The 57114-nt window shown below is 70.7% G+C and carries 47 protein-coding genes and 6 pseudogenes (2 of these 53 running past the window's edge); 24 read left to right on the forward strand and 29 right to left on the reverse strand.

Annotated elements, in window-relative coordinates; all coding sequences use genetic code 11:
- From ABT009_RS07850 to ABT009_RS47410, 4 genes and pseudogenes are all read right to left on the reverse strand, one after another.
- Window positions 1-453: the beginning of a cytochrome P450 gene (locus ABT009_RS07850; RefSeq protein ID WP_351290746.1), read on the reverse strand. 762 nt of this gene lie to the left of the window's left edge; the window shows 453 of its 1215 coding nt (coding positions 1-453); it begins with the start codon at window positions 451-453; the stop codon falls past the left edge of the window.
- Between the two features lie 35 nt (window positions 454-488).
- Window positions 489-1850: an NAD(P)/FAD-dependent oxidoreductase gene (locus tag ABT009_RS07855; protein WP_351290748.1), complete on the reverse strand. Its 1362-nt coding sequence runs from the start codon at window positions 1848-1850 to the stop codon at window positions 489-491.
- A complete protein-coding gene (locus ABT009_RS07860) occupies window positions 1840-2049 on the reverse strand; it encodes a ferredoxin (protein ID WP_351290750.1) in 210 nt (69 codons plus the stop codon). Before ABT009_RS07860 ends, ABT009_RS07855 begins: the two co-directional genes overlap by 11 nt.
- A gap of 424 nt (window positions 2050-2473) precedes the next feature.
- Window positions 2474-3237 (reverse strand): annotated as a pseudogene (locus ABT009_RS47410) (MFS transporter).
- Window positions 3238-3642: 405 nt separating this feature from the next.
- On the opposite strand from ABT009_RS47410, the gene ABT009_RS07875 reads away from it, so the two are divergent.
- Complete coding sequence (locus ABT009_RS07875) at window positions 3643-4782, forward strand: FAD-dependent monooxygenase (RefSeq protein WP_351290754.1); 1140 nt, start codon at window positions 3643-3645, stop codon at window positions 4780-4782.
- Between the two features lie 223 nt (window positions 4783-5005).
- Window positions 5006-5962, forward strand: coding sequence for a sugar ABC transporter substrate-binding protein (locus tag ABT009_RS07880; RefSeq protein WP_351290756.1), 957 nt, complete (start codon window positions 5006-5008; stop codon window positions 5960-5962).
- A 103-nt stretch (window positions 5963-6065) separates the two neighbouring features.
- On the opposite strand, the gene ABT009_RS07885 is transcribed toward ABT009_RS07880, so the two are convergent.
- From ABT009_RS07885 to paaI, 3 genes are read right to left on the reverse strand one after another with little or no spacing between them, the layout of a single operon-like run.
- A complete protein-coding gene (locus tag ABT009_RS07885; protein WP_351290758.1) occupies window positions 6066-6686 on the reverse strand; it encodes a TetR/AcrR family transcriptional regulator in 621 nt (206 codons plus the stop codon).
- Between the two features lie 34 nt (window positions 6687-6720).
- Entirely contained in the window at window positions 6721-8067 is a 1347-nt protein-coding gene (gene paaK, locus ABT009_RS07890) for a phenylacetate--CoA ligase PaaK (protein WP_351290760.1), read from the reverse strand.
- Complete coding sequence (gene paaI, locus ABT009_RS07895) at window positions 8064-8525, reverse strand: hydroxyphenylacetyl-CoA thioesterase PaaI (protein ID WP_502989841.1); 462 nt, start codon at window positions 8523-8525, stop codon at window positions 8064-8066. Before paaI ends, paaK begins: the two co-directional genes overlap by 4 nt.
- Window positions 8526-8621: 96 nt before the next feature.
- Here paaI and ABT009_RS07900 point away from each other — a divergent pair, with 96 nt between their 5' ends.
- The 5 genes from ABT009_RS07900 to ABT009_RS07920 all read left to right on the forward strand — a co-directional run bounded on the left by ABT009_RS07900 (window position 8622) and on the right by ABT009_RS07920 (window position 13552).
- Window positions 8622-9872: a thiolase family protein gene (locus tag ABT009_RS07900; RefSeq protein ID WP_351290762.1), complete on the forward strand. Its 1251-nt coding sequence runs from the start codon at window positions 8622-8624 to the stop codon at window positions 9870-9872.
- On the forward strand, window positions 9869-10633 hold the full coding sequence (locus tag ABT009_RS07905) for an enoyl-CoA hydratase/isomerase family protein (protein ID WP_351290764.1): 765 nt from the start codon (window positions 9869-9871) through the stop codon (window positions 10631-10633). The genes ABT009_RS07900 and ABT009_RS07905 overlap by 4 nt, the downstream gene beginning before the upstream one ends.
- 240 nt (window positions 10634-10873) lie before the next feature.
- On the forward strand, window positions 10874-11632 hold the full coding sequence (locus ABT009_RS07910) for an SDR family oxidoreductase (RefSeq protein WP_351290766.1): 759 nt from the start codon (window positions 10874-10876) through the stop codon (window positions 11630-11632).
- A 29-nt stretch (window positions 11633-11661) separates the two neighbouring features.
- The gene (locus ABT009_RS07915) at window positions 11662-12381 is read left to right on the forward strand and encodes a TetR/AcrR family transcriptional regulator (RefSeq protein WP_351290768.1); all 720 of its coding nucleotides are present in this window, start codon (window positions 11662-11664) and stop codon (window positions 12379-12381) included.
- A gap of 19 nt (window positions 12382-12400) precedes the next feature.
- A complete protein-coding gene (locus tag ABT009_RS07920) occupies window positions 12401-13552 on the forward strand; it encodes a PP2C family protein-serine/threonine phosphatase (protein WP_351290770.1) in 1152 nt (383 codons plus the stop codon).
- Window positions 13553-13606: 54 nt separating this feature from the next.
- Here the strand turns inward: ABT009_RS07920 and ABT009_RS07925 are convergent, their stop codons facing one another.
- Genes ABT009_RS07925 through ABT009_RS07935 form a run of 3 tightly spaced genes read right to left on the reverse strand, consistent with a single transcriptional unit; the run spans window position 13607 to window position 17372 of the window.
- Window positions 13607-15838, reverse strand: coding sequence for a xanthine dehydrogenase family protein molybdopterin-binding subunit (locus ABT009_RS07925; RefSeq protein ID WP_351290772.1), 2232 nt, complete (start codon window positions 15836-15838; stop codon window positions 13607-13609).
- Window positions 15835-16836, reverse strand: coding sequence for an FAD binding domain-containing protein (locus tag ABT009_RS07930; protein WP_351290774.1), 1002 nt, complete (start codon window positions 16834-16836; stop codon window positions 15835-15837). The genes ABT009_RS07925 and ABT009_RS07930 overlap by 4 nt, the downstream gene beginning before the upstream one ends.
- 11 nt (window positions 16837-16847) lie before the next feature.
- Window positions 16848-17372, reverse strand: coding sequence for a (2Fe-2S)-binding protein (locus tag ABT009_RS07935; protein WP_351290776.1), 525 nt, complete (start codon window positions 17370-17372; stop codon window positions 16848-16850).
- Window positions 17373-17443: 71 nt separating this feature from the next.
- Between ABT009_RS07935 and ABT009_RS07940 the strand changes: the two genes are divergently transcribed.
- The gene (locus ABT009_RS07940; protein WP_351290778.1) at window positions 17444-18004 is read left to right on the forward strand and encodes an antibiotic biosynthesis monooxygenase; all 561 of its coding nucleotides are present in this window, start codon (window positions 17444-17446) and stop codon (window positions 18002-18004) included.
- Between the two features lie 419 nt (window positions 18005-18423).
- Here the strand turns inward: ABT009_RS07940 and ABT009_RS07945 are convergent, their stop codons facing one another.
- Complete coding sequence (locus ABT009_RS07945) at window positions 18424-19038, reverse strand: dihydrofolate reductase family protein (RefSeq protein ID WP_351290779.1); 615 nt, start codon at window positions 19036-19038, stop codon at window positions 18424-18426.
- Between the two features lie 552 nt (window positions 19039-19590).
- Between ABT009_RS07945 and ABT009_RS07950 the strand changes: the two genes are divergently transcribed.
- From ABT009_RS07950 to ABT009_RS07965, 4 genes are read left to right on the forward strand one after another with little or no spacing between them, the layout of a single operon-like run.
- Window positions 19591-20520, forward strand: a complete 930-nt coding sequence (locus tag ABT009_RS07950) for an ABC transporter ATP-binding protein (RefSeq protein WP_351290780.1) — start codon at window positions 19591-19593, stop codon at window positions 20518-20520.
- Window positions 20520-21356 (forward strand): ABC-2 transporter permease family protein, encoded by an 837-nt coding sequence (locus ABT009_RS07955; protein WP_351290781.1) that lies wholly within the window; start codon window positions 20520-20522, stop codon window positions 21354-21356. The genes ABT009_RS07950 and ABT009_RS07955 overlap by 1 nt, the downstream gene beginning before the upstream one ends.
- A 26-nt stretch (window positions 21357-21382) precedes the next feature.
- Window positions 21383-22783 carry a sensor histidine kinase gene (locus ABT009_RS07960; RefSeq protein ID WP_351290783.1) on the forward strand — a complete coding sequence of 467 codons (1401 nt, stop codon included), beginning with the start codon at window positions 21383-21385 and terminating at the stop codon, window positions 22781-22783.
- A complete protein-coding gene (locus ABT009_RS07965) occupies window positions 22780-23448 on the forward strand; it encodes a response regulator (protein ID WP_351290785.1) in 669 nt (222 codons plus the stop codon). Before ABT009_RS07960 ends, ABT009_RS07965 begins: the two co-directional genes overlap by 4 nt.
- 294 nt (window positions 23449-23742) lie before the next feature.
- On the opposite strand, the gene argG is transcribed toward ABT009_RS07965, so the two are convergent.
- The 6 genes and pseudogenes from argG to ABT009_RS08000 all read right to left on the reverse strand — a co-directional run.
- Window positions 23743-25197 carry an argininosuccinate synthase gene (gene argG, locus ABT009_RS07970; protein WP_351290787.1) on the reverse strand — a complete coding sequence of 485 codons (1455 nt, stop codon included), beginning with the start codon at window positions 25195-25197 and terminating at the stop codon, window positions 23743-23745.
- Between the two features lie 95 nt (window positions 25198-25292).
- A complete protein-coding gene (locus ABT009_RS07975) occupies window positions 25293-25637 on the reverse strand; it encodes an EF-hand domain-containing protein (RefSeq protein ID WP_351290789.1) in 345 nt (114 codons plus the stop codon).
- 357 nt (window positions 25638-25994) lie between these two features.
- A pseudogene (locus ABT009_RS07980) lies at window positions 25995-26880 on the reverse strand (SpoIIE family protein phosphatase); the annotation flags it as partial.
- A 318-nt stretch (window positions 26881-27198) separates the two neighbouring features.
- Window positions 27199-27822, reverse strand: a pseudogene (locus ABT009_RS07985) (PP2C family protein-serine/threonine phosphatase); the annotation flags it as partial.
- A 144-nt stretch (window positions 27823-27966) separates the two neighbouring features.
- Window positions 27967-29367, reverse strand: coding sequence for a PP2C family protein-serine/threonine phosphatase (locus ABT009_RS07995; protein ID WP_351290791.1), 1401 nt, complete (start codon window positions 29365-29367; stop codon window positions 27967-27969).
- Window positions 29368-29543: 176 nt separating this feature from the next.
- A pseudogene (locus ABT009_RS08000) lies at window positions 29544-29765 on the reverse strand (LLM class flavin-dependent oxidoreductase); the annotation flags it as partial.
- A gap of 235 nt (window positions 29766-30000) precedes the next feature.
- On the opposite strand from ABT009_RS08000, the gene ABT009_RS08005 reads away from it, so the two are divergent.
- A complete protein-coding gene (locus ABT009_RS08005) occupies window positions 30001-31734 on the forward strand; it encodes a phosphatidylglycerol lysyltransferase domain-containing protein (RefSeq protein ID WP_351290793.1) in 1734 nt (577 codons plus the stop codon).
- A 35-nt stretch (window positions 31735-31769) separates the two neighbouring features.
- Here the strand turns inward: ABT009_RS08005 and ABT009_RS08010 are convergent, their stop codons facing one another.
- Genes ABT009_RS08010 through ABT009_RS08020 form a run of 3 tightly spaced genes read right to left on the reverse strand, consistent with a single transcriptional unit; the run spans window position 31770 to window position 34811 of the window.
- Window positions 31770-32567 carry a DeoR/GlpR family DNA-binding transcription regulator gene (locus ABT009_RS08010; protein ID WP_351290795.1) on the reverse strand — a complete coding sequence of 266 codons (798 nt, stop codon included), beginning with the start codon at window positions 32565-32567 and terminating at the stop codon, window positions 31770-31772.
- 42 nt (window positions 32568-32609) lie between these two features.
- Window positions 32610-33614 carry a 4-hydroxythreonine-4-phosphate dehydrogenase PdxA gene (gene pdxA, locus ABT009_RS08015; RefSeq protein ID WP_351290797.1) on the reverse strand — a complete coding sequence of 335 codons (1005 nt, stop codon included), beginning with the start codon at window positions 33612-33614 and terminating at the stop codon, window positions 32610-32612.
- A gap of 12 nt (window positions 33615-33626) precedes the next feature.
- A complete protein-coding gene (locus ABT009_RS08020) occupies window positions 33627-34811 on the reverse strand; it encodes a four-carbon acid sugar kinase family protein (protein WP_351290799.1) in 1185 nt (394 codons plus the stop codon).
- A gap of 287 nt (window positions 34812-35098) precedes the next feature.
- Between ABT009_RS08020 and ABT009_RS08025 the strand changes: the two genes are divergently transcribed.
- The 6 genes and pseudogenes from ABT009_RS08025 to ABT009_RS47420 form a co-directional block, all read left to right on the forward strand.
- Window positions 35099-36079: an aldo/keto reductase gene (locus ABT009_RS08025; protein ID WP_351290801.1), complete on the forward strand. Its 981-nt coding sequence runs from the start codon at window positions 35099-35101 to the stop codon at window positions 36077-36079.
- Window positions 36080-36106: 27 nt separating this feature from the next.
- Window positions 36107-36892: an HpcH/HpaI aldolase family protein gene (locus ABT009_RS08030; protein WP_351290803.1), complete on the forward strand. Its 786-nt coding sequence runs from the start codon at window positions 36107-36109 to the stop codon at window positions 36890-36892.
- Window positions 36892-37827 carry a phosphoglycerate dehydrogenase gene (locus ABT009_RS08035; protein ID WP_351290805.1) on the forward strand — a complete coding sequence of 312 codons (936 nt, stop codon included), beginning with the start codon at window positions 36892-36894 and terminating at the stop codon, window positions 37825-37827. The genes ABT009_RS08030 and ABT009_RS08035 overlap by 1 nt, the downstream gene beginning before the upstream one ends.
- Window positions 37828-37925: 98 nt before the next feature.
- Window positions 37926-39353, forward strand: coding sequence for an Nramp family divalent metal transporter (locus ABT009_RS08040; RefSeq protein WP_351290807.1), 1428 nt, complete (start codon window positions 37926-37928; stop codon window positions 39351-39353).
- 17 nt (window positions 39354-39370) lie between these two features.
- Window positions 39371-39508 (forward strand): annotated as a pseudogene (locus ABT009_RS47415) (DUF7008 domain-containing protein); the annotation flags it as partial.
- 122 nt (window positions 39509-39630) lie between these two features.
- Window positions 39631-39786: pseudogene (locus tag ABT009_RS47420) on the forward strand (YciI family protein); the annotation flags it as partial.
- A gap of 4 nt (window positions 39787-39790) precedes the next feature.
- On the opposite strand, the gene ABT009_RS08045 reads toward ABT009_RS47420, so the two are convergent.
- From ABT009_RS08045 to ABT009_RS08075, 7 genes are all read right to left on the reverse strand, one after another.
- Window positions 39791-41053: an MFS transporter gene (locus ABT009_RS08045; RefSeq protein ID WP_351290809.1), complete on the reverse strand. Its 1263-nt coding sequence runs from the start codon at window positions 41051-41053 to the stop codon at window positions 39791-39793.
- Window positions 41054-41080: 27 nt separating this feature from the next.
- Window positions 41081-41665, reverse strand: a complete 585-nt coding sequence (locus tag ABT009_RS08050) for a DUF5825 family protein (protein ID WP_351290810.1) — start codon at window positions 41663-41665, stop codon at window positions 41081-41083.
- Complete coding sequence (locus tag ABT009_RS08055; protein ID WP_351290812.1) at window positions 41662-43569, reverse strand: RiPP maturation radical SAM C-methyltransferase; 1908 nt, start codon at window positions 43567-43569, stop codon at window positions 41662-41664. The genes ABT009_RS08050 and ABT009_RS08055 overlap by 4 nt, the downstream gene beginning before the upstream one ends.
- A 59-nt stretch (window positions 43570-43628) precedes the next feature.
- Complete coding sequence (locus ABT009_RS08060; RefSeq protein ID WP_256223277.1) at window positions 43629-43754, reverse strand: hypothetical protein; 126 nt, start codon at window positions 43752-43754, stop codon at window positions 43629-43631.
- Between the two features lie 183 nt (window positions 43755-43937).
- Window positions 43938-45071 carry an epoxide hydrolase family protein gene (locus ABT009_RS08065; protein ID WP_351290814.1) on the reverse strand — a complete coding sequence of 378 codons (1134 nt, stop codon included), beginning with the start codon at window positions 45069-45071 and terminating at the stop codon, window positions 43938-43940.
- Between the two features lie 23 nt (window positions 45072-45094).
- Window positions 45095-46033: an MFS transporter gene (locus tag ABT009_RS08070; protein WP_351290816.1), complete on the reverse strand. Its 939-nt coding sequence runs from the start codon at window positions 46031-46033 to the stop codon at window positions 45095-45097.
- A complete protein-coding gene (locus ABT009_RS08075; RefSeq protein WP_351290818.1) occupies window positions 45972-47021 on the reverse strand; it encodes an Lrp/AsnC family transcriptional regulator in 1050 nt (349 codons plus the stop codon). Before ABT009_RS08075 ends, ABT009_RS08070 begins: the two co-directional genes overlap by 62 nt.
- Window positions 47022-47162: 141 nt before the next feature.
- Here ABT009_RS08075 and ABT009_RS08080 point away from each other — a divergent pair, with 141 nt between their 5' ends.
- The 3 genes from ABT009_RS08080 (at window position 47163) to ABT009_RS08090 (ending at window position 51839) form a co-directional block, all read left to right on the forward strand.
- Entirely contained in the window at window positions 47163-48593 is a 1431-nt protein-coding gene (locus ABT009_RS08080; protein WP_351290820.1) for a type III PLP-dependent enzyme domain-containing protein, read from the forward strand.
- An 82-nt stretch (window positions 48594-48675) separates the two neighbouring features.
- Window positions 48676-50115 carry a transporter permease gene (locus ABT009_RS08085; protein WP_351290822.1) on the forward strand — a complete coding sequence of 480 codons (1440 nt, stop codon included), beginning with the start codon at window positions 48676-48678 and terminating at the stop codon, window positions 50113-50115.
- Window positions 50116-50177: 62 nt separating this feature from the next.
- Window positions 50178-51839, forward strand: coding sequence for an N-acyl-D-amino-acid deacylase family protein (locus ABT009_RS08090; protein WP_351290824.1), 1662 nt, complete (start codon window positions 50178-50180; stop codon window positions 51837-51839).
- A gap of 278 nt (window positions 51840-52117) precedes the next feature.
- Here ABT009_RS08090 and ABT009_RS08095 read toward each other — a convergent pair whose 3' ends face one another.
- Entirely contained in the window at window positions 52118-53176 is a 1059-nt protein-coding gene (locus ABT009_RS08095; protein ID WP_351290826.1) for an Lrp/AsnC family transcriptional regulator, read from the reverse strand.
- A 122-nt stretch (window positions 53177-53298) separates the two neighbouring features.
- Here ABT009_RS08095 and ABT009_RS08100 point away from each other — a divergent pair, with 122 nt between their 5' ends.
- Window positions 53299-54537, forward strand: coding sequence for a M20 metallopeptidase family protein (locus ABT009_RS08100; protein ID WP_351290828.1), 1239 nt, complete (start codon window positions 53299-53301; stop codon window positions 54535-54537).
- Entirely contained in the window at window positions 54534-55955 is a 1422-nt protein-coding gene (locus tag ABT009_RS08105; protein ID WP_351290830.1) for an MFS transporter, read from the forward strand. Before ABT009_RS08100 ends, ABT009_RS08105 begins: the two co-directional genes overlap by 4 nt.
- Before the next feature lie 833 nt (window positions 55956-56788).
- On the opposite strand, the gene ABT009_RS08110 is transcribed toward ABT009_RS08105, so the two are convergent.
- Window positions 56789-57114, reverse strand: partial view of a pirin family protein gene (locus ABT009_RS08110; protein WP_351290832.1) — the 3' portion only. The gene runs 640 nt beyond the window's last position; only the last 326 of its 966 coding nucleotides appear in the window; its start codon lies off the right edge, out of view; it ends in the stop codon at window positions 56789-56791.

A 57114-nucleotide genomic window follows, 5' to 3' on the forward strand; every position in this document is an offset into this window, starting at 1 on the left:
CAGCAGCCGGCAGATGACGGTGACGGGGAGCGGATAGGCGAAGTCGTCGACCACGTCGATCCGCTTGTGGTCCCCGAACGCGTCGATCAGCTCCTCGCTGATCTTGGCGATCTCACTCCGCATGGCGTCGACCCGGCCCGGACTGTGCGGCGGGCCGAACGGCCGGGTCAAGATGTTCCGCAGCCGGTGGTGCTCGGGGTCGTCGAGGACGATGAAGGCGGGCGGATGACTCTCCTCCTCGGCCACGCGGTAGGGCTCGCTGAGGTTGCGCTGGTCGGAGCTGATGCGCGGGTCGTGGAGCACGTCGTTGATCTCGTGGTACGTGCCGACCAGGTAGCTGCCGTCCGTCTGGCGCACCACGCCCCCCGCCTCGCGCAGCTCCGCATACAGCGGATACGGGTCGGGGCGGTTGGCGTAGTTGTTGATCCGTTGCAGCAGGGTGTCCGCGCTCATACGGGGGCTCCTCGTCGGCGGGAGGGACGGTGGGGTCAGCCGGCGACCCTGATCAGCCTGCGGTCCGGCAGGTGACCGGTCAGGGCGACGGTGGGGCCGTGCGAGAGCACACTGGGGTCCGGCACGTCGGAGGGGACCGGCACGGCCGCCGCGGCCGGCCGGTCGGCGGCGCCGGGCACGGGCGGGAACGGGGCGGCCGTCTCGATCAGGCGCTCGTAGTACTGCAGCCACTTGGCCATGTCGACCGTGACCGCTGCGGTGACGCGGCCTCGATAGCCGTACACCGCCACCAGGCGGCCCTGCTCGAGCGAGCCCTGGGCGATGACCACCTGGTCGGAGAAGGTAGGGACGCCGACGGATTTGATGTTCAGCCCGAACTGGCTCGACCAGAAGGACGGGACCGCCAGGTGCGGGCGTCGACGCGGCCCGGGGTTGACCATGTTGTGGGCCGCGACCTCGGCCTGGGCGACCGCGTTGCCCCAGTGCTCCAGGGACAGCATCTGGTACTCGAAGAGCGGGTGCGGGAAGCGGGCCACGTCGCCGGCCACGAAGACGTCGTCGGTGACGATCCCGTACATGTCGAAGGCGCGGCACCCCGCGTCGCAGGCCACCCCGCGCGGGCCCGCGGCCAGCCCCGAGTCCGCGAGCCACTCGGTGTTGCGGACCGCGCCGAGGGCGACGACGGCGACGTCGGCCTCGACGTGGCTGCCGTCGGACAGGTCGGCGCCGGTGAAGCGGCCGTTCCCGCGCAGCGCGGTGACCGTCACGCCGCAGCGCAGGTCCACGCCGTGGGCGCGCTGCAGGGCCGCCGCGAGCTTGCCGATCGTCCCGCCCAACGCGCCCACCAGGGGCGCCGGACCCCGTTCGGCGACCGTCACCTCGATGCCCCGCTCGCGGCAGGCCGAGGCGATCTCCGAGCCGGTGAAGCCGGCGCCGATCACCAGGACCCGGCGCGGCCCGGCGGCCAGGCGCTCGGCCAGGCGGCCGGCGTCGTCGCTGGTACGCACCGTGAACACCCCGTCCAGGGCGGCCTCGTCCGCGTCGGGCCAGGGCCGGGCCCGGGTCCCGGTGGCGATCAGCAGCCGGTCGTACGGCAGCGACTCGCCGTCGGCGAGCAGCACCCGCTTCTCCAGCGGATCGAGCCCGGTGGCGGCTACCCCGAGCCGCCACTCCGCCTCCGGGTCGCGGCGCATCGGCAGCCCGGTGGCGGTCGCCGCCGCCTTGCCGAGCAGGACCTGTTTGGACAGCGGCGGCCTGTCGTACGGCGGATGGGGCTCGTCGCCGACCAGGGTCAGCGGGCCGTTGAAGCCCTCCTCGCGCAGCGTCTCGGCGGCGCGCAGCCCGGCGAGCGATGCCCCGACGATGACGATCCGGCCGTCACGCGCCTCAGCGGACACCGGCGGCCGCTTCCTCTCCGACGAGGATGGCCTGCACCGGGCATGCCGCCGCGGCCTGGCGGACGCGTTCGAGCCGGTCATCGGAGACCTGCGGGTCGTACAGCAGCGCCTCCTCACCATGCAGTTCGAACGCGTCCGGAGCGAGGAACACACACTGCGCATAGCCCTGACAGCGATTGAGATCCACGACGATCCGCATGCCGAGCCACTCCTCACGTCGCGCAGCCGTCCACCGACGATTCTGCGTTCGGGCGGCGTCCGGCGGCGGCTCGGTTAGCCCGTCCGGGGGTTCACGCGGGGTGGTGACGCCATCCTCTAGTGGGGCGCGGCCACGTGCTGGAGCCGCGCCGAGCCTGAAACCTCGTCAAGCCGGACACGGCGAAGCCGCCCGCCTGGTTCCCCCCGTGGCGAGCGGCTCATGCCTTCGGTGTTCAGAGATGAGATCGGCGGCGGCGACATAAGCGTCCTCGGCCACTGGACGACACCGGCCGGGGCCGGCGGCGGGATTCGAACCCGCGTTGCTCTCTTGACAGGAGAAGTAGCCGCAACCTGCGCACCTGAACGGGCTTCACAGTAACCGCGAGCGGTGGCCGCGGGCACGTGATTTACCGGCGGTCACGTCGTCAGTCGGTGGTCAGGGCTTTGACTCGTCGGAGGGTGAGGACGGTCTCCGCTGTGTGGATGCCGGTCAGGGCGCCGATCTTCTCGCTGAGGAACATGTAGAGGTCGTCGGTGTTGCGGCAGAGCAGAGAGATCGCGAGGTTGGTCCGCCCGGTGACGGCGGCGGCGAAACGCACTTCCGGTTGGGCGGCGACGGCCTGTCCCGTCTCAGCGAGAGCGTGGGGTACGACGGTCAGCCAGACCAGTGCTTCGACGCCCTGGCCGAGGGGCTCGTGATCGTACCGGCGATCAGCGGGCCGACGACCATGGCCGCCATCATGCAGGTCGTCCACCAGCCGATGTACTTGCCGCGCTCGCGCGGATGCGGCACCGCCTGACTGATCAGCGCCAGCGTGACGGGCAGCAGGGCGGCGGCCCCCGCACCCGCCAGCGCCTGACCGGCCCACAGCATCTGGACCGACTGCGCCCCCAACGACACCGCGGCGCCTGCGGAGCACAGCGCCAGGCCCACCTGATAGACCTTCTTGCGCCCGTGCACGTCACCGAACACGCCCGCGGTCAGAATCAACGCGGCCACCGGCAGCACGAAGGCGTCAGAGACCCACGCCAGTTGCGCGGTCGACGCACCCAGCGCCTGCTGGATCACCGGCAGACTCACCGCCACCGTCGTCACCGGCAGATAAGCGACGAAGACACCGGCACACGCCAGGGCAATGGCGGCCGCCCGTCCGCGGTCGTCTGCCGTCGCCTTACTCGAAACGTTCAAGAAAATTCTCCCCGTGCAGTGCACAACAGCACTGCGGATATCGAATGACTCGCTCCACTGTGGACTTTCACGCCCGGACGGGCCAGCCAGCGCCCGCAACACAATGGGAATCCGACATCCGAGAGCCGAGAATCCGCGATTTCCTTCACGCAGCAAGCCGGAACCACGTCCGAAATAAGTCAAAGCAGCAGGTCAAAGGCCAGATGAAGAGCGACGGAATCCGATCCGTCGAAGTTTCGGCCCCGTAGGCGCCTGCGTTTTCGTCGATTAGGCAAGTCTTTGGAAGCGCAACTTAAATATGCGTTTCCGTCTGCTTCCCGCGGCACAAGATGGCCGTTACGTTCGCCGCGCATCGGCCTTTTGCACTCCTGCACCAGGCCGGCCGGACGACGCTAGGTGGTTGAAATGAGCCGAGGCAGTGTTCTCATCGTCGGCGGCGGGATCGGTGGACTGTCCACCGCCATCACGCTGCGCAACGTCGGGTACGACGTCAACATCGTGGAGCTCCAGGCGGACCTGCATTCGTCCGTCTACGGCGTGGGAATCATCCAGCCGGTGAACGCGCTACGCGCACTGGACGCGATCGGCTGTGCCGAGGCGTGCCTGGCCGTCGGCTACTCCACCACCGCCTGGGGCCAGATGCTGGACGTGGACGGCAACCTGATCCGAGAGATGCCCGGTGCCCGGATACCCGGGTCCGACCTGCCGCCGATGAACGGCCTCACCCGGCCGCAGCTGCACAAGATACTCACCGACAAGGCCCTCGAAGTCGGTGTCAGCATCGAGTACAACAAGACCTTCACCACGCTCACCGACGGCCCCACGGGCGTCGGTGTCGTCTTCACCGACGGCTCCGCGGACGTCGTCGACTACGTCGTCGGCGCCGACGGCGTCTACTCCAAGGTCCGCCCGTACGTGCTGAGCGAGGATCTCAAGCCGGTCTACCTCGGGCAGTCGGCGTTCCGGCTCAACATCCCCCGGGAGCCGGAGATCGACCGGATCATCCTGCAGCACGGTCCGGAAGGCCTGGCCGGCTTCGTGCCGATCGGCCCCGACCTGGCCTACATCTTCTACAACACCACCTGGGAAGAGGGCCGCTGGCTGGACCAGGACAAGATGGCGGACGAACTCCGCGAGCGCCTCGCCCCGTTCGGCGGTCTGACCGGCCGGGTCCGCGACAAGTACATCAACGACCCCTCCCAGATCGTGTTCCGGCCCGAGGAGTGGCTGATCGCGCCGGCGCCGTGGCACAACGGCCGGATCGTGCTGATCGGCGACGCCGTCCACGCCGTGACCCCGCACCTCGGCCAGGGAGCAGCTCAGGCGATCGACGACGGTGTCGTCCTCGCCGAATGCCTGTCCACGCACAGCAGTCATGAGGACGCGTTCTCGGCCTACAGCGAGCGCCGCTACGAGCGCTGCAAGCTCATCGTGGAATCGTCGGTGGCGATCGGCGAGTACGAGATGGACCCCGCCGCACACCCGGACTTCGACCATGCCGGCCTGACCCAGCACGTCCTGGAATCGATGATCCAGCCCATCTGAGACGTGGTCGTCGGCCTCGGACAACAGCGCCCCGCCTGAGGGCGCGTCCCAACGGGCGGCCGCGCACGTCCCGAACAGCCTGCGCTCGCCGATACGAGCCTCCAGGCCCGGCCGGTCGTCCCGCTCGGCCCGCTCGCACGGCGAGCGGGCCTCAGCGCACGGCGCCTCGCGCCGACGTCGCCGCCCCGGCCGCGGCCATACCTTCCAGCGAAAGGCACCCACCATGACCTTCCCCGCCCGCACACTCAGAAGGCTGGCCATAGCCGTGGCCGTCGGCACCACCGCCGTACTGAGCGGCTGCGGCAACGACTCCGGCAGCGGCAGCGGCGGCTCCCTCACCCTCGGCTTCGTCAACGGCGACACCAGCGAGTTCGCCACCTGCCTGCAGAAGGCCGTCGAGCAGGAGGCGAAAGCTCAAGGGGTCACGCTCCACACCGCCAACTCGCAGATGGACGCCGGCAGGGAGCTGTCCAACGTCGAAGACATGATCAGCCGTGGCGTCGACGCGCTGGTCGTGCAGACCGTCAACGTCGACGCACTCGAAGGCGGCATCGCCAAGGCCAAGGCCGCCGACGTGCCCATCTACCTGACCTCGGTCGCCACCAGCGACGTCTCCGGCATCCTCGGCGCCGCCGTCGTCGACCTGAAGAAGCTCGGCGCGCTGGACGCCGGCTGGATCGCCGAGGACGCCGGGGGCAAGCAGGTGCATGTAGGTGTCATCGCCGGCTCTCCCGGAGCTGCCTCCGACCTGATGGTCTCCGGCTTCACCGAGGCCCTGCCCGACAACGCGAAGGTGGTGGCGAACCAGCCCGGCATGTTCAACCCCGCCAAGGCCCAGGACGTCGCCGAGAACATGATCCAGGCCCACCCCGACCTGGACTACGCCTTCGTCGCCAACGAGGAGATGGCCTTCGCCGTCCGAAAAACCTTCGACGCGGCCGGCGCGAAAGACGTCAAGATCGTCACCGAGAACGGCACGGACAAGGGGCTGGCAGCCGTCAAAGATGGGCGGTTCTCCGCCACCGTCGCCAACTCCCCGAAGGTGATCTGCGAGACAGCAGTGACGAACACCGTCGCCCGGCTCGACGACAAGACCAAGGTCGACAAGATCACCAGGATCCCACTCACGCTGATCACCAAGGACAACCTGGACCAGGCTCCCCAGTACTGCCCCGAGTAGATCCGCCAAGGCCGCACTCGAACCCCTCCGACCGGCTCGTCGCCCAGGTGTCCACGAAGGCGCCGGGTGCCGCTCCCGGATCAGCTGCGAACCGGTGTCCGAGTCACCGTACGGACCTCGCGCGCAGGCCGTCGAAGAGCACGGCCGCCACGGAGTCCGCCAGCACCGCCGCCGGCAGCCCGCCCTCCGGCCGGTACCACTCGACCAGGGAGTTGACGGTGCCGAAGAGCAGGCGGCTCGCGAGATGGGGGGCGATGTCGTTGCGTACGCCTCCTTCGGCCGCCGCACGGGCCACCAGCTCGGCGACGCGATGGTCGAACTCGCGGCGCCGCTCCAGCGCCCGCCGCTCGGCCTCGCTGTTGCCGTGGACCCGCAGCAGCAGGGTCACGTACGGCAGTTCGGCCACGAGGACCTCGACGCTGCGGCGCACGATGCGCTCCAGTCGGGCGGTCGCCGTGGCCTGCGAATCGCCATCCTCGTCCAGGACGGCGAAGAGGGCGTCCAGGGCGCGGCTGACGGCGAGGTCGAGGAGTTCCTCCTTGCCCGAGACGTGGTGGTAGATGCTCGACTTGCTCAGGCCCAGCCGCCTGGCCAGCTCCTCCATACCGGTGCCGTCGTAGCCACGCTCGTTGAAGACCATGACCGCGATCTCCAGCAAGGAGTCACGGTCGTAGCCGGGGCGGTCACGGCGGCCGGAGGCGCGCTGCACAGGCGTTCGGGTCACCAGGCCATTGTGGCAAGGCGGCACGTCCGGCGGTTCACTGCCCGCGCAGATCCCTGACCCGGCGGAGCTTGCCGACCGAGCGCTCCAGGGTCTCCGGATCGACGACCGCCACCTCGACGGTGACGCCAACGCCATCCTTGACGCCCTGGGCGATCGCCCGGGCGGCCGCCTCGCGCTGCTCGGGTCCGGCGCCGGGGCGTGCCTCGACGCGGACGGTCATGTGGTCCATGCGGCCGCGCCGGGTCAGCTCGACCTGGAAGTGCGGGGCGACGCCGGGTGTACGCAGCACGATCTCCTCGATCTGGGTGGGGAAGACGTTCACCCCGCGCAGGATGATCATGTCGTCGCAGCGGCCGGTGATCTTCTCGATCCGGCGAAAGGCGGGCCGGGCGGTGCCGGGCAGCAGCCGGGTGAGGTCGCGGGTGCGGTAGCGGATGATCGGCAGCGCCTCCTTGGTGAGGGAGGTGAAGACCAGTTCGGCGCTGTCGCCCTCGGGCATGACCTCGTCCGTGATCGGGTCGACGACCTCGGGGTAGAAGTGGTCCTCCCACACGTGCAGCCCGTCCTTGGTCTCCACGCACTCCTGCGCCACGCCGGGGCCGATCACTTCGGACAGGCCGTAGATGTCGACGGCGTGGATGTCCATGCGCTCCTCGATCTCGCGGCGCATCTCCTCCGTCCACGGCTCGGCACCGAAGATGCCCACCTTCAGGGAACTGGCGCGCGGGTCGATCCCCTGCTTCTCGAACTCGTCGAGGAGGGTCAGCATGTAGGACGGGGTGACCATGATGATCTCGGGCTGGAAGTCCTGGATGATCTGCACCTGGCGTGCCGTCATGCCGCCCGAGGCGGGGATCACGGTGCACCCGGCCCGCTCGGCGCCGTAGTGCGCGCCCAGCCCTCCGGTGAACAGGCCGTAGCCGTAACTGATGTGCACCTTGTGCCCTGGACGGCCGCCGGCGGCTCGGATCGAGCGGGCGACCACGTCCGCCCACATGGAGAGGTCGTTGTCCGTGTAGCCGACGACCGTGGGCCGCCCGGTGGTGCCGCTGGAGGCGTGGACGCGGCGCACGTGGGACATGGGGACGGCGAACATGCCGAAGGGGTAGGTGTCCCGCAGATCGGCCTTGGTGGTGAAGGGGAACCGGGCGAGGTCCTCCAAAGACCGGCAGTCGTCGGGCTTCGCCCCGGCCTCGTCGAACTTCTTCCGGTACAACTCCACGTTGTCATAGGCGTGCCGCAACGTGGCCCGCAGGCGGTCGAGTTGAAGCTCCCGCAGCTGTTCGCGTGTAAGGCGCTCGCTGTCGTCCAGCAGCCCGCTGGGGAGGGGCTCTCCCAGGCGGGGTCCCGGGCCCGCCTGGGACGTCGGTGCGCTGCTCATTGCGGCTCCTTCGTCTTCGTGCTGGGGATGCTGCGGCTTCGGCCGCGGAACTCCGCGATCACCTGGTCACCACGCAGGACGGTCACGTCACAGATGCCGCTGCGGCCGAAGCGGGTGCGCTCCCGCGCGGTCGCGACGAGGACGTCACCCTCGTACGCGGGGGCGACGAAGTCGATGCCGGCGCCTGCCGCGACGGTGACAGGGCCGTGGCTGTTGCAGGCGCAGGCGAAGGCGGTGTCGGCGAGCAGGAACAGATAGCCGCCGTGAGCAATCTTGTGGCCGTTGGCCATCGCCGCTGTCACGGTCATCCGGAGGACGGCGGTCCCGTCGCCGTGCTCCAGCAGCTCGATGCCGAGGCTGCGGGACGCCTCGTCGGCGGCGAACATCGCCTCCGACGGGCTCTGCGCGGGAGCCGGAGCCTCAGCCGAACCGGGAGCCGTTTTCGCGGCCTGCGTCACGGTTTCCACCCACCTTGTGTACCGACCGAACATTCGGTTAGCGTGCGGCACGCCAAGTAACCCAGCAACACCAACACCTGTCAAGAGGTGGAACGCATGCCCCGGAACAGCCCCGCGCGCCCGGTCTTTCTGATCGACGGAGCCCGCACCCCGCAGGGCCGCTACGGCGGTGCCCTGGCCTCCGTACGCCCCGACGACCTGGCGGCCCTGGTGGTCCGTGAAGCCGTCCGGCGCGCCGGGATTCCGGGCGAGGCCGTGGACGAGGTGATCCTCGGCGCCGCCAACCAGGCGGGCGAGGACAACCGGGACGTGGCACGCATGGCCGTACTGCTGGCGGGGCTTCCGCACAGCGTGCCCGGCTACACCGTCAACCGACTGTGCGCCTCGGGCCTGACCGCGGTCGCCTCGGCAGCCCAGGCGATCCGCTCCGGCGAGGCGGACCTGGTGGTCGCGGGCGGCGTGGAGTCCATGACCCGCGCCCCGTGGGTCGTCGAGAAGCCGGGCACGCCATGGGCCAAGCCGGGTGAGGTGCAGGACACTTCGCTGGGCTGGCGCTTCACCAACCCGCGTTTCACCACCGCCGACCGGGCTGTGCCCGCCGGTGCGGGACCCGAGACGGTGAAGGTGACCCTGTCGATGGGCGAGACGGCCGAGGAGGTCGCCACGCTCGACGGCATCACCCGCGCCGAGTCCGACGCCTTCGCGCTACGCAGCCACCAGCGGGCCGTCGCCGCCCAGGAGGCGGGCCGCTTCGACCGCGAGATCGTGCCAGTGCCAGTGCCAGTGGCGGGGGAGGACGGCGAGGTGACCCGCGACGAGGGGCCGCGCCCCTCCACCACGCTGGAGAAGCTGGGTGGCCTGCGCACCATCTTCCGCAAGGACGGCATCGTCACCGCCGGATCCGCCTCGCCGCTGTCCGACGGGGCCGCCGCCCTGGTGGTGGCGAGCGCGGCGGCCGTCGAGCGGTACGGGCTCACCCCGCGGGCCCGGATCGTCACCTCCGCCTCTGCCGGCGTGCAGCCCAACCTGATGGGCCTCGGCCCGGTCCCCGCCACCGAGAAGGCCCTCGCCCGAGCCGGATGGCAGGCAGGCGACCTTGACGCGGTCGAGCTGAACGAGGCGTTCGCCGCCCAGGCGCTGGCCGTGATCCGGCGGTTGAAGCTGGACGAGGAGAAGGTCAACGCCGACGGCGGCGCCATCGCACTGGGGCATCCGCTCGGCTGCTCCGGTGCCCGCATCCTGCTCACCCTCCTCGGGCGGCTGGAGCGCGAGGGCGGACGACGGGGCCTGGCCACGCTGTGCGTAGGGGTCGGGCAAGGCGTCGCAATGCTGGTGGAGCAGGTATGAGCGGCGCGGCCACTTTGCCTACGTCGTACGAGACGCTGCTGGTCGAGGAGCGCGAGGACCGGGTCGTCGTCACCCTTCACCGGCCCGATGCCCGCAACGCCATCAGCGGGCTGATGATCCGCGAACTGCACGCCGTCTGCGACGTGTTGGAGCGCGATCCGAAGCTGCTGCTGCTCACCGGACACGGCGGGGTCTTCGCGGGCGGCGCCGACATCGCCGAACTGCTGCGGCGCGGCCGGGACGAAGCTCTGCAGGGCATCAACAGCCGTCTGTTCGAGCGGGTGCGCAGGCTGCCGATGCCGACCGTCGCCGCCGTCGACGGCTGGGCCCTGGGCGGCGGCGCGGAGCTGTCGTACGCCTGCGATGTACGGATCGCCGGACCGGACACCGTCTTCGGCAACCCGGAGCCGGGGCTCGGCATCCTCGCCGCCGCCGGGGCCTGCTGGCGGCTGCCGGAACTGGTCGGCGAGTCGGTCGCCAAGCAGGTGCTGCTCGCCGGGCGGAACCTCGACGCGGCCGCTGCCCTGGCGTGCGGGCTGGTCATCGACGTCGTACCGGCCGACAAACTCCTCGACGAGGCGCACGCGCTGCTCGACCGGATGGCACGCTCCTCGGCGACGGCCCTGCGGCTCACCAAGCTCGTGGTGGACTCCCCCGGCGCCCACCCGGTCGCCGACGACCTCGCGCAGGCCGTGCTCTTCGAGAGCCAGGACAAGAAGGACCGGATGACACGCTTCCTGGAGAAGCAGAGGCGATCATGACCCGTTTTCCCGTGTGACGTCGGCACGACTTCGGGCGGCAGGAACGCGGTGCGCAGCGTGGGGACGCGGCCGAGTAAGCGCAGGCCGATTCGCCGATAACAATCGATCGTTGTCATCGATCGCAACTCTTGTTATCGTCGATTACGCGAGCGCGGGATCATCGATCCGTGGCGGTCACCCGCTAGGCATCTGCCCCCGGCCCGCCCCCTGCCCTCCGCCTGCACCCGAAGGAGCCCCCTCATGCGCGAGAACACCACCACCGCAGCCGCCACTACGGAGCGCGTCGCCTTGATCACCGGAGGGACGGGCGGCATCGGCCGGGTCGTCGTGGACCGGCTGGTGGCCGACGGCTTCGCGGTGGCGGTCCACTACGCCGGCAGCAAGGACAAGGCCGACGCCCTCGTCGCGGACATCACCGGCCGCGGCGGCAAGGCCATCGCCGTCGGCGGCGACGTGGCCGACGAGAACGAGATGCGGGCCGCCTTCGACGCGGTGGAGGCCGCCTTCGGCGGGCTCGACGTGGTCGTCAACACCGCCGGAATCATGATCCTCTCGCCCATCGCCGAGCTGGATCTGGACGACCTGGACCGTATGCACCGCACCAACATCCGCGGCACCTTCGTCGTCTCCCAGCAGGCCGCCCGCCGCCTCCGAAAAGGCGGCGCGCTCATCAACTTCTCCACCTCCGTCACCCGGACCCAGTTGCCCACCTACGGCGCCTACGTCGCCAGCAAGGCCGCCGTCGAGAGCATCACCCTGGTCCTCGCACGCGAACTGCGCGGTCGGGACATCACCGTCAATGCGGTCGCACCCGGCCCCACCGCCACGCCGCTGTTCCTCAAGGGCAAGGACGAGACCACCGTTGCCAACTTCGCCAAGGTCACACCGCTGGAGCGCATCGGCCGCCCCGAGGACATCGCCGAAACCGTCGCCTTCCTCGCCGGCCCCGCCCGCTGGGTGAACGGCCAGGTGATCTTCAACAACGGCGGCCTCGCCTGACCGCCGCCCTCCTCGCTATCGTCGATAACATGGACAAGCGATCGCGGATTCTCGAGGCGGCGACCGAACTGCTGGAGGCCTCCCCCAACGGGGACGTGGCGACCCGGAGTGTCGCCGAGAAGGCCGGTGTGCAGCAACCGGTCATCTACCGGCTCTTCGGCGACAAGGACCGCCTCCTGGCCGCGGTGGTCGATCACGGCTTGGCTCAGTACATCGCCGCCAAGCGGGCCGCCGAGCCGACCGACGACCCCGTCGCCGACCTGCGGCGCGGCTGGGACCAGCACACGCAGTTCGCTGTGGAGCATCCCCATCTGTATCGCCTGATCGCCGCCCCCGGGCTGGCCTGCGTACCGGCGGCCATCGGCGAGATGCACACGCTCCTGCGCACCACGCTCGAGCGGGTCGCCCAGGCCGGGCGTCTTGCGATCGAGCCCGGCAAGGCGGCGCAGATCGTGATCTCCGCGAACAGCGGTGTCGCGCTCGCCCTGCTCACTCGGCCCGACGTCCACGCCGGCACCGATCTGTCGGCCCAGGTGAGGGACATCGTGCTCGCAGGCATCCTCACTCCGGAGCCCGGCGCCGGCACACCGTCCACGCCGATGACGGTGCCACAGGCCGCCACCACCCTCGGTGCCCTGCTGCGCTCCGCTCCCCCGCAGTCGTTCACCCCCGCTGAACAAGGACTACTGGCAGAATGGCTGACCCGCCTCACCCAGGACGGCACCACGCCATCACCCCCCACACAGTGACGCGCACCGGAGCACCGAAGTGAGCACTGCCACCATCACGACGTTCATGGCCGGGTTCTTGCGGGCCACTCGACGAGCGGCGCCGCATCCACTGTGGCTGCTCGGCCCCCTGCTGCTGAGCGTGGCCGTCCCGGTGGCCGACGCCTTCCTGCCTCCGGACATCCACCTCGCCCACCTCCTCGCCGTAGCCACGGCGGTCACCGCCATCGGCGCCGGCCCGCGCGCCACGACGCTGGTCGGCTCCGTAGCGCTGCTCGCGCTGGTCGCAGCCGGGGTGGAGCGGCACGCCCTGATGACCGAGAGCGTTCTGGTCGAACTGTGGGCCCTCGCCGCGGTCTCCGCGCTTCTGGTGGTGTTCACACACCTGCGGGACCGGCAGGACCGGGAACTGGTCCGGGCGCGCTCGGTCTCCGACACGGCACAGCGCGTCGTACTGCGGCCCCTCCCGGAGCGGGCCGGGCCGGTCTGGCTCGCCTCGGAATATCACAGCGCCGAGGCCGACGCCTACGTCGGCGGCGACCTGTACGCCTCGGCCCGCACCTCCCACTCCACCCGGCTGATCATCGGCGACGTCCGCGGCAAGGGCCTCGCCTCGATCAGCGACACGGCGATCGTGCTGGGCGCCTTCCGCGCCGCCGCCCACCGCGAGATCCCGTTGCCGGAACTGGTCGCCTACGTGGAGGACGCGGTCCGCTGGGGCCTTGCGGAGTTCTCGGCGTCCGAGGCGGACCTCGCCGAGCGCTTCGTGACCGCCGTGATGGTGGACATCCCCGACGACGAGCCGGTGGTGCACGTGGTCAGCTGCGGGCATCCGCCGCCCCTGGTGCTCGGCCGGGCAGGCGCCACCGTGACGACTCTCCAGGTGCCCGAGCCCGCGCCGCCGCTCGGCCTGGCCTTCGGCGGGACGTCCGACAGCACGTACGTCCCCGCGACCTTCCCCTTCCATGAGGGCGACCGCCTGATCCTCTACACCGACGGGGTCACCGAGGCCCGCGACACGAGGGGCGACTTCTATCCGCTCGCCGAACGTGTCGCGATCTGGGCGGATCAGGCGCCCGGACCGCTGGTCGAAGCCATCACCGCCGACCTGGAGGAATACGCCGGCGGTCGGATCGAGGACGACATGGCCATGATCGTCGCGCAAAGGGGCCGGGTGCCCGCGCCGGCCTGAGCCCTGGCGACCGCCTGAGCGGGGCCGGCGACGGCCGAGACCGGTGGTCCGCCGTCAGAGCAGGTCCTCGATCGTGATCGGTATCTTCCGGATGCGCCGCCCGGTCGCGTGGTGGACGGCGTTCGCGATCGCGGCCGCGGCTCCGACCTGCCCGATCTCGCCCACGCCTTTGACGCCGAGCGGGTTCACGACGTCGTCCTCGACCTCGACCAGTTCGACGTCGACGTCGGGTGCGTCCGCGTTGACGGCGACCAGGTACTCCCCGAGGCTCGCGTTGGCCCAGCGGCCGGTGCGCGGGTGCATGTGGTTGGCCTCCAGCAGGGCCTGGCCCAGGCCCCAGAGCATGCCGCCCATGAGCTGGCTGCGGGCCAACTTGGGGTTGAGCACGCGGCCGGGAGCGAAGGCACCGGTCATGCGCCGCACCCGGACGAGTCCGAGGTCCGCGTCCACGGCCACCTCGGCGAACTGGGCGCCGAAGGTCATCATCGCGTATCCGGGGTCTCCGGTCGGCGGACTCCACGAACCGGATGCCTCGGCGTCCGGCTGGAAGTTGCGCTGCAGCAGGTCGGCGTAGGGGTCGGAGGCGGTTCCGGCCGTCATCGCCCCGTCCCGTACGACCACGTCGACCGGGTTCGCGCCGTGCAGCGGGGAACGGGTGTCCGCGACGGCGCGGGCGATGAGCTGGTTGCGCAGGGCGGTCGCGGCGCTGTGCACGGCGGCACTGATCATGCCGGCGCCGGCGGAGCCCACGGCGGCCGCGATGTTGGGCAGGTCGGTGTCGCCGTTCTCGAACCGGCAACGGTCCACCGGCATGCCGAGCGCGTCGGCGGCGACCTGCGTCATGACCGTGGCGACACCGGTGCCGAAGTCGGGGGTGGCGGCCTGGACGACGGCGGTGCCGTCGGCGTAGAGGCGGGCGCGGGCGCGCTGCGGGTTGGCTGGCGGCGCCACCGGATAGCCCGCGGCGGCCGTGCCCGTGCCGATCAGCCAGTTCCCCTCGCGCCGCACCCCGGGCCGTGGATCGCGGCCTTCCCAGCCGAAGCGCGCGGCACCGCGCTGATAGCACTCTCTCAGGCCGCTGCTCGACCATGGCGAGCCCGAGGAAGGGCTCGCCTCCGCGTAGTTGCGCAGCCGGAGCTCGATCGGGTCCAGGCCGAGTTCATGGGCCAGTTCGTCCATCGCGACCTCGAGCGCCAGCATGCCGCTCGCTTCTCCGGGTGCCCGCATGAACGTGGGGGTCATCGTGTTGGCCCGGAAGATCCGGTAGACGCCGTCGAAGTTCGGGCACGCGTAGATCTCCGACGACACGCCGATCGAGGGCTCAGCCCAGTCGTCGAAGTGCGAGGTCGGGGAGAGCTTGTGATGCCGGATCCCGGTCAGCCGGCCGTCGCTTGTCGCGCCGAGGGCGATGTGCTGCTCCTGCTCCTCGCGGTGCCCGACCGAGGTGAACATCTGCTCGCGGGTCAGCACGAGCTTGACCGGCCTGCCGACGTGCCGGGCGGCCATCGCGGCCAGCGCCGGGTGATTGTGGATCATGGCCTTGGAGCCGAAACTGCCGCCGACATAGTGTCCGATGACCCTGATCTTGGACAGGGGTATGCCGAGCAGCCGGGCGACGGTGATCTGAGTGGCGTTGACGCCCTGGGTGGCGTCGTGCAGCACCAGCTCGTCGCCGTCCCACTCGGCCGTGGTGCCTGACGGCTCGAGCGGGTTGTGGTTGTTCGCCGCGTACGTGAACGTGGCCTCCACCCGCACATCCGCCTCCGCGAGGCCCGCTTCGATGTCTCCGCGCTCGATGCGGCCCGGCAGCCAGCCGCCGAAGATGCGCTCGGGTATGTATGCCTGGTCGCGGCCCTGCTCCAGGGCGACGACCGGGGGCGTTTCCTCGTAGGACACGCGCAGCAGGCTCGCCGCGTGCTGGGCCCGCTCCCAGGTGTCGGCGACGACGATCGCGATGTGCTGACCCGCGTAGTGGACGACGTCGTCCTGCATCGGGAAAAACGTCTGCCCGGGGGCAGCGGTGCCTGCCAGGGAGGGAATCAGCGGCGGCTGCTCCGCGATCCTCGGCAGATTCTGGTGGGTCAGGACGGCGAGCACGCCCTCCTCCGCCTGGGCGGTGCTCGCTTCGATGTCGGTGACGCGCCCTCCGGCGATGCGGGAGCCGACCACACAGGCGTAGGCCACGTCGGGGATCGGGATCTCGGCGGAGTAGCGGGCACTGCCGGTGACCTTGGGGCGACCGTCGACGCGGTCGAGGGGCCGTCCGATTGCCGGTGCGGTCGTCATACCGGGCTCCCGCTTCCGTCGGCGGTGAGGGTTTCGAGGGCGCGTACGATCGCGCGCTGCGCGAGTTCCACCTTGAAGGCGTTCATGGAGGTGGGCCGGGCTTCGGCCAGTTCGGCGCGGGCCGCCAGCGCGAAGTTGTCCCGCACCGCGGCAGCCCCGATCAGGAAGTCCTCGACCCGTCGGGCCCGCCACGGCTTGGTGGCCACGCCTCCGAGGGCCACCCGCACGTCCGCGACGGTGCCGTCCACGACGGACACCGCGGCGGCCACCGAGGCGAGCGCGAACTCGTAACTCTCGCGGTCCCGGACCTTCAGGTAGAGCGAGTGGCGCGCCACGGGTGTCGCGGGCACCTCGATGGCGGTGATCAGCTCGCCGTGCTGCATCGGATGCTCGCGGTGCGGGGAGTCGCCGGGCAGGAGGAAGAAGTCGTCAATTGCGTAGGTGCGTTCGCCGCCGGGGCCCAGCGTGTGCACTCGTGCGTCGAGGGACATCAGCGCCACTGCCACGTCCGAGGGGTGGGTGGCGATGCAGTGCTCGCTGGTGCCCAGGATCGCGTGACCGCGGTTGAACCCCTCGATGGCCGAGCAACCGGTGCCGGGCTCGCGTTTGTTGCAGGGCGACTCCGCGTCCCGGTAGTAGGAGCACCGCACCCGTTGCAGGAGGTTTCCGCCCATGGACGCCATGTGCCGCAGCTGCGCGGAGGCGCCGAGCTCCAGGGCCTGGCAGATCACGGGGAAGCGCTCGCGCACCGTGGGCGCGGCGGCGACCTCGCTCATCCGGGCCAGGGAGCCGATGCGCAGGCCCCCCTCCGGGGTGGCTTCGATGCGCGTCAGGGGAAGGTCGTTGATGTCGACGAGCCGCCGTGGATGGAGGACGTTCTGGCGGAGGAGATCGATCTCGGTGGTGCCGCCGGCCAGGAAGTCGCTGGTGGGATCGGCGCTGACGGCGGCGATCGCCGTCTCGGTGTCGGTGGCTCGCGAGTAGGTGATCGGCCGCACGGCGAGACTCCCTAGGCTCCGTCGCGGACGGCGCGGATCGCGGCCCGTATGTGGGGGTAGGCGGCGCAGCGGCAGATGTTGCCGCTCATCCACTCCTTGATCTCGGCGTCGTCGCCCGCGTGGCCCTCCTTGAGCAGCGCCACGGCCGACATGATCTGGCCCGGAGTGCAGTAGCCGCACTGGAAGGCGTCCTCGGCGATGAATGCCTGTTGCATGGCGTGCAGTTCATCGCCCTCCGCCAGTCCCTCGACGGTGGTCACCTCACGTCCCTCGCAGGTCATGGCGAGCGTGAGGCAGGACAGCACGCGATTGCCGTCCACCCACACCGTGCAGGCGCCGCACGTGCCCTGGTCGCAGCCCTTCTTCGCGCCGGTCAGGTGCAGGTGTTCGCGCAGCGCGTCGAGCAGGCTGACGCGTGGCTCAATCTCCACGGAGTGCTGGACACCGTTGACCGACAGCCTGACCCCGACCGGGCCGGGACCTCGCTCCTCAAGGGTTTGCCCCCGTTGGGTGAGGGCCGGACCGTGCACAGACATGGGCCACCTCCAGGAAGAGACCTTTTCATCGTCATACGGGCAGATATGTGCTGCAACCGTAGGATTCCGCCATGACCGACAGTTCGCTGGGATCCCGTGAGGCGGTGACCGTGGTCTTCACCTGGGAGGTGAAGCCCGGTAAAGAAGCCGAGTTCGAGCGGTGGGCCCACGGGATCGAGACGGAGGCGGCCGCCTTCACCGGTCATAAGGGAGTGACCTGGTTGCGGCCTGAAGGAAAGGGCAGCCGTTACTACGCGATCGTCCGGTTCGCGGACACCGCCACGCTGGACCGCTGGATGACCTCGCCCCAGAGGGCTTCCTGGCAGCGCCGCGTCGAGCCCTTCGGCCGGTCGGCGCCGCCGAAGCTGACCACCACCGGCCTGGAGACCTGGTTCAACGTCCCCGGCACCCCCGCCAGGCCTCCGGCCCGCTGGAAGATGTCGCTGATGACGATCCTCGCGGTCTACCCTTTCGCCCTGCTGTACGACGGGCTGGTCGCCGAACACTTCCGCAGCTGGCCACTGCCCTGGCGCACGGCCGTCTTCCCGATCTTCCTCGCGCCTCTCCTCACGTACGCGGTCATGCCCTGGCTCAGCAGGGTGCTGCGGCGATGGCTCTACCCCGAGGCGTAGGGGCCCGTGGCCGGGACGTCTCCCATGCCGGGCGTGATGACCACGGTCCCCGGTGGCGAAGAACTGCAGCGCCGGCTCGACCGCCGCTAAGGACGCCGCCCCCTGCGCGACGGCACAGCCCGCGCCATGCAGGGCACCACACCCGCCCACTACAGCCAGGACATCACCGACTGGCTCACCTGACTCCACCAGCAACAGATCGAGCCCTGGCGTGCCAACCACACCCACGCCCTCGCCTGACTCACCCACCGGGGCGGAGCCCCCCGCTCCCGCAGCCGCCGCTTCAACGCCTGCCACACCTGCTACATCTGGGCCGTCGACACCGGCCTCTGCCCGCACGGCCCCTTCAACGAAAGCCTCGGCCCCAACGTACGCGAGAAGGCACGGCGCGCCAGGCGGTGAGTCGGGCGCAGACGCTGCTACTGCTGGGCTTGGGACAGGTGGGCCTTGGCGTTGTCGTAGGTGGCGTTGCCGGTCGACTCGGCTGGGGCATAGACCAGGTTCAGCACTCCCGTTTGGAACGTCTCCGATGAGATCAGCCTCAGCGGGATCGAGGTCTCCCCCTCGTCGAACAACCGCATGCCCTTGCGAACAGCGATCGGGTGCACCAACAGCTGCAACTCGTCCAGCAAGCCAGCGGCCAGCAGCTGGCGGACGACCGAGACCGAGCCGCTCAGCCCGATGTTCCCGCCCGGCTCCTTCTTCAAGGCGGTGACGGCATCCACGAGGTCACCCTCGAGCTGCTCGGAGTTCCGCCAGGTGAACTCGAGCTTCTGCTTCGACACGACGATCTTGCGTACGTCGCCGAGCGTCTTGGCGAAGTCGGCATCCTCGCCGCCGGCTGCCTCCCGCTCCGGCCACGCCCCGGCGAAGCTGTCATAGGTCTTGCGACCGAACAGGACGGTGTCGGCGGTGCCGAGGGTCGCGCCGACGGCAGCGCCCATCTCGTCGTTGAAGTACGGGAAGTGCCACTGGTCGGGCGCCTCCACGACCCCATCAAGCGAGATGAACAGGCCAGCAGTGATCTTCCTCATGATGTTCCTCCAAGAGAGGTAGCCGGTGAACTCTGCCTCTAGTCAGACGACGGGAGCCGGGTAAACTCATCGGCGGCGTCATGGCCATCAGACATCCACGATCGGCGCGGCGCCTGCCGTTTCGAGACATGAACTCGTGGCCGCGTGTGTCATCACGCCAGGACAGGGCCCGCAACCCCCGCTTTCAGGCCAGCATCACAGTCAGCCACTCAGATCAATTCCCAACTCTCCAGGCGCCTAGATCCACGCCACCTCAGCGTCCCTGACAGCCGTCGCTTCCTGTCCAGGCGTCTCAAGAGCGCTGCTGGCTACTGGCCGAGCTGCACACCAGGACGGCGAACTCGCCGCCATCGGCGACGGGAATTCGCCGAGAGTCCGCTGAGTCATCCCTGAGACGTATCGGCGAAGGCCCTCCGAGTGGTACCGCGGTACCACTCGGACGCCGAAGTGTCCCCTGCGGTCCCAGGGTTGCGACCTGCCGCTCTCGTAGCTTCGAACGCAGACGCCGCGGCCCGTCCGCGGCCGAGTTCGAGGCGAGAAGGGCCCAGACCCATGATCGAAGCACGTGAGCTGACGAAGCGGTACGGCGACAAGACGGTGGTCGACCAATTGAGCTTCACCGTCAAGCCAGGTGAGGTGACCGGCTTCCTGGGCCCCAACGGCGCGGGCAAGTCCACGACCATGCGCATGATCATCGGCCTGGACTCCCCCACTGGGGGCTCGGTCACCGTCAACGGGCGCTCCTACGCCAAGCACGCCGCACCGTTGCAGGAGATCGGCACCCTGTTGGAGGCCAAGTCCGTCCACCCGGGGCGTACCGCGTTCAACCACCTGATGGCGCTCGCGCACACTCACGGCATTTCGCGCCGCCGGGTGGACGAGGTCATACAGCTGGCCGGGCTGGGCAGCGTTGCCGGCAAGCGTGTGGGCGCCTTCTCACTCGGCATGGGCCAGCGGCTCGGGATCGCCGCGGCCCTCCTCGGCGACCCGGCGGTCGTCATGCTCGACGAACCGGTCAACGGCCTCGACCCGGAGGGCGTGCTGTGGGTGCGCAATCTGCTCTCCAGGCTGGCCGACGAGGGCCGGGCCGTGATGCTCTCCTCGCACTTGATGGGCGAGACCGCGTTGATCGCCGACCATCTGGTGATCATCGGGCGCGGTCGGCTGCTCGCGGACACCACGGTGGACGACTTCGTCCGGGAGGCCGGCGGCGGTGGCGTGAAGGTCGCCACCCCCGAGGCCATGAAGCTGCGTTCGCTGCTGTCCGGTCCGGATGTCACGATCAGCTCCTCCTCCGCCGAGGAACTGCTGGTCCACGGACCTGACGCCCGTGAGATCGGGACGATCGCCGCTCAGCACGGGGTGCCGCTGTACGAACTCACCCCGCAGTCCGTCTCCTTGGAGCAGGCCTTCATGGAACTCACCCACGACGCCGTCGAGTACCACAGTGCTCCCGCCGACACCGTCCGAAAGGCCGCCTGATGACTGCCACCACCCTTTCCCCGGCGCCTGCTCACACGACGGTTCACAAGGTGACCGCCCGCCGGGTGCTGCGTTCGGAGTGGGCCAAATTCTGGTCGCTGCGCTCCAGCTGGATCACCCTGGGCGTCGCCCTGGTCCTGCTGATCGCCTTCGGCGCGATCGCCTCCGCCACCTACAGTCCCGGCGCCCCCACGAGCGACGGGCCGCCCGGCCCGGGTTCCGGCGGCGCCGGCGACGCGGTCAGCCTGGCCCTGACCGGCGTGACCTTCGCGTCGCTGGCCGTGGGCGTGCTCGGGGTGCTGATGTCCGCGGGCGAGTACAGCACCGGCATGATCCGGTCCACGCTCGCCGCGGTTCCGCGACGGCTGCCGGTCCTGTGGTCGAAGAGCGCCGTGTTCGGCGCGACCGCATTCGTCCTCACCACGATCGGCGCACTGGCCGCGTTCCAGCTGGGCACTCTGGGCCTGGACGGTGAGAAGATCGCCGTCTCCCTGGGCGACGACGGAGTGCTGCGCAGCCTGGTCGGCGCCGGCCTCTACCTGGGCCTGGTGGGTGTGTTCGGCGTGGCCCTGGGAGTGCTGGTCCGCTCATCCGCCGGGGCCATCGCGGCCCTGGTCGGCATCCTGCTCATCCTCCCCGGCCTGGCCTCGCTGCTGCCCGACTCGTGGTACGACACGATCAACCCCTACTTCCCCAGCAACGCGGGTTCGGCTGTCTACGCCCTGCACCAGTCCTCGGACGCCCTCTCGCCTGGGGCGGGGCTCGCAGTCTTCGCCGGCTGGGTGGCGCTGGCACTCGCCGGGGCTGTATACCGCCTGGTCCGGACCGACGCCTGACCGGCGAGCCGGTGAGAATGGGGCCCATGAGTCCGCAACGCGCGGCAGCCGCCGCAGACACCGCCCAGGGGACGGCGCTCCCGCCGTCCCCTGGGCTCGACGCAGCCTGGGCGCACCCGCTCCTGGGCCGTCTGCTGCGCGGCCAGAGCCACCGGCGGCAGCTGGACCGACGGCATCCGTGGCTGCTCGACACCGCGGTGGTGCTGATCGTCGCCCTCCTCAGCCTGCCCGACCTGCTCTCCAGCAGCGATCACGGTCCCTTCGGGGAAACGGGCTCCCGCGCTGAACTGCCGTCCGGTGTACTGGTCGCCTTCGCCGCGGCACTCATCATGCCGCTGTGGTGGCGTCGCAGGGCCCCGGCCGTCACGTTCTTCGTGATCTCGCTGGTGTCCCTCGCCCAGTGGTCGTTGGGCGTCTGGCAGCAGGCCGGCATCAGCACGCTCATCGCCTTGTACAGCCTGGCCCTGCACGGTTCGTTGCGGGCGCTGGGCTGGGCCGCCGCGCTGACTGTCGCCGAACTGACTTTGGCAGTCTGCTTCCTGGTGCCTCTCGAACATCCGCTGCTCGGCCTCTTCTTCCTGCTGGGGACGGCGACGGCGGCCATCGCCATCGGCCTGACGCTCCGTATCCGCCGCATGTATCTGGCGGCGCTGGAGGACCGTGCCAGGCGCTTGGAGATCGAGCACGGCCAACGCGTCCAACTCACCGCTGCCGCCGAGCGCTCCCGGGTCGCGCGCGAGATGCACGACATCGTCGGCCACAATCTCTCGGTCATGGTCAGCGTCGCCGACGGCGCCGCGACCCTCGCCGCCAACAGGAACGAGCAATCCGCCGAGGCCCTGCGCATCCTCGGCGACACCGGCCGCCAGGCCATGGGCGAACTGCGCCGCGTACTGGGCGTCCTGCGCGAGGAGCAGGAGGACGTACGGTCGCTCAGCCCGCAGCCGGGGGTCCGTGATCTGGACCCCCTGCTGGCGCGGGTGCGCGCAGCGGGGCTGACGGTGACCTACCGCACAGTGGGCGATCTCGACTCACTGGGCAGCGGCGTACAGCTCACCGTCTATCGCATCGTCCAGGAAGCACTGACCAACACGCTCAGGCACGCGGGTACGGGCTCCGCCGCCGAGGTCACGGTGGCCGCCGACGCCGGCGCAGTGCGGATACGGGTCGCCGACACCGGACCACCGCCAGGGGCGCCCGTGCGAGCGAAGCCGGGGCCGGGGACCGGCGACCCCGGGCACGGCCTGGTCGGCATCCGTCAGCGGGCCGCCATGTACGGCGGTGCCGTCACCATCGGCCCTCGCGACACCGGGCACGGGTGGATCGTGGACGTCGTGCTCGACGTGCCGTCCGCGCCCGCCCTACCGGCTTCAGGAGAACAGTCGGCATCAGGAGAACAGTCGGCTTCGGGAGAACGTCTGCCATGACCACCGTGCTGATCGCCGACGACCAGCCGTTGCAGCGCCTCGGCTTCCGCATGCTCCTGGAGGGCACCCCCGGCCTGACCCCGGTCGGCGAGGCCGCGCACGGGGCCGAGGCCGTCCGCCTGGCTGCCGAACTGCGGCCCGATGTCGTCCTCATGGACATCCGCATGCCCGGCATGGACGGCCTCGAGGCGACGCGCCGGATCGTGGCCTCCGGCGGCCGTACCCGCGTGCTCATCGTGACCACCTTCGATCTGGACGAGTACGCATACGAGGGTCTGCGGGCCGGTGCCAGTGGCTTCCTGCTCAAGGACGCCCGCCCCGAGGAGCTCGTGGCGGGCATCCAGGCGGTGGCGACCGGCGACGCCGTCGTGGCACCGAGCCTGACCCGGCGTCTGCTGGACGCCTACGCCCACCAGGTGCTCGCACCGACCGAGGCTCCCGCGGCCGTGGATCCCCGGCTGCAGACGCTCAGCGACCGCGAACGAGAGGTACTGGTCGCCATCGGCCAGGGCTGGACGAACACGGAGATCGCCGAACGGCTCGTACTCACCGAGTCCACGGTGAAGAAGCACGTCGGACGGGTCCTCGCCAAGATCGGGGCACGCGACCGCATCCAGGCCGTGATCATGGCGTACGACGCCGGGCTGGTCAGGGCGAAGCCGTAGCCCACCCGCAGGGTGCCGCGAGCTCAAGAGCCGACGCGGTGGAACTCCTCACGGCAAGCCGGCGCCGGGCTCGGTGACACTGGCGCCGGGAGAGATCGCGGTGGTACCGGAGCCACGGCGCGGCTGACGAGACAGGCCCCGGCAGTTGACCGGCCGAGGCCCGACCTCGTATGTCAGGCACGTGGTGGCCGTCCCCGGGTAGCAGAAAGGGCCGGCTCGACGCCGTTGGCGCCGAGCCGGCCTTTTCGGTGGTGCACACCCAGAGGTGCCGAGCCTTCCGCTCGACAGTGCGGGTCAGTCCGTGCCGGACTCCATCGCGGCGCGGTCCAGCAGCTCGTCGTCAGCGGAGACCTCGCCGCGGGAGGCGATGGCCTGGGCGCCGCCCTCAGGCATCTCCGGCATGGTGCCGATGAGCCCGGTCGCGGCCGCCTGGGCGGCACCGATGGCGGGACTGCCGGTGCCGATCAGGCCGAGCCCGGCGTACTGCTCCAGCTTGGCGCGGGAGTCGGCGATGTCGAGGTTGCGCATGGTGAGCTGGCCGATCCGGTCCACCGGGCCGAACGCGGAGTCCTCGGTGCGCTCCATGGACAGCTTGTCCGGGTGGTAGCTGAACGCCGGGCCTGTGGTGTCGAGGATCGAGTAGTCCTCACCGCGCCGCAGGCGCAGGGTGACCTCGCCGGTGATGGCCGAGCCGACCCAGCGCTGCAGCGACTCGCGGACCATCAGCGCCTGCGGGTCGAGCCAGCGGCCCTCGTACATCAGCCGGCCAAGGCGCCGTCCCTCGTTGTGGTACTGGGCGAGGGTGTCCTCGTTGTGGATCGCGTTGACCAGGCGCTCGTACGCCGTGTGCAGCAGGGCCATGCCGGGGGCCTCGTAGATGCCGCGGCTCTTGGCCTCGATGATCCGGTTCTCGATCTGGTCCGACATGCCCATGCCGTGGCGGCCGCCGATGGCGTTGGCCTCCATCACCAGGTCGACGGCGGAGGTGAACTCCTTGCCGTTGATCGTCACCGGGCGGCCCTGGTCGAAGCCGATCGTCACGTCCTCGGTGGCGATCTCGACTTCAGGGTCCCAGAACCGCACGCCCATGATCGGCTCCACGGTCTCCACGCCGGTGTCGAGGTGCTCCAGGGTCTTGGCCTCGTGGGTGGCGCCCCAGATGTTGGCGTCGGTGGAGTACGCCTTCTCCGTGCTGTCGCGGTAGGGAAGGTCGTGGGCGAGAAGCCACTCCGACATCTCCTTGCGGCCGCCGAGCTCGGTCACGAAGGCCGCGTCCAGCCAAGGCTTGTAGATCCGCAGGTGCGGGTTGGCGAGCAGGCCGTACCGGTAGAACCGCTCGATGTCGTTGCCCTTGAAGGTCGAGCCGTCGCCCCAGATCTGTACGTTGTCCTCGAGCATCGCCCGGACCAGGAGGGTGCCCGTGACGGCGCGGCCCAGCGGCGTGGTGTTGAAATAGGCACGCCCGCCCGAGCGGATGTGGAACGCCCCGCAGGTGAGCGCGGCCAGGCCCTCCTCGACCAGCGCCGCGCGGCAGTCGACCAGGCGCGCGATCTCGGCACCGTAGGTCTTCGCACGGCCGGGCACCGAGGCGATGTCGGGCTCGTCGTACTGGCCGATGTCGGCGGTGTAGGTGCACGGGACGGCGCCCTTGTCGCGCATCCACGCGACCGCGACCGAGGTGTCGAGGCCGCCCGAGAAGGCGATGCCGACGCGCTCGCCGGCGGGAAGGGAGGTGAGGACCTTGGACATAGGAAGATTATGCATGACTCCGCATCATCATGCAAAGGTGATTCGGGTCCTATGCCGCCGGGTCAGACCCGCTGCGGTTCGTGTAACCTCCGCGCTCACTCCCCTCCACTGGTCTCCAATGTCCCCGTGCTTACAGAACCGCACCCGCGGGTGAGTCTCCCCCGGCGGTGCGTCGAAGGCCGCTCGGCGTTGCCAGCCGGGTTACCCAAAGCCGTGTGCAGCACGATGAACTCTGGCCGGTCGAGGGCGCCGTCCTCGTCGGTGTCAACGAGGTCGAACAGTGCGCCGAGTGCTGGTGAGCAGATGTTGTCGAACGGCTCGACGCCAACCCACGCCACGTACTCGTCGAGGGTCATCTTTCCGTCGCCGTCCTTTCCGTCGCCGTCCGCGTCCATCGCTGCCCATGCCCGTTCACCGGCCGCGTGTGCGTGGAGGACCATGGGGTCTTCTTCTTCCACGCTGCGTCCCGTCGCTACTGTCACCCGGTCGATGGGCGTGAAGTGTCCAGCCAGCGAGGCCGATGGCGGCGGAGTCGGCGTCCTGTGCACGGGCACCGGCCACGTGACGTACGACCCGCCGCTGACCCTTGTCTCACGCAGGACGCACATCCACGTCGAGGCGGGGTACACGTGCGCCGTCACCCCCGGCCCGACCGTACCGGCTCATGGCGTTCTGGACGGGGGGTCTCCGGCGGCGTCCTGCCTCGCCCAGGCCAGCTCCCGTCCCACGAAGCGGATCGGCGCGAGGAGTGACCTACGTGGTCGGGGCGCCTACACAGAGGCCATGTCATAGGTCGCCTACACGGAGGCCCATGTCATGGGCCCGGCAGACTCGTTCAGCTCGGCCCAGACCGTCTTGCCGTGCCGGGCGTGGCGCGTTCCCGAGCGCTCGGCGAGCTGGGCGACCAGGAGCAGGCCGCGCCCGCCCTCGTCGAAGACACGGGCCCGGCGCAGGTTCGGCGTGGTGCTGTTGGCGTCGGAAACCTCGCACATGAGGGTGCGGTCGTGGATCAGGCGCAACCCGATGGGGGCCGGCCGTAGCGGATGGCGTTGGTGACCAGTTCGCTGACCACCACTTCCGTGGTGAAGGCGAAATCTTCCAGTCCCCAGATACTCAGCTGCTCGGAGACGCTCGACCGGGTCTGGGCGACGACTGCGGGATCGGCGTCCAGGTCCCAGTTGGCGACCTGGCCGACCCCCAGGGTGTAAGTGCGGGCAAGGAGCAGTGCGACGTCGTCGTGTGGTCGAGCGGGCAGCAGGGTTTCGAGCACGGTGTCGCAGGTGGCTTCCAGGTAGGGAGCGGGCTGGGCAAGGGCGTGGCGCAGCAGGCTCAGGCATCGATGTCGCGGTCGCGGGCTGCGATCAGGCCGTCGGTGTAGAGGGCGATGATGCTGCCTTCGGGCAGGTCGACCTCCGCCGCTTCGAACGGCAGGCCGCCCAGGCCGAGCGGCGGGCCTGCGGGCAGGTCGAGGAGGTCGACGGCTCCGTCCCGGGTCACCACGGTCGGCAGCACGTGCCCCGCGCGGGCGAGGGTGCAATGGCGGGGGACGGGATCGTAGACGGCGTACAGGCAGGTGGCGCCGACATCGCCGGCGGCTTCGGTGTCCGGATCGGTGGAGGCTTCGGCGGACAAGCGGAGGACGACGTCGTCGAGGTGCGTGAGGAGTTCGTCGGGCGGCAGGTCACGGGGGAGCGGGCCGACGTGCTGGACGTGCGGCGCTGCTCCACTCACAGCTACAAGGGCACACAGTTGTACACCTGCCGCGCAACGTGGCGTTTCTCCGACGAGCGTACCGGCGAGGGGTATATCGACGCGGGCACCGAGCCGACGAGGAAGGGCTCCACAGTGTTCGCCGGCGATGGCTGGGGATACCGCTCGCGTGGCGATCTGCTGGGCTCGGTGCTGCCCGAGGCCGGGGTCTTCCTGCTGGTACTTGGCGAACTGGCCGTCTTGCTGGTCATCCCCCGGTTCGGGCGCAGGCGCGGCTATACGCTGCCGCGCGAAATCGGCCAGGGTGCGTACCGCGATCCGCAGCCGGCCCATGGTGGCCGCGGCGTGGATGCCGCGGCCGACCACGTCGCCCACCACGAGGGCGACACGCGCTCCTGACAGCGGGATGACGTCGTACCAGTCGCCGCACACACCGGCCTGGGCGCCTGCGGGCAGGTAGCGGCAGGCGACCTCCACGGCGGACTGCCGTGGCGCATGCCGCGGGAGAAGGCTGCGCTGCAGGGTGAGAGCGGTGGCGCGCGCGTGCGTGTAGCGGCGGGCGTTGTCGACGGCCACCGCCGCCCGGGCGGCGATCTCCTGCGCAAGAAGCAGATCGTCGTCGTCGAAGAGGTCTGGGCTGCGGTGGCGGAAGAACTGCACGACGCCCAGCGTGGCGCCACGGGCGAGCAGCGGCACCACCAGCATCGAGTGGATCGCATGGTCGTCGACGGCGAGGCCCTGATCCGGGTTCGCCGCCGACCGGTCCGGGACTCGGGAGGCCTCGAGACGGTGCCGGGACGGCTGCCCGGTGGCCAGGGCGCGCGCCGGCGGCAATCCGTCCGGATAGGTGTGGAGCTGCTGCGGCGCGATCGTCCAGTCCGGGCAGCCCTCCATCACCGACTGCTGCGCGACTCGGCACAACATGAGCGGGCCCACCAGCGCGGTGTCCTGTCCGCCGCGAGTTCGAAACCTTCTACAACGAGCACCGGCCGCACCGAACGCTGAAGCAAGCCACGCCCTTTCGCCCACTACCCGAACCGATCAACGTGCCAGCGCACATCAGACACCTGGAAGTCCGCCGACGAGACCGACTCGGCGGAACCCTTCACGAGTACCGACATGCTGCTTGACCAGGCCGGATGATTTATCGGCACCCGCAGAGTTCGTCGACCGCCTCGGCTTCAGCCAGTACCCGGCTCGGTTGCCCTTCAGGCGCCGTTGAACCCGGCGACGTGTGGCCGATCTCCAACGCCAGGCCCAGCACGACAGCCAGGCGCCCGGACGCAGCCAGGGCAACAAAAAGGGGGAACCGTAGGTCCGCCCTGTCTCTGAGCCCGGGTCAGACTGCATGCGGCGGATCGCGACCACGGCCGCGTCGTCATTCAGATGGCCGTGGACGTGAGCCAGCAGGTCGTCCCGCAGGAGACGCAGCAGCTCCTCGGGGTCTTCCTTGGTCCACTCGGGCACCCGTTCGGTAAAGGGGTAGAAGACTCCGTCGGCATTGCGTGCTTCGATGACGCCGTCCGTGTAGAGGAGCAACAGGTCGCCGACCTCGAACGGGAACGTCTGGACGTCGTACTCTGCGATGCCGAAGAGCCCGCCGAACCCGATCGGAAGGTGGCTCGCCTCGGGCACGAGCGTCGTGATGCGATGCCCGTGGAGCACGAGCGGTGGTGGGTGGCCGCAGGCGATGAGGTGGACCACCGCATCGTGGTCGGGGATGTCGAGCAGCATGGCGGTGGCGAAGTCCTCGCTCGCGTCCTGCTCCGCATCTTCTTGCCACTGGTTCGTGTCCCAGCGGAACGCCGCGTCCAGGTGGACGGCCAGGCGTGGCAGCGTGGCCTGCCGATGGGCGGCCGCGCGAAAGGCGCCCAACAGCAGGGCGGCGTTGTTGATCGCGGCCAGACCGTTGCCGCGTACGTCGCCGATCAGGAGCCGGGTGCTGTGGTGGGCGGTCCGCGCGGCCGCGTACAGGTCTCCGCCCAGGTCGGCTTCCTCCTCGGCCGGGAGGTACAGGCCGGCGATCCGCAGCGGACCACTGCGCCCGGGCAGCGGCTGCAGCAGGACACTCTGCGCGGCTGCGGCCACCGACCGCACCCGGTGCAACTGCCGCTCGCGCCGACCCCGCACCACGCAGAAGGCGACACAGAGGATGGAGACGACGACCAGGGCAGCGATCTGAGCCTGCACGTTGGCAGTGGACAGGACTCCTCTGAGCACCCCGATCAGCACCTGGGCCGCGACCGCGAGCACCCCCATCAGCGCCGTCACGCGAGCGCCGGCGATGGCCACCGTGATCGCGGGAGCCGCCACCAGCAGCGGGCCGAGATGGATGTGCGCCGGAGACAACACATCGGCCACACAGACCGCGACGATCAGCCCCAGCGGGATCACCATCAGCGCGGGCGCATGACCCGGCCGCCAGGAAGGCCGGAACTCCATCCACGGTCGAATGACCATGCCACAAGCCTTGCACCTACCTCCGCCTACGGGTGTGAGCCGCTCCGGTGCCGGGATTCGAGGGCCCTCGCCGCAGGACCGCCGTCCGTCCGGTGTACGAGGTGCGGGCCCAGGCCCACCGGGCGGCGCGACCGGCGTGTTCGGCCGCTACGGGCAGCCCTCGACGGTGGCAGGGCTCAGGACGCGCCGTCGACCTCTCGCACCAGTTCGATCGCCCTGGCCAGGGTGGCGAGGCGGGCCTCCAGGGTCTCCCCGGCCGGGTAGAGGCGCACGGTGTCGACGCCGGCGTCGCGCCAGGTCCGGAGCCGCTCGCGCACCATGGTTTCGGTACCGATCAGCGTGGCGGCCAGCACCATCTCGTCGGTCACCCGGGCTGTCGCGCCGTCCCAGTCACCGGCGTGGGCGGACAAGTAGACGGGGTCGGAGATTTACCGTCCGCGGGACTGCTCACGTCTGCGCGCTGTGAGTGATGCTTAAGGAGTCCCAGACCTGTGCCGCGGCAGTCGTGCCGTCCGTTCTCCCAGTCCCGGTCTGCCGGTGTCCGGCCTCTCGAGGTGACGATCAGTCGTGTCAGTGCAGCAGCCAGCACGGCCCAGGGAAGAGAAGGGGCCGCGGTCACGTCGGAGCGTCCAAATGACGGCTCCGCCCCGCTACCGTTCGCGGTTGCGAAAGGGGGCAGCGGACGCCACGGTCTGGTACCTCCGTCTGGTCGCCCTGCTCAATCTGGTGGCGGTCGTCTCGGTGGCGTTCCGCGAGGAAGTGCGCGAACACAACGTCGGTGAGTACTTCACCCCGTATCTGGCCACCGCGGGCCTGGTCTCGACGGTACTGGCATTGTTCCTGGCCGTCGTGATGCGACGCCGCAAACGGGCCGCGTGGATCTTCAACATGCTGCTGGCCGGGCCTCTGTTCGCCCTCTACGTGCTTGCTCTCACGCAAGACGAGTACCGCGAGCACGGCTTCAACTGGTTCTCCGTCGTTCTGACCGGCCTGTTCGTCCTGGCATTGCTGGTCGGGCGCAAGGAATTCCGGGCAGTGGGTGACCGCTCCAACGTGGGACTGGCATTGGCGGTCCTGGTCGGCGGCATCCTGGTGGGCGGTGCCATCAGCACTCTGCTGGTGAAGGTCACCAACCGGCTGTCGGGCGCATCTCTGGAGGACCTGATCTTCTACGCCCTGCTGCGTGGCATGACTGTCGGTCCGCTCGCTGACCGGTTCGCCACCGTGGACGCTCCACGTTGGGTGGATGTGCTGATCAACGTGCTGATCGCGCTGATCTTCCTCCTTGTGCTGTACGCGTGCTTCCGCGCCCCGCGCGGTCGCGAGCGGCTCGGCGAGGAAGACGAACAGCGCCTGCGCGAGCTTCTGGAGAAGCACGGTGAACGCGATTCGCTCGGCTATTTCGCACTGCGCCGGGACAAGGCCGCCATCTTCTCGCCGAGTGGCAAGGCCGCGATCGCCTACCGGGTGGTCGGCGGTGTCACCCTCGCCTCCGGCGACCCGATCGGCGACCCGGAGGCATGGCCGGGCGCCATCGAGGAGTGGCTGAAGGAAGCACGCCTGCATGCCTGGGTGCCCGCCGTGATGGGCGCAGGTGAGGAGGCCGGCACCATATACGCTCGCCAGGGCCTGGACGCCCTGGAACTGGGCGACGAGGCCGTCGTGGACCGCGCCGAATTCACCCTCGGTGGGCGGGCCATGCGCGGTGTCAGACAGGCCTGCAACCGGGTCCGTCGGGCCGGGTACTCCGTGCGCTTCCGTCGGCACGAGGACATTCCTGAGACGGAGATGGCCGCCCTGATCGACAAGGCGGACCGCTGGCGGGACAGCGAGACCGAGCGCGGCTTCTCGATGGCCCTTGGACGTCTCGGCGATCCGGCCGACGGGCGCTGCGTGATGGTCGAGTGCCACGACGGCGAAGGGAGGCTACGGGCCCTGCTCAGCTTCGTGCCCTGGGGCGACAAGGGGCTCTCGCTGGATCTGATGCGACGGGACCGCAGCTCTGACAACGGGCTCATGGAATTCATGGTCGTCGAACTGTTGCTGCGCGCCCAGGAAGTCGGCGTGGAACGGCTGTCGCTGAATTTCGCGATGTTCCGATCCGTCTTCGAACGCGGCAGCCGGCTGGGGGCCGGGCCGGTGCTGCGCCTCTGGCGTGCGGTGCTGACCTTCTTCTCGCACTGGTGGCAGATCGAGTCGCTGTACCGGGCGAACGCCAAGTACAGGCCGGTCTGGGAGCCCCGCTATCTGTTGTTCGAGAAGAGCAGTGAGCTCCCGCGCATCGGCATCGCCAGCGCCCGCGCGGAGGGATTCATCGCCACACCGAGCCTGCCCGCCCTCTTCCGCCGCCGGCGCACGCCCGCATGAATCGACGAGCAAGGGATTTGACTGAGGGCGGCCGCTCACTCCCCGGCGGGCGGGGCGATCTCGACCCGTACGCCGCGGGCCTCGAAGGCGCGGATCTGTGCGGCGGGCGCCGACGCGTCCGTCACCAGCGTCCACTCGCCCGCGAGCGTCGCCCAGGCGTGGAACGGTGCGCGGCCCAGCTTCGCGCCGTGGGCCAGTACGTAGACGTGGTCGGCGCGGCGGGACATCAGTTCTTTGAGGCGGGTTTGGCGCAGGTCCGCCTCGCAGATGCCGCGGTCGACCGTGACCCCGTCGGCGCCGAGGAAGACGCGGTCGAACGACATGCGCTCCAGGGCGGCCTCTGTGAGCGGGCCGACGAAGCCCTGGCTGAGCGGGCGCAGCGTCCCGCCGAGGCACTCGACGTGCACGCCCTCCGCATCCGCGAGGGCGTGCAGCGCGGTCAGACCTGTCGTCGCGATCGTCAACTCCTTTGCCGCGCGCAGCTCGTGGGCCAGCGCGCCCACCGTCGTACCGGCGTCGAGCAGCAGCGTCTCGCCCGGCTCGACCTGCCGCGCCGCCCACTGCGCGATGGCCCGCTTCTCCTCGTACGCCTCGCCCGTGCGCTGGCGCAGCGACGCCTCCGGGTGCGCGGCGAGGGCCATCGCGCCGCCGTAGGTGCGGGCCAGGCGTCCCTCGGTGGTCAGGCGTGCGAGGTCGCGGCGGATGGTGGACGGGGTGACGTCGAAGAGCTGGGAGAGTTCCTCGACGCTGGCGAGGCCGGTGGTGGTGGCCAGGTGCACGATGCGGTCGCGGCGGGCTTGGGAGGTTCGTCCCGGGGATGGGGTGGGCGGCATCTGCTTGGTCCTCTGCGGTGCGGCTGTACGGGGGACGAAGGTTCAGGCCGCGGGCGCCGTCGCCATCTCGGCCGCCTGGCGCAGCGCCTCGACCATGCTACCGGCCTCGGCCTTGCCGGTTCCGGCGATGTCGAAGGCGGTGCCGTGGTCGACGGAGGTGCGGATCACGGGCAGTCCTACGGTGAGGTTGACGCCCGCCTCGATACCGAGGACCTTGACCGGGCCGTGGCCCTGGTCGTGGTACATCGCCACGATCAGGTCGTAGTCGCCGCGGGAGGCGAGGAAGAAGGCGGTGTCGGCGGGGAGCGGGCCGCGTGCGTCGACGCCCTCGGCGCGCAGCTTCTCCAGGGCGGGGACGATCTTCTCTTCCTCCTCGCCGTAGCCGAAGAGGCCGTTTTCGCCGGCGTGCGGGTTGATGCCGCAGACGCCGATGACGGGGTTGGGCGTGCCCGCGCGGACCATCGCTTCGTGGCCGCGGCGGACGGTGCGCTCGACCAGGCCCGGCTCGATGCGGTTGACGGCGTCGATCAGGCCGATGTGGGTGGTGACGTGGATGACCTTGACCTTCTCGGTCGACAGCATCATCGACACCTCGTCGGTGCCGGTGAGGTGGGCGAGGAGTTCGGTGTGGCCGGGGTAGATGTGGCCGGCCGCGTGCAGGGCCTCCTTGTTGAGGGGAGCGGTGCAGATGGCGTGTACCTCGCCGGCGACGGCGAGTTCGGCGGCGCGCTTGATGTACTCGTATGCGGCGTTGCCCGAGACGGTTGAGAGTTTGCCCCAGGGCAGGTCGGCGGGGAGCAGTTGGAGGTCGACGACGTTGACGCGGCCGGGCGTGAACTCGGCGTCGCGGGGGTGGTCGACGGCCACGACGGTCGCGTTCAGGCCGAGGATGCGGGCGGCCTCGCGCAGCCGGTGGGCGTCGCCGATGGCGACGGGGCGGCAGCGGGTGAGCACAGCGTCGTCGAGCAGGGCCGCGATGACGACCTCGGGGCCGATACCGGCGCCGTCGCCCATGGTGACGGCGATGAGCGGGAGCGGGGCGGGCATGTCGGGTTCCTCCTAGGGGCGGAGCAGGTCGGGCCGGAGTGCGGTGGCGATACGGCGCAGGGAGTCCGCGGCGCCGTAGCTGCCGGGGCGGGTGACGACCGTGCGGCCGTCGGGGGTGCGGGAGCGGACGGCGCCGTGGTGGATCTCGCCGAGGGGCGCCAGCTCCCGTATGCCCAGGGCGTCCAGGGCGACGCGGGCCGTCTCGCCGCCGGTCAGGACGAGGTCGGGGCGGCCGGGGTAGGTCAGGGCGAGCGCGGCGAGGGCCGTGCTCAGGGCGCGGCCTGCGCCGGGGCTGAGGCCTGCCGAACCGTCGATGGAGAGCACGGTCGGCGCGGTGCCCGTGACGTCGGGCAGGCGGGCGGTGCCGGACGTCAACTCGCCCGGATCCAGCGGCACATGGTGCGCGCCGAGCGCGGTGAGTTGCGCGATCTGCGCAACCGCGCCGGGTTCCGCGGTCCCCACGACGAAGAGCAGCGGGGCGGTGCTCTTCTCCGGGGCGGCGACGGGTGTCCGCTCGAGGGCCCTGCCGAGCGCCGCTGCAAGTCCCCCGCTGCCCAGGAGCCGGAACCCCGCCCCGAGCCGCAGCGCCGCTGCGGCGATGGCGTCCAGGTCGGCGTCGGTCTCGGCCTCGGGTATCGGGTGCGCCCCTGCGGCGGCGATCCGGCGGAACTCCGCGTCCAGGGCGTCGGGTGCGGCGCGTACGACATTGAGCGGGACGGTCCGGACCGCGAGGCCTGTGAGCGCCTCGGCGATCGAGCGCGGCGCCGCGGACCGCTCCGCGCGCCAGCCGTCCGTGCGGTGCAGCGCAACGCCGTCCAGGTGCACCACGCCGCCGGTCACCGTGCGCCGGGCGGCGGGCAGTGCGGGCGCGATGACCAGGGCCTTCGCACCCTCGGCGTATGCGGCGGCCTCCGCGGCGAGGTTGCCGCGCAGCTGGGAGTCGACCTTCTTGTACAGCAGCCGGTCCCGCACCCCGTGCAGCGTCTTCCGCACGGCCTCGGCCGCGGCGGCGGATGGCAGATGGCGGCTGTCGAGATCCACGACGAGGTCGCCGTCGGCACCGGCCACCGTGTCGGCGGTGAGCGACAGACGGACGGCCCCGCCGAGCGCGCAGGCGGTCTCGGCCGCGCCCGACAGGTCGTCGGCGAGCGCGAGTACGGCCGGGGATCGGAACGGGTGGGATGGCTGCGAAGCCACAGGATCGAACCTCCTCGGGAACGCCCGACGTCGGGCGGCCCCGGTCGGATCATGGCACACGCTGCGCGATTCGCGCGAGACCCCTTGCGCAATTCACGCAGCCATGCGAGCGTTCCTCTGGCGCCGACGCCTGTCACCCGCGGACTTTGACGCCACCTGCGTACCCCGCACACCTGCCGCGTCTCCTCGCTGAGCCACCCGCGTCGAACCACCCGGGATGCGCCCCTCGCACACGCCCTCGCACCACCGGCACCGCCCGCCGTTGCCCGCCCTGGAAGGAACCCGCCGTGACCGTCGGCCATGAACTCCCGCACGTCCCCGTCCCGTTGTCCCGTCTGGTCCTCGGCACGATGACCTTCGGCGACACCGCGGACCGTGCGACGGCCGCCGCGATGCTGGACGCCGCGCTGGATGCGGGCATCACCGGCGTCGACACCGCGAACGGCTACGCGGGCGGTGAGAGCGAGCGCATCCTCGCCGAGCTGCTCCCGGGACGCCGCGACCGGATCGTGCTCGCCACCAAGGCCGGCATCCCGCACCCCGACCAGGGCGAGCACGCCCCGCTCTCCGCCGAGGGCCTGCGCGCCGCACTGGACGGCAGCCTGAAGCGGCTGGGCACCGACCGCGTCGACCTCTTCTACCTGCACCAGCCGGACCGGGCCACGCCGCTCGCCGAAACCCTCGCGGCCGTCGCCGAGTTCGTACGGGACGGAAAGGTCCTCGCCCTCGGTGTCTCCAACTTCGCCGCCTGGCAGATCGCCGAGCTGAACCGGGTGGCCGACGAGGTCGGCGCGCCACGGCCGGTCGTCGCCCAGCAGCTGCACAACCTGCTCGCGCGCCGCGTCGAGGAGGAGTACGTCGAGTTCGCCGCGACCACCGGGCTGCGCACGATGGTCTACAACCCGCTCGGCGGCGGCCTGCTCACCGGCCGCCACACCTTCGAACAGGCCCCAGGCAGTGGCCGGTTCGGCGACTCCAAGCTCGCCGCGATGTACCGCGAGCGGTACTGGAACGAGGACCTCTTCCGCGCCGTCGCCGACCTCACCCGTATCGCCGCCGACGCGGGCCTGCCGCTGACCGAGCTCGCCCTGCGCTGGCTGCTGACCCGCCCCTCCACCGACGCGCTGCTGCTCGGCGGCTCCAAGGCCGACCACCTCAAGGCCAACATCGCCGCCGCGGCCGCGGGCGAGCTGCCCGCCGACGTGCTGGCCGCCTGCGACGAGGTGGGCGCCCGGCTGCGCGGCCCGATGCCCGCCTACAACCGCTGACTTCCCCCACCCCCAGGAGACTTTCGTATGGCAACCGGCCGCACCCCCGCCGAGTTCACCGCCGCCCTGCGCGCCCGCGAGCAGCTCATCGGCTACTGGTCCCTGCTCGACTCGCCGATCGCCGCCGAGCGTCTGGCCCGCATCGGCTACGACTACCTCGCCTTCGACGCCCAGCACGGCCTCTTCGGCTACCAGGGCATGCTGGGCAACCTCCTGGCGACCGACACCAAGGGCTCCACGGCCGTCGGCATGGTGCGCGTGGAGGCCAACGACCTCACGTACATCGGCAAGGCGCTCGACGCGGGCGCGACCGCCGTCATCGTCCCGCTGGTCAGCACCGCGCAGGACGCCGCCGACGCCGTCGCCGCCGTGCGCTACCCGCCCCTCGGCCGCCGCTCGTACGGCCCGATGCGCGCGCAGCTGCGGATCGGCCCGAACCCTGCCGACACCCACGACCAGACCGCCGTCCTCGCGATGATCGAGACGGCCGACGGCCTCGCGAACGTCGAGGAGATCTGCGCGACGCCCGGCCTCGACGGGGTCTACGTCGGCCCGTCCGACCTGCGTCTCGCGATCGGCGGCGCGACCTCCACGGACCCGTCCGTACAGGAGGAGTTCGAGCAGGCCCTGGCCCGTGTCCGGAAGGCGGCCGAGGCGGCGGGCATAGCGGCCGGCATCCACAACGCCGACGGCGCGAGCGCCGCCCGCCGCCTCGCCGAGGGCTACACGTTCGCCACCGTCGCGGCCGACGTCGTCCACCTGCAGCAGATCGCCACGTCCCACCTCGAGGCGGCCCGCGGCGGAGCGCGCTGATGCCCACGACACTCATCACGACGCCCACCTTCGCCCGCCACGCGGACCGCCCCTGGCAGATCCTTAAGGAAGCGGACGCGGGCCCCCGGCGCCTGCCCACCGCCGAACTCCTGCAACACGCCGCCGAAGCCGACGCCCTGATCGTCGGCATGGACCCGATCACCGCCGAGGTGATGGACGCCGCGCCCCGCCTCAAGGTGATCGCCAAGCACGGCGTCGGCGTGGACACCATCGACATGGCCGCCGCCCGCACGCGCGGGATCCCCGTGGTGTGCGCGCCGGGCAGCAACTCCCGTGCCGTGGCCGAGTACACCTTCGGCCTGCTGCTGTCGGCGACGCGCTCGCTGACCGCCTCGCACACCGAGGTCGCGGCGGGCGGCTGGCCGAAGCTGTTCGGCCCCGAACTGCACGGCAAGACCCTCGGCATCGTCGGCTTCGGCCGGATCGGGCGGCTGCTCGCCGGTTACGCCCGCGCCTTCGGGATGGAGCTGCTGGCCCACGACCCGTACGTCCAGGGCGACGACATCCGCGCGCACGGCGCCGAACCTGCCGCCCTCGACGACCTGTTGGCGCGCGCCGACGCCGTCAGCCTGCACACCCCGCCCGACCCGTCCGGCGCGCCGCTGCTCGACCGCGCCCGCCTCGCCGCGATGAAGCCGGGAGCCGTCCTGGTCAACGCCGCGCGCGGCGGCCTCGTCGACGAGCACGCGCTCGCCGAACTGCTCGGCTCGGGACACCTCGGGGCCGCGGCCCTCGACGCGTTCAGCACCGAGCCGCTGCCCGCCGACCACCCCCTGCGCATGGCGCCCCGCACCCTGCTCACCTCTCACATGGCCGCCTGCACCCCCGAGGCCAACCAGGCCATGGGCGCGATGGTCGCCGAGGACGTCGTCCGCGTGCTCGCGGGCGAGGCGCCCCACCATCAGGCCCGCTAAAAACCCCGTCACCCCGAGGAACGCGCAGCCCCACCCCCCACCCCTCTCCCCGTTCCGGTCACCGGCGAAGACGCCGGAAGATCCCCCAAGGACCCGACATGGCCACCACCACCGACGGCGCCACAGCCGCGTCGGCAACCGCGCAGCCCGACCCGTACGCGCTGCGCGCCGAAGACGCCCGACCCGCCCCCGTGACCTTCCGCGGCCGACTGCGCCACCTCGGCCCCGGGCTCATCCTCTCCGCGGCCGTCGTCGGCTCCGGTGAGCTGATCACCACCACCTCACTCGGCGCAAAGGCGGGCTTCGCCCTGCTGTGGCTCGTGATCATCTCCACCTCCGTCAAGGTGTGGGTGCAGATGGAGCTGGCCCGCTGGACCATCCTCAACGGCAAGCCCGCGCTGGAGGGCTACAGCCAGGTCGGGCCGAAGATCGGCCGCGTGAGCTGGATCAACTGGCTCTGGATCGGCATGGACTTCGCCAAGATGTTCCAGCGCGGCGGCATCATCGGCGGCACCGCGGCCGCCTGCTCCATCCTCCTCCCGATCAGCGGCGGGGCACTGAGCACCCCGTCCCTGACGATCTGGGCGGTCATCGTCACGGCCGCCGCGATCCTCATCCTCCAGACGGGCAAGTACCACGTCGTAGAGCGGGTCGAGGTCATCGGCATCACGCTGAAGACCCTCATCACCGTCGGCCTGGCGCTCGCGCTCCCCTTCACCGCCTTCGGCTACGGCACCGAACAGCTCGCCGGCGGGCTCAGCTTCCAGATCCCCGCGGGCACGGTCGGCATCGCCCTCGCCATGTTCGGCATCACCGGTGTCGGCGCCGACGAGATGACCACGTACACGTACTGGTGCCTGGAGAAGGGCTACGCCCGCTGGACGGGCCCCGACGACGGGACCGAGGAGCGCGCCCGCCGCGCCGAGGGCTGGCTGAAGGTCATGCGGCTCGACGTGGGCGTCTCCTGGCTGATCTGCACCCTGTGCACGCTCTCCTTCTACGTGATCGGCGCCTCGGTCCTGCACCCGCAAGGGCTCGTCCCCGAGGGCAACGACATGATCACCACGCTCTCGCGCATCTACACCGACACGCTCGGCCCCTGGGCCGAGTACCTCTTCCTGGCCGGCGCGATCTCCGTCCTCTTCTCGGTCACCGTCGCCTCCTCGGCCAGCGTCCCGCGCCTGTGGACCAACACCCTCGGCCTGCTCGGCGCGATCGACTGGAAGGACCTGCGCGTCCGCACCCGCACCATCCGCACCCTGACCTGGTGCCTTCCCCCGATCTGGATGTCCTTCTACCTGTGGATCCAGTCCCCGGTCCTGATGGTGCAGATCGGCGGCATCGGCGGCGGTGTCTTCCTGCTGGCGGTGGTGATCGCGGTCTGGCGCCTGCGCTACACCGGCGTCGCCCCGCGCTTCCGCGCCAACCCCTGGCTGACCGCCGCCCTCGTGCTGAGCAGCGCGGCGATCCTGTTCCTCGGGGTGTACGGGGTGCTGGACACCCTGGAGCTCACGCCCGGCAGCTGAGCACGGCCCGGTGCCCCCGTATCGAGGTCATCGAGTCGAACCGTGCCATCGGCATGGTGGAGCGCCCAGAGTACAAGCGGCGCTGGGCCACCGAGGGCTGGGACGCAATGCGGCAGAAGGCGCTGAGGTCCTGGCTGCTCGACCGGGTCGAGGATTCCGTCGCCGACACTACCTATCTCGTGGCACGCTACCTGTGGCCGTACCGCCAGGTTCTGAGCCAGCGTCTCCTGTTCGGGAAGACCGTCGTTGAGCATGGAAAACCCTGGCATGCCCACCTTACGGGCCGCTGTTGTCCGACGACGGCGGCACCTGGCTCGGGACGGCGGCCCTGCTCCGGGCGCCGGACCCGGAGACGGCTCGCGGCGTCCTCATCTCGGACGCGTATGCCCATATCGAGGTCCACAACTGGCAGTTAGGCGGGAGGCCGTCGTGAGTGACTAGCGGCGGCTCTCCGCCTCCGCGTCCAGGGCCCGCTCCGGCACCGTGACGCCCGCCCCCGTGGGTGCCCAAAGGGTCGCCGCGGAGAGCAGAGTCACGGCCGCCGCGCCCATGAGCATGGGTACGTTGCCGAGCCAGGCGGCCAGCGCGCCGCCCGCAAGGGCTCCGACCGGCACCGTCGTGAGCAGCACCGCCTGCACGAGTCCCGCGACGCGGCCCTGCATGCCGTCAGGGGTGACCAGTTGCTGCGTGGTCGTCATGGAGATCATCCATACGGTGCCGGAGAGGCCGTAGCAGACCTGGTACGCGAGCAGCACGGGGAAGGCGAGGCCCAGCGACGCGGCCGGGATCAGGAACACGGCAGCGCCTGCCGCGAGTCCGAAGATCTGCGTGGCCCGCCACAGCCCCGAGGTCCTGGCGAAGCGTCCGGCGAGCAGCGCGCCCGCCAGGGTGGCCGCGCTGTAGGCCGCGCACGTCGTGCCCAACTGCCAAGCGGGCAGGGCGAGATCGCGGGTCGCGTAGAAGACGTAGAGGGCGGCCGCCGCACCGCTGCCTAGGTTGAGTCCGGCGCCCGCCAGGACCATGCGGCGCAGCCGGCGCTCGGCGCGCACCACCGCGAGTCCCGTACGCAGCGAGCCGGCCAGGGACTTCGCGCGGGCGGGCTCCCGCGAGCCTGTCAGCGCGTTCAGCGCGGCGGGCAACGCGAACAGAAAGAGCGCCTCGATTGCGTAGGCCGCACTTCCCGCGAGGAGCGCCGCGTCGGCTCCGAGGAGCCCGACCATGACACCGCCGAGCGCGGGCCCGCCGACCTGTCCGCTCGTACGGGCCGCGGTCAGCGCCGAGTTGGCGGCGAGGAGCCGCTCCGGTCCGACGACGCGCGGCAGCGCTGCCTGGAGCGCGACCGAGAGCGTGAAGGTCAGGGTGCCCGAGACGCCTGCGACCACGTACAGGTGCGCCAGGGTGACATGCCCCACCGCGCCGGCCAACGGGATCGAGCCGACGACCAGGGTCTGCAGGGTGGTCACCCACACGAGGAGGTGGCGCAGCCTGATCCGGTCGACGATCGCTCCGGCCAGCGGGCTCAGCACGGCGCCGGGCAGATAGGTCAGCGCCAGCAGCGCGGCCGCCCCGAACGGCCCCGCGCCGAGGTCGGTCACGGCCAGCAGGGTCAGTGCGAGAGCGGTGATCTGCCGCCCGACGGAGCTGGCGACCTGCTCGCCGCACAGCAGCACGAAGGGACGGTGGCGACGCAGGGGGACCATCCCGTCGGCCCGTGACGCGCCCAACCCTCAGATCCCCGTGCAGGGAACGGGCCAGCGGTGCAGCCGCGGCGGCAGGGCCACCGCCCAACCGTCGGCGACGAGAGCGAGCCGCTCGGCCGCGAGCAGGTCGACGGCCTCCCGCTGCACGGCGTCGAGTTCACCGAGCGCCGTGGGCTCCTGGACCGTGGCGAAGGTGGCGAGCAGATCCGGGTGGTCGAGGGTGAACCTCGCCGAGGCGGGCCGCTCTCTGCGGTCCATGACGGTGATGAAGTCCGGGCCGCGGCGGTGGTAGAGCATGCCGGCGGGGAAGGCGGCGTACGAGGTGCGCCAGGCGCTCAACTCACCTGGTTCCTCGGGCCGTTCGACGGGTGGTGGGAGGTGGTGCAGCATCCGTACGTACGGGGCGTCATGCGTGTCAAGCACGTCGTCGCCTCGCGGCCGGTCTTCGTAGGCGATCTCCCAGTGCGTACGGAGCCGTTGGCTCTGGCACTCGCGCAGGAACTGGACCGCCACCGCCGTCTCGCGCCCCGCCCCGCCCAGGCGCAGCGGCACGTCCACGTGGACCTGTCGGCCGATCACGCGGTGGGGGACGGTCGCGGGAAGCCCGGTCATCCGGCCACCTCCTGACGGTCCGTGGATTGCGGAGTCGGGTCGGGGTCGATGCGGTCCGGTACGTCCCACGTGGGCAGGGACACGTACGTCCGCCCGTCGCGGAACACCAGCCCCGTCGCCTGAGCCTGCTGGATCCACCCGCACAGCTCCTCGGCCGGGATGTCGTGTCCGTCGCCGGTCAGCAGCCGGTGCAGCGCGGGCTCCGTCCGCCCGTCCTCGAGGCGGCGCAGCGCTTGCGCCTGCCAGCCGGTCAGCCGGTGGGTGCGGCGGGGCCAGCCGTGGCGCCGGTCGTGTACGAGCAGTACGTCCACGCCGTCCTCCGGCTCCGCTTCCTCCATCACCAGGCTCGATCCGTAATGTCCGTCGCGCCATGCCGCGACGGCCCGCTTGAGCCGACTCTCGGTCTCTCCGCCGATGCCCGCGTCGTCCGTCGCGAACAGGTAGACGAGGTCGGTGAGTTCGGACTCGGGCAGCTCGTAGACATGGTGGTACATCTCGGCTGGGCGCCGGTCGCCGAAGCCGAACCGCGGGTCCGTGAAGTTCGGGCTGAACCGCTCCAGTTGGATGCGGTGGGCGCCGCCCGGGGGCTGCAGGTGGACGAGCGCGGGCAGTTGGTCGACGACCGGGGCGTAGTCCTCGACGGTCTCGCCCGGGAAGCCGTACAGGTAGTTCCAGGTGACGGTCAGCGCGTGGTTCTCGCACTCACGGAGTGTGCGGATGTTGCGGGCGCCGCTGACGCCCTTGTCCATGAGGTCGAGGACCCGGTTGCTCAGGCTTTCGATGCCGGGCTGGATGAGCACGGCTCCGGCCCGCCCGAGGAGGGCGATCTGTTCACGGTTGAGGTTGGACTTGACCTCGTAGTGCATCCGCAGGTCCCAGCCGCTCTCGGCGGCGAGGGGCAGGAAGTCCTTGAAGTACGCCATGTCGATGATGTTGTCGACGGTGACGACGTCGAGGATGCGGTGCCGTCGTACGAGGTGGTCGATCTCGCTCCACAGCTGCTCGCCCGACTTGGCGCGGAACGCCATGGAGGAGCCGTTGAGCCCGCAGAAGGTGCAGTGGTGCTTCTCGCCCCACCAGCAGCCGCGTGCCCCCTCGACCACCAGCTTCGGGTAGACGTATTCGAGGACGGGGGATGCGTCGAGGACTGCCTGCCACTGGTCGTAGTCGGGCGCGGGGATGTCGGAGGGCGCCACGGTGCGCCGGGACTCGGTGTTCGCCCGCGAGACCCGGCCGTCCGTCTGCCCTTCCCACCAGCACAGGCCCGGTACGTCGGCGGGTGGCGTGTCGGCGTCCAGGTGGCGCAGGAGCGCCGGGAAGGCGTACTCGCCCTCGCCGCGCACCACGTGGTCGACGAAGGGATGGTTGCGGTGCAGGGCGTGCCCCATCGGGCCGTCGCAGTTGCTGCCGCCGAAGACGACGGTGAGCCCTGGACGGCGGCGCTTGAGCTCCCTGGCCAGCGCGAGCGAGGGCACGTTCTGCATGAACGTGCTGGTGAACCCGACGACGTCCGGTTCCTGGGCGAGCACCTCCGTCGCGCACTCGGCGATGAACTCGGTCGCGTGGACCCGCATGTCGGAGGCGGTGTCGATGCAGAGGCCGCGACGTGCGGCGTACTCCTTCAGCCGGGCCACGCCCCAGTTCTCGTCCTCGTACAGCACACCCGAGAAGACCCAGTCACCGAGGCCGTCGAAGATCGAATCGCTGCCGATCGCCTCGTAGTCACCGGGGCGCAGCAGCCCGCCGGACCGCTCGAGGAGGAACTCCGCCCAGCGCAGCGAGCCGTGGAACTCACGCACATCGTCGTCCGGGCGGACCTGCCGCAACAGCTGGTGCAGCAGGCCCACTTGGAGAGAGGGCAGATCGATCGGGTGCCACGGCATGGTCACCAGCTGTACGCGCACACCACTCTCCCCCGTCACCGTCCTCTCGGTATCCCGCTCACGCTCACGTTCCCGCCCGGTCAGCGGGTCGGCGGGCGCTTCTCCATGACGGCGGGCTTGCGGTTCGTGCGCTCCTCTTCGCGGATCACTACCTTTTTGATCTCCACGACTCTCCCCTGGTCGACGACCTCGAACTCACGTGCCACACAAAGCAGTTCACCTTATGGGGCATCACATGCGCCCCACAAGAACCCCGACGGCGGAGCGGCCCGCCCGTCAGAGGCCGTGCAGCACGGGATCACCGAGAGCGACTTTGGGGTATTCGGGGTCGCCCTGCTCATGGCCCTCGATCGTGAGGGTGGCAACGCCGGTCAGGCCCACGGTCACCTTCACCGGTGTGCGCGGAAGAATTCGGCGAGGTCGTGCGCGAGGAGTTCGGGTTCTTCGTGGGCGGCGAAGTGTCCGCCACGGGGCATGCGGGTGTACCTGGTGATGTTGTACGTGCGCTCGGCCCAACTGCGGGGCGGCTGGGTGAGGTCGGCCGGGAACAGGGCGAGGGCTGTGGGCACGTTGACCCGCTCAACCCTCCTCGTCAGCCGCTGGGCGTATTCGTAGTAGGGCCGGAAGGACGTGGAGATGGTGTGGGTGAACCAGTAGAGCGACGCCTGCGTGAGGAGGAAGTCGTCGCTGAACCGGGACGACAGGTCTCCCCCGCAGTCGCTCCACGCACGGTACTTCTCGACGATCCAGGCAAGCAGCCCGGTCGGCGAGTCGGCCAGCCCGTAGCTCAGCGTGAGAGGGCGGGTGCTCTGTTGGTGCTGGTACCCGCCCTCGTCTGCGGACCACGCCGCGACGGAGTCGAGGTACTCCTGCTCCTCGGGTGTGACGCCGGCGGGGTCGTAGGTGACCGGGTTGGCGATCGCCATCAGGTGGATGCCCACGAGAGCTTCGGGATGGGCTTCGCCGAGCCGGGAGGTGATGCCGGCACCCAGGTCGCCCCCGTGCGCCGCGTAGCGGGCGAAGCCGAGTTCGTCGTGCATGAGCCGGTGCCAGATCTCATGTGTCTGCGGTGGCTCCGCGAGCGAGGGCCGCTGAGGTGAGAAGGCGAATCCGGGCAGCGAGGGGACGATGACGGTGAACGCGTCGGCGGCGTCGCCCCCGTAGCGTGACGGCGTGGCCAGCCGGCGGGCGAGGGAGGTCAGTTCGAGGAAGGAGCTGGGCCACCCGTTGGTCAGGACGATCGGCAGGGCATCGGGGTGTTCGCCGTCGAAGCGGAGGTAGTGGACGGGGGTTCCGTCGATGTCCGCGAGGTAGGACGGCAGGGCGTTGATGGTGGCTTCCTGGGCACGCCAGTCGTAGTCGGAGGCCCAGTAGGCGACGAGGCGTCGCAGTTCGCCGGGGTCGGTGCCGGCCTCCCATCCGCCGACGGGCCAGGGGGTCGGCCAGCGTGTGTTGAGCAGTCGTGAGCGCAGCTCGTTCAGCTCGGCCTCGGTGACGGCGATCATGGGCGTGTGGCGGGTCATAGGAGTCTCCAAGGTTTCCGTTCTCACATGACAGCGGTGCGTGCCTGAGCGTCGGAGCCAGTCTGCGTGCGCTTGTCGGGGGACCGGCGGGTGGTACCGGCGATCACAGCGGACAGGGCCATGAGGATCGCGATGACGAGCAGGGCGTGCCCGATGGTGGTCCGGCTGCCGAGGAAACCGATGAGAGGCGGTCCACTGACGAAGCCGCAGTATCCGATCGAGGTGATGACGCTGACCCGGCCGGCGGCACGAGCGGGCTCGTCGGCCCCGGCACTCATGCTGACCGGAAAGCCGAGCGCCGCACCCATCCCCCAGAGCAGTGTTCCGGCGAACGCCATGCCGGTGGACGGCCCGAGTGCGAAGACAGCGACTCCGGCCGCGCCGAAGGCGGCGGCTGTTCGCAGGACGGTGACCCGTCCGAACCGTTCGAGGACCGCCGGCCCGAGCCAGCGGCCGGCCGTGAGCGCGGCCAGGAACGAGGCGTACGCCAGCGTGCCGATCGTGGCGGTGACGTGATGGCGGTCGATGACCGAGACGCTCACCCAGTTGCTGCCTTCCCCTTCCGCGACCGCGAACGCCAGAGCGACGAGCCCGACCGCCACGCTGCGAGGCTCTCTCCACGCGTCCAGACCCGGGCGGGACACCTTCACCGACGGCGGCGCTGCGCGGCGGCGCGCGGCATACTCGGGCAGGAAGTGTCGTGCGGCCGCGGGTATCGTCCCGGCGATCACTGCTGCGGCCGCGGCCACATGGATGCTTACCGGGACATGCAGGGCGATCATCAGCACGCCGACCGCGGCACCGGCGACCGTACCGAGGCTGAACGCGGCAAAGAAGCGCGGCCCGAGAGACCCACTGCATCGATCCCACCAGCGGGTGCCCCTGCCGGAAAGACGTTGGTCACGACGTCGGTGGCGGGGGTGGTCCAACGTGCCCCAAGACCTCCATGTTCGGTGCCACATGCCCGACGCTGCGTCCCTCGCTGCCCAGCAGCCGCCCCATCTGTTTGATGGTGTGCAGGCAGGCGGCCCGGTCCACGACGGTGAGATGGCGGGAGCGTTCGCTGATCGCTGCCTCCAGCCGCGGCAGGTCGCCGAGCGACCGCAGCCAGGCCATGAGCATCAGATTCCGCTGTCCCGCCAGACCGCAGCACAGTCGGACGTCCGGCAGTGCGGCCAGTGCACGTGCCGTGGGATCCAGGTGCTCCGGCGGCACGCTCGCCCAGAGCACGGCGGTGTACGGCCACCCTGAGATGGACTGCGCCATCTCGCAGCGCAGTCGCAGCAGCCGGTTCGCCAGCAGGCGCTTCACGCGGCGGCGCGCAGTGGGCTCGCTGATCCCGGCGCGGTCGGCGAGCAAGGAGTACGGCATGCGGCCGTCCTCGTGCAGCAGCTGGTACAGCTCCTGGTCGGTGCCGTCCACTCGCACGGCGCCGGCGGTTGCGGGCCGGGTGTCGGCCGACTCCAGCGCACGCTGCTGTGAGGGTTCGAGGCTGCGCAGCCGCCACCGACTCGGCTCGCTGTAGCCCACGGTCCGCATTTCCGCACGGTACGCCCGGACGCCGGGCAGCCGGCCGACGGTGTGGCGCAGGTAGGCGGACATCTCCGCGGGTGTCCGCAGCGCGATCGTGACCAGCAGCCCGTACGGCCCGGTGATGTGGTGGACGTAGCGGACCGGGTGTTCGGCGCTCAGCGCCTTGGCGACGTCATCCAGTTGGGCTGGTGCGCACTCGATCTCGGCGTAGGCCATGCAGAACTCGTTGTGCAGCACCGGGCCGAGCACGCAGGTCACCCACGCCAGTCCGGTATCGCTCAGCCGCTCCCAGCGGCGCGCGACCGTCACCGGGTCGAGTTCGAGGGCGCGTCCGAGTTGGGCCCAGGATGCGCGCGGGGTGACCTGGAGCGCGTTGATCAGCGCCAGGTCCTTTTCATCGACGGAATCCTGCGGCATGCCTCTCTCTACCACGTGCTTGCTCGACAGATGAACCCAGCTCAGCTGGCAGACATGACGGTTTGCTGCGTATCGGCAGCGTATCCGCGAGGCTCGCCAATTCTGGTGGCCACACACTTCGAAGGAGGTCGCGGATCGCCCATGGATGCGAACGCCGAGGAGAACAGGGAGAGCAGGAAGCGAGGGGAGGGACGCGTCAGCAGCAGGTACGCGGCCGGACGGCACGGCACTGCTGCCTCCGGCCGACGCGACCGGGTCGTCCGCGAGGCGGTCAGGGCCGGGCGGGTCGGCTCCGAACACCTGGTGGCCGGTTTCGTCGACACCGACGGTGTCCGGGCATCCGTGCGCGATCTGCGCGAATCATTCGGCGACGCCCCGGTGTTGCACACCTTCGCCGCCAAGGCCGCCTCCCTCGTCCCCGTCCTGCGGCTGCTCGCCGACTGCGGCATGGGATGCGAGGTCGCCAGCCCCGGCGAACTGCGTCTCGCGCTCGCCGCCGGATTCGAGCCATCCATGATCGTCCTGGACTCGCCTGCCAAGACCCGTGAGGAGATCCATCAGGCGCTCGCCCTCGGTGTCGCACTCAACGCCGACAACCTCGATGAACTGCGGCGCATCCACGCCCTGCGTCCCGCAGACTCCGCGTCCGTCGTCGGTCTGCGCGTCAACCCGCAGGTCGGCACCGGCTCCATCGGTGCGATGAGTACCGCCACCGCCACCTCCAAGTTCGGGGTCGCACTGCGCGACCACGGCGCCCGCGAGAGCGTGGTACGGGCCTTCGCCGAGCGCCCGTGGCTCACCCGGCTGCATGCCCATGTCGGCTCCCAGGGCTGCCCGCTCGACCTCATCGCCGGGGGCATCAAGGAGACATACGAACTCGCCGAGGAGATCAACCGCACACTCGGAGTCCAGCAGATCACCAGTCTCGACATCGGCGGCGGACTGCCGGTCAACTTCGCCGACGACACCGTCCGCCCCACCTACGCCGACTACGTCGGGGCCCTGCGCGCTGCCGTGCCCGGTCTGTTCGACGGGCGGTACGCGCTGGTCACCGAGTTCGGCCGGTCCCTGCTCGCCAAGAACGGCTTCATCGCCGCACGCGTGGAGTACGTCAAGGACGCGGGCAGCCGCCGCATCGCCATCACCCACGCCGGTGCGCAGATCGCCACCCGCACCGTCTTCATGCCGGACGCCTGGCCGCTGCGGGTGAGCGCGTTCGACGCCGACGGCCGTCCCAAGCACGGCCGGCCGCTCGTGCAGGACATCGCGGGGCCGTGCTGCTTCGCGGGGGACGTTGTGGCCCACGGCCGTGAACTGCCCGAACTGCGCCCGGACGACCTCGTAGTGCTGCACGACACGGGGGCGTACTACTTCTCCACGCCCTGGGCGTACAACAGTCTGCCCCGACCTGCCGTGCACGGTTTCACCGTCACCGACGATGGCACGGTGCACTTCGCGACGGTACGGGGCGCCCAGTCCCTGGACGAGGTCGTCGCGGAGAGCGGCCTGGCTCACAGGGACGCTCTGCTCGGCCTGCCCGCGCCCGCAGTCCCCGCCCGGGCCCTGCACTGACCCCTGGTTCTCTTTTCCGAACGACGCCCTCACGCCTTGCCGTACCCCTGCACGTTCCCCGCCCCCGCAGCAGAGGTCATCCATGACACAGACACCCACCACCGCGGACGCCGGGACCGCCCCCCTGGCCCGCCGCCCGCACCTGCGAGGCCGGCTCCACCTCGCCGCCTCACTCGCCGCTCTCGTCCTCAGCCTCGTCGTCGGCTTGAGTGTCACCGCCCCCAGCATCTGGGGCCTCCTGCCCATCGTCCTGTACGCACTGCTCGCGCTGACCGGCATGAACCTGGTCTTGGCCACCGGCGTCGCCCTGTTCTCCGCTGTCCTGGTCGCCTTGCCATCCCCCGGCACCGGTCTGCGCTTGCTCGGCACGGCGACCCTCGACCCCGTCACCCTGATCGGCCTGATCATCGTCCTCGGCTCCGGCGTCGGCGAGGTCCTGCGGGTCACCGGTGTCGCCGACGCAATCGTCCGCGGCATCCTGCGCACCGTCGGCGACCGCGGCCGCATCGCCGTCATGTACGGCATGATGGCCGCCTGCCTCATCCTCGTCGCCAGCCTCGGCACCCTTGCCGGAGCCCTCGCGATCGCCGCGCCTCTGCTCGTACCGGTCGCCGCACGTTCCGGCTTCACCCGCTCCTCGACCGCAGTGATCATGTTCCTCGGCGGCTGCACCGGTCTGGCGCTCGCGCCCTTCGCCGGATCCAACATCGCCATCCTCGAGGCCGCCGACACGGGCTACCTCACCTATCTCACTGTCGGCGCGGGCCCGTTGGCGGTGCTCTCCCTGCTGCTCGCCGCGGTCATCGTGCCCTGGGTGCAGCGCCGCAGCGCCGCCCGTGGCGACTTCTACACTCCGGACGAGGGCGCCGAGGAGACCGCCGGAGGGCTGCCCGCGGCGGCCGCCCGGACCCGCCACGCCACCCTCGCCTTCGCCGTCACGCTCGCCGCGGCCGTGGTGTACGCCACCGTCACGCGGGGCGGGGCCACGTTCCCGCTGTTCGCCCTGCCGCTGCTCGCGGTCTTCACCGGTCTGGTCGGCGGACTGAACCCGTGGCGCACTCTGCGGGCCGTGGCGACGGGGGCGCGCCGACTGCTGCCTATGCTGCTGCTGTTCTGGATGCTCGCGGCGCTCTTCGCCTTCATTGACTCACTGCACCCGTACGACGTGGTGATGGATCAGTTCGGCCCGGGGCTGCGGGAGATGTCCCCGCTGCCGTTCGCGCTCGCCGTCGCCTCGCTCGGCTGGGTCGGTGTCCCCGGCGCCACCGCCGCCCAGGTCGTCCTGCTCAGCGAGGTCTTCGGACCACTGGGGAACAGCCTCGGGATCGGTTCGGCCGCCTGGGTGGTCATTCTGCTGTGGGCCTCGAAGGCCGACACCTACGGACCGCTGCCGAACGCCAACATGGTCGGTCCCATGGGGCTTGCGCGCGCCACCCGGCTGCCTTACTTGCTGGGCGCCGGATGGGCGGTGCTCATCCCCGCATGCGCCCTCTACGCCGTGCTGCTCGCCGTACTGCTGTGAGACGCACCGGCCCGTCCGCCGCACACGCCCCGCCCCGCCCCGCAGAACCAGGAGCCGACACCGTGACCTCTTTTGACCTGCTCATCACCGGCGGAACCGTCGTCGACGGCACCGGCGGCCCCGCCCGTCGCGCCGATGTCGGCATCCGCGGCGACCGGATCGTGTTCCTAGGTGAGGCTCCGCCCAGCGCCACCGCCCAGGACGTACTCGACTGCACCGGCCAGGTCGTCACGCCCGGCTTCATCGACCTGCACTCGCATGCCGACTTCACGCTGCGCGACACACCGACCGCCGATGCGTGTGTACGGCAGGGCGTGACCACCGTCGTCACGGGCAACTGCGGAACCTCGCCCTTCCCAACCAACCCCAGCGGGCGCCAGGACGACAGCACGCTTGCCCAAGAAGAGGGCGGAAACGGCGAGATGCCCTGGGCGGACTTCGACGCCTTCGCCCGCGCGATCGAGAAGGCCGAACCGTGCGTCAATCTCGCGGCCCTCGTCGGCCACGGGGCCCTGCGCGCCGCCGCGATCGGCAACGAACTGCGTCCCGCGACGGCCGAAGAGACCGCCACCATGCGCCGCCTGCTCGCCAAAGCCGCCGAGCAGGGCGTGTTCGGTCTGTCCACCGGACTGATCTACGCCCCCGGCTCCTTCGCCGACACCGACGAGGTCGTGGCGCTCGCCACCGAGGCCCGACAGGCCGGGCTGCTCTACAGCACCCACATGCGCGACGAGGGCGACCGCCTCATCGATGCGGTGACCGAGGCCATCGAAACCGCCCGCCGCAGCGGCGTACGCCTCCAGATCTCGCACCTCAAGGCGATGGGACCGGCCAACCACGGCAAGGTACGCGAGGCACTGGCCGCCATCGACTCCGCAGTCGCCGAGGGGCTGGACGTGGCCTGCGACGTCTACCCCTACGCCGCCTCCTCCACCCGGCTCACATCCCGCCTGCCCGACTGGGCGATGGACGGCGGTCCCGACGCGCTCCTGGCGCGGCTGGAGGATGCCGAGACCCGCGCGGCGATCGCCGCGGAACTCCGCGCCAAGACCGGACGCACCTTCCTCCCAGAAGGGACCGTCATCGCCGCGTTGCCGCCGGGCAAGTATTCGGACCGGGTGGGCTCATCCCTCCGGGACATCGCCACCGCCACCGGCCTCGACCCGGCCGAAGCGGCCCTCGACATGCTGCACGCGCACGAGGCACAGGTCTGGATCATCAACCATGCCATGGCCGAGGCGGACGTCGACGCCGTGCTGAGCCATCCCGGCAGTGCCGTCGTCAGCGACGGCTGGGAACTGGACACGGCCGGCGGCGGGCACCCTCACCCGCGCCACTTCGGCTCCTTCGCCCGAGTCCTCGCCGAGTACACCCGCACCCGTCAACTCCTCACGCTGCCCGAGGCAGTCCGCAAGATGAGCGCGCTCCCAGCCGGGCGCCTCGGCCTCGCCGACCGCGGCATACTGGCCGAACGCCGGGTCGCCGACATCACCGTCTTCGACCCCGCGACGATCGCCGACACCGCCCGCTACGAGGCACCACTCTCCTATGCCTTGGGCACCCGCCACGTTGTCGTCAATGGCCGCTGCGTGCTGCGCGACGAAGCATTCACGGCGAACCGACCGGGGAAGGTGCTCCGCAGAACGGATTCGGCACCAGCCGCAGTCTCCTCCGCCGGTGCAGGCCAGGGTGGAGGGGGCTCGCGTGTCGGCGCGGTCGGCTGACTCGCGGACCACCGCGCCGATCCGGGGGCCAGGCGGGGCGTGCGTCGCCGGTGGCGTTCCGGCCCCCGGGCAGCTGCTCGCGGAAGGCCTGCCCGGGCGGAGCCCGAGCCACCACGGACGAGGCGGGACGCCGGTCGTCCGGCCGGTGTCCTCCCCAGTCATCGCGTGCCCTCGGAGGGACACGACTGAGTGCTGTGCACCAGCGCGAGCCGGAGTGCGCGCCGGGTGGAGTACCCGCGCCGTTTCAGTCCCGCCTGGGGGCCGGGCTGCGGGCCAGGTCACTCGTCGTCCGACGCGCCCGCCTCCGCCCACAGCGCCAGCGGTATCGTGCCCACCCGGTAGCCGGCCTCGTCGAGGAGGTGGCCGCTGTGCTTCATGGGCAGGAGGGTGATCGCGCGGTCGGTGACGGTGAGGTCGGGGGTGCTTTCGGCGAGGCGGATCTCGAAGCGCTGGGCGTCGTCGACGGAGCGCACCCAGGCGGTGAGGTGCAGGTTGTGGCGGCTGAGGACACTGGCGCACAGGCGGACCTCGCGCATACCGGTGATCCGGCGGGTGGCCTCGCGCAGCCGGGCGGCCGGGACCCGGCCCCAGAGGATCACCGAGACCGGCCATTCCGACAGGGCGCGCGCCACTTCGCAGCGGGCGTGCAGCATGTTCGCATCGAAGAGGCGACGTACGCGGCGGCGCACGGTGTCGGGGCTCGCGCCGCACTGCTCGGCCAGCGCCCGGTAGGTGGCCCGGCCGTCCACCGACAGGGCCGTGATCAGGCGCTGGTCGAGGTCGGTGAGGTCGAAGGCGGGCAGGTCCGTACGGCGGGGCGCGGCGGCGGCGAGCTGGGCGGTCTGCCGGTGGTCCAGTGCCCTCAGCCGCCACCGGCTGCCCTCGGTGTGGACGGGGCCCGCCGGATGGGTGCGGGTGGACACGACGCCGTCGAGGGCCGCGAGGTCGCGGGTCACCCACCGGGACAGGTCCGCCAGGTTGCGGGCCATGACGTTCAGGTACAGGTCGCGGTCTCCGCTGACGTGGGAGAGCGCCGCGACGCGCGGTACGGCGGCCAGGGCGCGGGCGACCTGATGGAACCGCCCCGGAGCGCAGTCGACCTCGACGAAGGCCAGGCAGCCCTGCCCGGACTCGGCCAGCGCCGGCGCGGGGTGGCAGCTGATCCAGGCGGCACCGCTCTCGGCCAGGCGGTGCCAGCGCCTCGCCACCGTCACCGCGTCCAGCCCGAGCGTGGCGCCGATCGTCGTCCAGCTCGCGCGCGGAGCGATCTGCAGGGCGTGCACCAGGGCCTGGTCCACATCGTCCAGCCCTCCGAAGCGCGCGGAATCCTGTGCCACGGACTGCCTCCTTGCGTTTTTCCGGCGGATTCGGGCCGCTGATCAGCGGGAGCCTCAGCCTGGCCCCAGCACGGCCGGAACCGTACCAGCAGCGGCCGCGAGGAAGAGGAGGTCGGCGGAGCATGTCGGCAGTGGAACGCGCGAAGGAACTTCAGCCCGAGATGGCGCGCCTGCGCCGGGAGCTGCACAGGCAGCCGGAACTGGGTCTCCACCTGCCCCGCACCCAGGAGAAGGTGCTCGCCGCACTCGAGGGGCTGCCACTGGAGATCACCACGGGCAAGAGCCTCACCTCGGTGACGGCCGTATTGCGCGGCGGGCGGCCCGGCGGCGCGGTCCTGCTGCGCGGCGACATGGACGCCCTGCCCGTCACCGAGGAGAGCGGGGTGGAGTACGCCTCCGTCGTCCCCGGCCGGATGCACGCCTGCGGACACGACCTGCACACCGCCGGCCTGGTCGGCGCCGCCACCCTGCTCGCCGAGCGCCGCGAGCACTTGCACGGCGATGTGGTGTTCATGTTCCAGCCCGGCGAGGAGGGCCACAACGGCGCTGTCGCGATGATCGAGGAGGGCGTGCTGGAGGCGGCGGGCAGGCCGCTCGACGCGGCGTACGCACTGCACGTGGCGGCCAACCGGGTGCCCGGCGGCGTCGTCGTCACCCGCTCCGGCACCGTCACCTCCGCCTCCGACCAGCTGAACGTGACGGTGCGGGGCGAGGGCGGCCACGGCTCCAACCCGGCCACCGCCAAGGACCCGATCGCGGTGGCCTGCGAGATCGTCACCGCGCTGCAGACCTGGGTGACCCGCGCCTTCGACATCTTCGACCCGGTCGTCGTCACCGTCGGCTGTTTCCACGCCGGTACCCAGGCCAACGTCATCCCCGATACGGCCGAGTTCGAGGCGACGGTGCGCAGTTACTCGGAGCACGCCCAGCAGCGGCTCGCCGAGGGCCTGCCCCGGCTGGTGCGGTCGATCGCCGCTGCCCACGGCCTGGAGGCGGAGGCGGAGTTCACCAAGAGCTATCCGGTCACCGTCAACGACACCGACGAGACCGCCTTCGCCCTGGTCACCGCCCGTGAGCTGTTCGAGGCGCACGAGGTGTGGGAGTCCCCGCAGCCGAGCAACGGCTCCGAGGACTTCTCGTACGTCCTCCAGCGCGTTTCCGGCGCGATGCTGATGGTGGGCGCCGCCCCCGAGGGCACCGACTGGCAGAACGCGCCGATGAACCACTCGCCACGCGCCGTCTTCGACGACCGGGTGCTGTACAAGCAGGCGGCGCTGCTCGCCGAGCTGGCCGAGCGCCGCCTGGCCGCCACGGATGCGTCGACCGAATCGGCCTCCGCGTCCGCCGGAGAGGTCGCGTGACGGCGGTGCGGGACGACGCGGAGGTGGCTCCCTCCGCCCGCGTCCGCGCCGTCGTGGGGGTCCTGGTCGCCTTCGAGCTGTTCAGCGGTTTCGTGCAGGGCGCGGACGCGCCGCTGCTCCCCGCGGTGCAGGACGAGTGGGGCGTGAGTGCGGCCGACGCCCAGTGGTTCATGACGGTGCACCTCCTCGCGGCGGCGGTCAGTGTGCCGGTCCTGGGGCGGCTCGGCGACCTGTACGGGCACCGGCGTCTGCTGCGCATCGCGCTGGGGTGCGTCACGGCGGGCACGCTCCTGGTCTTCCTCGCCCCCACGTACGCGGTGGCGCTCGTCGGGCGCGCCCTGATGGGAGCGATCGCCTCCCTGCTCCCGCTGGAGATCGGCCTGGTGCGCGGTCGGCTCGACGCTTCCGGCGCCCGCCGCGCAATCGGCCTGCTGGTTGCGGCCCTCACCCTTGGCTCTCTGCTCGGGAACGCCCTCTCGGGCGCGCTGCTGGGGATCTTCGGTGGCGTACGGGTCGCGTTCGCCGCTCTCGCGGTGCTGGGTCTGGTCTGCACAGCCCTGGCCTGGTGGTGCGTACCGGAGTCCGGACCCCGCGGCGCGGGGCGCATGGACTGGGCGGGCGCGGTCCTGCTGGGACTCGCCCTCGTGGTGCTGCTCGGGGCCGTGTCCCGCGCCGATGCCTGGGGGGTTGCGTCGCCGCGTCTGGCGGGCGCCCTGCTGCTGGCGGCCGTGCTCGGCTGGGCCTGGCTGCGCGTGCAGCTCGCCCGCCCCGACGCCCTGGTCGATGTCCGCGCGATGGCCCGGCGCGCGCTCGCCCCGCACTACGCCGCCGGGTTCGTGCTGGGCGCGGTCCTGCTGGCCGGGCAGTCCGTCGCCGTGATGTTCCTGGCCGCGGAGCCGACCGAGGACGGCTACGGCTTCGGCCTGGCCGTCTGGCAGATCGGCCTGTGGAGCCTGATCCCCAGTGTGCTCGGCCTGGTCGCCTCCGCGCTGGCCCCGGCGATCGGCGCTCGCATCGGCTACCGCCGGATGCTGGTGTCGGCCTTTGCGCTCATGGCGATCGGCCACGCGGGCCTCATTCTCGCTCACGCCAACCTGGCCCTGTTCGTCGTGGCCTACTCCGTGGCCGGTTTCGGGATCGGCCTGTCCCAGGGCGGACTGCCCACGGTGATCGCCGAGGGCAGCGCCCACGACCGCGCCGCGAGCGCCACCGCCGCCTACAACACCCTCAAGACGCTGGGCGGCGGCATGGCGGGCGCGGGCGCCTCCGTCATCCTCGGCGCCCTGGTCGTCGGCGCCTCGGACACCCCTTCGCTCACTGCCTACCTCACACTGTGGGGGCTCGGCGTGGCCGCCTGCACCGTGGCGGTGGCGCTCCAGACGGGCGGCGGACGGGAGACTCCCGGCTGCCGTCGCTGATCGGCCTCGAGGAGGTCCCTAATCGGCCTCGGGGAAGAGGCACGCCCCCACGCCGCCCGGCACGGCACCTCGCCGAGATCGGTCCAAGCACCATGGAGTGGGAACCGAGCACCCGGCGAGGGTCGTCGCCGCTGCCGGACGGGTTCAAGCAGGTGGGGGTGCGGTCGCCGTCGTGGCGGGAGGCGATGCGGATCAATGGCGGGGCCAGGATCATCGATGGTTCGAGTCAGGGGGGCCAGCACGTTGGCTCCGGGCCTCACATGCCACCATGCAAAAGGCCGAGAGTGGAACACGGCCGGAGTCCAACTCGAGGAGCCCGACGTGGCAGCACTCGCGAATGGGCCTGACCCTGACAACGAGCACACCGAGCGAACTCAGCCTTGCCGTCTAAAGGGTTAGGTTCTGGGCCCGAACGCCACATCAAGCAAGCAACCACTTACGACATGGAGCCGACAATATGGAAGGTGTCGGCAGGCAACTGTGCCGCGGTCTTGGAATCCCGGTGAGGACGGGCCGAGACAAGGATCGACGCAAGGTACGGCGGCGCTCCCAAGCACGCCACCCACACACGCACGGATGGCCAGACAGGGACATGTTCGGGGCGCGGGGCAGACGTCACTCGAACACATGATTACCCGTCAGTAGAGTCAGCAAAGGGTCAGCAAGTGTCCGACTAGACCTGGTCACAGACGCCAACACCTGCGAGTCGCGCACCGGCCCGAGTCGATCACCACGAGACGTGAACGTCCCCGCCGGCCGTTCCTGCCGACGGGGACCACGACCGCACGACGACCACGCCTCGCGGGTGCCCACTCAAGCGCTATAACTGCAGGTCAACGCACCCGACCCCGTGGTTTCAGCGGCACCGGCGGGAGTTCGGGAGCGGGCAGCCGACCGCCGGCGTAGCCGTGCACTTCACCGAAGCAGGACCCCTCCATCCACTCCTTCCGGGCCTCTTCGATTTCCTGCTGGGAACGCCCGATGAAGTTCCACCACATGACGAGTTCTTCCTCGAACGGCTCGCCGCCCAGCAGCATCAGGCCCGCGTCCGACTCGGCGCGCAGCGGGAGTTCGGAGCGGCCGCAGCCGAGGTACAGCATCGAGCCGGGCAGGACGGGCACGCCGTCGACGTGGGCCTCGCCGGACATGGACAGCACGG

Origin of the sequence: Streptomyces sp. NPDC002896 (genome assembly GCF_040295225.1) — a bacterium.
In the GTDB taxonomy this organism is placed as follows: Bacteria; Actinomycetota; Actinomycetes; order Streptomycetales; family Streptomycetaceae; genus Streptomyces.

Coding starts and splice junctions, on each gene's coding strand:
- ABT009_RS07860 (WP_351290750.1), bottom strand. CDS start 2,049: ATGCGGATCGTCGTGGATCTCAATCGCTGTCAGGGCTATGCGCAGTGT.
- ABT009_RS07875 (WP_351290754.1), top strand. CDS start 3,643: ATGAGCCGAGGCAGTGTTCTCATCGTCGGCGGCGGGATCGGTGGACTG.
- ABT009_RS07880 (WP_351290756.1), top strand. CDS start 5,006: ATGACCTTCCCCGCCCGCACACTCAGAAGGCTGGCCATAGCCGTGGCC.
- paaK (WP_351290760.1), bottom strand. CDS start 8,067: ATGAGCAGCGCACCGACGTCCCAGGCGGGCCCGGGACCCCGCCTGGGA.
- ABT009_RS07900 (WP_351290762.1), top strand. CDS start 8,622: ATGCCCCGGAACAGCCCCGCGCGCCCGGTCTTTCTGATCGACGGAGCC.
- ABT009_RS07905 (WP_351290764.1), top strand. CDS start 9,869: ATGAGCGGCGCGGCCACTTTGCCTACGTCGTACGAGACGCTGCTGGTC.
- ABT009_RS07910 (WP_351290766.1), top strand. CDS start 10,874: ATGCGCGAGAACACCACCACCGCAGCCGCCACTACGGAGCGCGTCGCC.
- ABT009_RS07915 (WP_351290768.1), top strand. CDS start 11,662: ATGGACAAGCGATCGCGGATTCTCGAGGCGGCGACCGAACTGCTGGAG.
- ABT009_RS07925 (WP_351290772.1), bottom strand. CDS start 15,838: ATGACGACCGCACCGGCAATCGGACGGCCCCTCGACCGCGTCGACGGT.
- ABT009_RS07935 (WP_351290776.1), bottom strand. CDS start 17,372: ATGTCTGTGCACGGTCCGGCCCTCACCCAACGGGGGCAAACCCTTGAG.
- ABT009_RS07940 (WP_351290778.1), top strand. CDS start 17,444: ATGACCGACAGTTCGCTGGGATCCCGTGAGGCGGTGACCGTGGTCTTC.
- ABT009_RS07945 (WP_351290779.1), bottom strand. CDS start 19,038: ATGAGGAAGATCACTGCTGGCCTGTTCATCTCGCTTGATGGGGTCGTG.
- ABT009_RS07950 (WP_351290780.1), top strand. CDS start 19,591: ATGATCGAAGCACGTGAGCTGACGAAGCGGTACGGCGACAAGACGGTG.
- ABT009_RS07955 (WP_351290781.1), top strand. CDS start 20,520: ATGACTGCCACCACCCTTTCCCCGGCGCCTGCTCACACGACGGTTCAC.
- ABT009_RS07960 (WP_351290783.1), top strand. CDS start 21,383: ATGAGTCCGCAACGCGCGGCAGCCGCCGCAGACACCGCCCAGGGGACG.
- ABT009_RS07965 (WP_351290785.1), top strand. CDS start 22,780: ATGACCACCGTGCTGATCGCCGACGACCAGCCGTTGCAGCGCCTCGGC.
- argG (WP_351290787.1), bottom strand. CDS start 25,197: ATGTCCAAGGTCCTCACCTCCCTTCCCGCCGGCGAGCGCGTCGGCATC.
- ABT009_RS07975 (WP_351290789.1), bottom strand. CDS start 25,637: ATGGTCCTCCACGCACACGCGGCCGGTGAACGGGCATGGGCAGCGATG.
- ABT009_RS07995 (WP_351290791.1), bottom strand. CDS start 29,367: ATGGTCATTCGACCGTGGATGGAGTTCCGGCCTTCCTGGCGGCCGGGT.
- ABT009_RS08005 (WP_351290793.1), top strand. CDS start 30,001: ATGACGGCTCCGCCCCGCTACCGTTCGCGGTTGCGAAAGGGGGCAGCG.
- ABT009_RS08010 (WP_351290795.1), bottom strand. CDS start 32,567: ATGCCGCCCACCCCATCCCCGGGACGAACCTCCCAAGCCCGCCGCGAC.
- pdxA (WP_351290797.1), bottom strand. CDS start 33,614: ATGCCCGCCCCGCTCCCGCTCATCGCCGTCACCATGGGCGACGGCGCC.
- ABT009_RS08030 (WP_351290803.1), top strand. CDS start 36,107: ATGGCAACCGGCCGCACCCCCGCCGAGTTCACCGCCGCCCTGCGCGCC.
- ABT009_RS08035 (WP_351290805.1), top strand. CDS start 36,892: ATGCCCACGACACTCATCACGACGCCCACCTTCGCCCGCCACGCGGAC.
- ABT009_RS08040 (WP_351290807.1), top strand. CDS start 37,926: ATGGCCACCACCACCGACGGCGCCACAGCCGCGTCGGCAACCGCGCAG.
- ABT009_RS08045 (WP_351290809.1), bottom strand. CDS start 41,053: ATGGTCCCCCTGCGTCGCCACCGTCCCTTCGTGCTGCTGTGCGGCGAG.
- ABT009_RS08050 (WP_351290810.1), bottom strand. CDS start 41,665: ATGACCGGGCTTCCCGCGACCGTCCCCCACCGCGTGATCGGCCGACAG.
- ABT009_RS08065 (WP_351290814.1), bottom strand. CDS start 45,071: ATGACCCGCCACACGCCCATGATCGCCGTCACCGAGGCCGAGCTGAAC.
- ABT009_RS08070 (WP_351290816.1), bottom strand. CDS start 46,033: ATGTGGCACCGAACATGGAGGTCTTGGGGCACGTTGGACCACCCCCGC.
- ABT009_RS08075 (WP_351290818.1), bottom strand. CDS start 47,021: ATGCCGCAGGATTCCGTCGATGAAAAGGACCTGGCGCTGATCAACGCG.
- ABT009_RS08080 (WP_351290820.1), top strand. CDS start 47,163: ATGGATGCGAACGCCGAGGAGAACAGGGAGAGCAGGAAGCGAGGGGAG.
- ABT009_RS08085 (WP_351290822.1), top strand. CDS start 48,676: ATGACACAGACACCCACCACCGCGGACGCCGGGACCGCCCCCCTGGCC.
- ABT009_RS08100 (WP_351290828.1), top strand. CDS start 53,299: ATGTCGGCAGTGGAACGCGCGAAGGAACTTCAGCCCGAGATGGCGCGC.